The sequence below is a fragment of the Leifsonia sp. 466MF genome (genome assembly GCF_900100265.1).
GTDB lineage: Bacteria > Actinomycetota > Actinomycetes > Actinomycetales > Microbacteriaceae > Leifsonia.
This window is the reverse complement of the sequence record NZ_LT629696.1, coordinates 1-55,504: the sequence shown is the minus strand read 5'-3', so window position 1 is coordinate 55,504 and position 55,504 is coordinate 1. Positions and strand designations below refer to the sequence as shown.

Genomic DNA, 55,504 nt, shown 5'->3' with positions numbered 1-55,504 from the left:
GTGGTCGCGCACCCGTCGTTCTCGGCTGTCCCTTCGTGTGCGCTCAGTCTCGGCGGAACCCCTGGGTCGCGTCGTCGTAGGTGGTGTGCGGGCGCTTGATGGGCCCCTGCACCGGCGGAGGGACGTCGGCACGCGCGAGGGCGTGGAGGACGAGCTCCTCCACCATCTTCGCGGCGGTCGTGTGCCGGTGCTGGGCGATGCGGACCAGGGCGGCGTACTCCGGTTCGCCGAGATGGATCTTCAACGGCATCCCACCCGGAACGCAACCCGGACCGAGCGTGGTGGGTGCCGTGATGTCGGCTTCACTCATGGCCGAAGTGTGAACCTCCTGACGCGCCGCGGCTAGACAGCACCTGCCGCCGACCCTCCGGGGCCGGGACAAGTGGTGCATAGCCAGAAGTGCTGTCGGAGGCGCACCATTCGCCCAACAGGATCACTGGGAGGTGCGAGATGTCGGACGTCAGAACCACCGGCTGGATCGGCTGGGCTTATTTCGCGGCGGTCATGCTCTTCATCGGGGCGGCGATCGACCTGTTCTACGGAATCATGGCGATCATCGGCCCCAATACGGCCTACTTCGTCGGGTCCGGGGGCGGCGTGGCTTCGTTCAATGTGGCGGCGTGGGGGTGGTGGTCGCTGGTCGTCGGCGTTCTGCTGCTGCTCGCCGGCCTCTTCCTGCTCCAGGGGGCCACCTGGGCGCGCGTCGTCGTGGTGATCATCGCCGCGATCAGTGCCGTCTCGCATGTGATGGTGCTGCCGGCGCAGCCGTGGTGGTCGATCATCGCGATCGCCCTCGACGTGCTCGTGATCTACGCGGTCACGGTGCACGGCCGAGAACTGCGCCGCTAGCCGCCCGGAGGTGTCGCGTGAGCGCTGAGACGTACCGAGCCCTCTTCCTGCACCCGGATGAGGATGAGGACGATTTCAGCGCTCAGCTCCCCGTGGTGAGCGCCGCTCCGCCCGCGCTGATCCGGGCGGCGACGACCTACGCGGGTGCGCAGGCGGTCGCGGTCTACCGGCTCGCGGAGGCGAGCGCGTGGCCGGAGGCGGCCGCATTCCTGTACGAGAAGACCATCCCGGGCACGGTGCCGGACGGCGAGCAGCTCGAGCAGGTCGAGACCCCGGACGACTGAACGCCAGACGACTGAACGTCGGCCGGGGTCTCCGTCACTCCTCCGCGCCGGCGAACCTCCGGATGAAACCGACCTGTGCGTCGATCATGCGGCGGATCTCGGCTGGGTCGACCGACTCGTCCGACGCGTGGATGCGCGACTGCTTGGTGTCCTCCGCGCCCCAGAGAACGATTGCAGCACCCGGGGAGACCGAGCGGAGCGACGACACGAGAGGGATCGACGCGCCGCTCCCGATGAGCTCGGCCGGTCGATCGTACGCATCGTCGAGGGCATCGGTAGCAGCGCGGATCGCCGGATGCTCCGCATCCACCCGGAACGCCTGACCGACTTTGACCTTCTCGACCTCGACCTCGCAGTTCCAGGGCCGCTGCCGCCGGAGGTGCGCCATGAGGGCCTCGAGTTGGGCGTCCCCATCCGATCCGGGGATGATGCGCATCGACAGCTTCGCCGTGACCTCCGGAAGCAGGACGTTCGACGCCTCGGCGGTGCCGGGAAGATCCATGCCGAGGACCGTCACGGAGGGCCGCATCCAAATCCGGTCCGCCAGGGAACCGGTCCCCAGGAACTCGACGCCGGGCAGGATGGACGAGCCGTCGCGGTAGACGTCCTCATCCATCGCGGCGCCGTCCCAGCTACCGCTGTCGACACCGTCGATCACCGTGTCGCCATTCTCGTCGTGGAGTGAGTCGAGGATGCGGATCATCGCGGTCATGGCGTCCGGCGCGGCACCTCCGAACATTCCGGAGTGCACGGGGTTGGCCAGGGTGCGCACGGTGATCGTGCAGGCGACGTCGCCGCGAAGGGCCGTGGTCAGCCCGGGCCGGCCTGCCTCCTGACCGCCGATATCGGCGATCACCGCCGCGTCGCAGGCGAAGAGCTCGGGGTTGGCCTCGACGAACGCTTCGAGGTGCGAGATCGTCTCCTCCTCGCCCTCGACGAGCAGCTTCACGCGGCAGGGACGGTTTTCACCGAGCAGCGACAGGGTGGCGTAGTGGATGACGAGGCCCGACTTGTCGTCGGCTGCACCACGGCCGTAGATGCGGCCGTCCTCCTTGGTCACGGGCTCGAACGGCTCGCTCGTCCATCCCTGGCTCCGCGGCGCCGGCTGCACGTCATAGTGGGCGTAGAGGAGGACGGTCGGCGAACCGTCCGGGCCGGGAAGGTCCGCGTACACGCAGGGGTAGCCGCCCGGCACGTCGAGGAGCCGCGCGTCGAAGGCTCCGACGTCCTTGAACAGCCGCACGACGGCCTCCCCCATCCGGTGGACCGGGTCGGGGTCGAAGCCCGGGAAGGCGACCGATGGGATGCGCACCAGCTCGGCGAGCCGCTCCAGCACGTCCGGCATCAGGTTGTCCGCCCCTGCGTCGGTTCTGTTCGAGTCGGGCATGATCTTTCTCCTCACTCCGACGGTCAACGCGGGACGACGAGCTGGATGAGCAGCCCGGAGAGCACGACGGCGACCCAGGAGACCAGCATCGGGATGGTGAACGAGTGCCATACCGGCACCTGCGTGAGTTTGGTGGTGCCGGTGCGGTCCGTCTCCACCGCGGCGATCTGGGAGCCGTTCGCCGGGAACAGCCAGACGCCGATCAGCGACGGCCACATCGCGGTGATGATTCCCGGAGCGAGGCCGGCCGCCAGAGCGATCGGGATCAGCGTGTTGGTCGTCGCCGACTGACTGGTGGTCAGGCCGCAGACCAGGAACAGAGCGACCGCCAGCAGCAGTGGCTGCGCCTGGATCAGCTCCCCCAGCGGCTTGATGATGGTCTCCTCGTTGGCCGAGATGAACGTGTCGGCCATCCACGCGATGCCGAACAGGGCGACCGCCGCCACATAGCCTGCGCGCAGGAGCGGCTGCTCCACCACCAGCGACGGCTTGACCTTTCTCACCAGGATGATGACCAGAGCTGCCGTGAACATCACCATCTCGATCACGGTCGCCATCGGGATGGGGACGAGCTCGCCCTCCTCGTCGGGAAAGGCGGGGCGCAGTCCGGGGAAGAGCCCGAGCAGCACGACGAGGAGCGTGCCGGCGACGAAGATCCACGCCGCGGTGGCGCCTCCGGGCGGGACGGGGTGCTCGATCTGCGAGGCTTCCTCGCGAGAGAGCCGACCGGGCCGCCCGGAGCCGGCCCCCCGGCCGGTCTTCACCGCGGTCGGAGTCGCGCCACCGCCGGCGCGAGCCTCGGCGTACTGCGTCTCGAGCGCGGCGGGAAGTTCGACCGCGCCGCTTTCCACGCGCTTCAGATACGCCGGATCGTTGAGCAGCTCTTTGCCCACCCCCTGCTGGACGAACGACGTGACGATGCAGGCGACGATCGCCGACGGGATGGTGATCACGAGCACCTGGGTCAGGCCGAACCCCTTCGACTCCATCAGCACCAGGTAGGCCGCCATGGCCGCCGAGACGGGGCTCGCCGTGATCCCCAGGCCCGACGTCACGGTCGACGCGGCGAGCGCGCGCTCCGGCCGCTGGCCGTTGCGGTACGCGGTCTCGTAGATCACCGGGATCAGAGCGAAGAAGATGTTCGACGTACCGGAGAGCACGGTGAAGACGAACGCCACCAGGGGTGCCACATAGGTCAGCCGACGCGGATTGCGCTGGATGATCTTGGACGCGATCGACACCAGGTAGTCGATGCCGCCCGCGGCCTGCATCGCGCTGGATGCGGTGATCACGGCGATGATGATGAAGAACGCGTCGATCGGGGGCGATCCGGGCGGCAGCCGGAAGACGAACACGAGGATCGCCGTCCCTACCACGCCCCACAATCCCAGCCCGATCCCGCCGGTGCGGACACCGAGCACGATCGCGCCGATCACGACGCACGCTTGGATGATGACCAGTGCGATGTCCATGACGGACCTCCTTGCCCGGCCACAGGATGCACCCTGCTGAGCGGTCTCGGGAATACGTGAATTCCACGGCTCCCCACCGCATCGATTGTGCCTAGCCACGCCGTCTGAGCCGGGGTTACCGTTCGCTCACCTCGGACCGGGCACCCGGCCTTCGAAGCTCTCACGAGAGGATCCGGGATGGACGACGGAGCGCCGTCACCGAAGCGGATGACGGTCTTGCAGGCCACCTACATCGGTGTCGGCTCGATGGTGGGCGCCGGCATCTTCGCCCTGCTCGGGGCGGCCGGTGCGGTGGCCGGCGCCGCGGTCTGGCTCTCGTTCCTGATCGCCGGGATCATCGCCGCGCTCCAGGGATACTCCTTCGCCAAGCTGGGATCGCGATACCCGTCCGGCGGCGGCATCCTCACCTTCCTCTCCAAGGGGTTCGGAGAAGGGCACATCGCCGGGATCGGGGCATGGCTGTTCTTCACGGCCGGTTCCATCGTGGTCGCCATGATCGCGTCCTCGTTCGGCGGGTACGCCTCCTCCGTCGTCGCTGACGGCGACCCGTTCTGGGCCAAGGTGGCCGCCATCCTGCTCATCCTGGTCATGACCTGCCTGAACGCCGTGGGCGCTGCCGCGGTCGCCCGTGTCCAGTCGGTGATCGTCACGATCGTGCTCATCATCCTGGTGGTGTTCGCCGTCGTGACGATCGCGAACTGGGACCCGGCGCTGCTCGCGCCGAGCGGCTACCCCGGTTGGCGCGAGATCGTGTCGAGCGTCGCGCTGACGTTCTTCGCCTTCCTCGGCTTCGGCGTGATCACGTTCACCGCGAAGGACCTGCCCGACCCGGCCCGTCAGCTGCCGAAGGCGATCTACCTGGCGCTCTTCATCGCGACCTCGGTGTACGTCGCGGTCTCGCTCGGCGTGTTCGGGACGCTCACCGCCGACGAGGTGGTGAAGTACGGCACCACCGCGCTCGCGGAGGCGGCCAAGCCGACGCTCGGCGAAGCCGGGTACGTGCTCATGGTGATCACTGCGCTCTTCTCGACCACCGGCGCGGTGAATGCCGGCCTGTACCCGTCGATCGGTATGACCCAGCATCTCGCCTCGGTCGGACAGTTCCCGCCGTTCTTCGGACGCTCGTTCGGCCGGTTCGCCGCCGGGCTCCTGGTCATGGCGGCCCTGGCCATCCTGCTCGTCGCGTTCTTCAACCTGAACGCCATCGCATCGATCGGCAGCGCCGTCGCGCTCCTCGTGTTCTCGTCCGTGAGCATCGCGCACCTACGGATACGCCGCCAGACCGGCGCATCCGTCGTCATTCTGATCGTCGGGCTCGTCGCGACCCTCGGGACGTTCGTGATCTTCTGCACGACGACCCTCGTGTCCGAACCGGCGACCGCATGGGCCCTGGTCGCGATCATCGTGCTCGCGGTCCTCATCGACTTCGTATGGAAGATCAACGGCCGGCGCACCGCGCCGACCCTGTAGAAAGGTGAACAAAAATGACCGATCAACCGTATGTGGCGATCGCCGCCCAGTACGCGAGCGAGGACGAGGCGGTGGCGGACTTCGACCGTCTCCACGCCCACTACAAGGAGCGCGGTCACCATGCCTCCTTCGACGCGGCGGTGGTGGTGCGCGACAAGGAGGGCAAGGTCTCCATCCCGAAGCGGGACGACGGCGGCAAGCACCACGGTGGCCGGAAGGGCCTGGCCATCGGGCTCGCCGGCGGCCTGGTGGTCGCGCTGTTCCCGGCCGTCGCGCTCGGGGGCGCGCTCCTCGTCGGCGGCGGCTCGGGTGCGGGCATCGGCGCGCTCGCCGGCCACATCTCCAAGAAGTCGTCCGCGCAAGACCTCAAGGCGATCAGCGAGACCCTGCACGCGGGGAGCTCCGGCATCGTGGTCGTCGTCGACCCGAGCGAGGCGGGCGAGATCGAACGGCTGCTGACCAACGCGACCGGGATCACCAAGAGGGAGATCGCCGTCGACGAGGAGAAGCTGGAGAACGAGGTGCAGGACGCGGCGGACTGACGGTCCGCCGCGGGGTCAGGCCTTCCGGCTGCGGCGACGTACGACGCCGGCGAACACGCCCGCCGCGATCAGACCGAAGGCGAGGGACAGCGGGCCGGTGACGTCACCGGCGGTGACGTCACTGCCCGTGTCGGCCAGCGTGCTCTGCGCATCCGTTGCGGCGGAGCCGTCGGTCGGGGTGGGCGGGGCGCTGCCGATCGGGGTACTGCCGACCGGCGTGGCGACGGCAGGGAACGTGACCGCAGCGACGTTGGACGGCGCGCTCGCCCCGGCGCTGTTGAGCGCGAACACACGATAGCGGTAGGTGTGGCCGGCGGTGACGCCGGTATCCGTGAAAGTGACAGCGGTGGACTGGGTGTCGCCGACGAGCGTGGTGAACGCGGCGCCGTCCGTGCTGCGTTCGATGCGGTAACCGCTGACCGCATCTCCGCCGTCGGAGGTGGGTGCGGTCCAGCTGAGCTCGGCGGTCACGCCGGCGGCTGTCGCGGTCAGGTTAAGAGGAGCGCCGGCTGGAAGGGCGGCGACGACGAGCGTGTACGACTGCGTGGCCGTCGCCGGGATGCCGCTGACGGTGCTGCTCGCGGCGAGCGTGAACGTGTACGAGCCGACGGCTGTCGACGTGCCGCTGAGGATGCCGCCGGCCAGCGAGAGTCCGGGAGGCAGCGCTCCCGCGCTCACGGAGAGCGTCGGCGCCGGGGATCCGGTCGTCGCGATGGCGGTGGAGTAAGACGAACCGATCGTGCCGCCCGGGACGGTCGCCGTGGTGATCGCGGGGAACGTGTCGATCCCGATCACGGAGACGGTGTCCGACGTGGTGTTCGCGACGTAGGCGAAGGCGCCGTCCGGTGAGATGGTGAGGCTGCGCGGCGTCACGCCGACCGCGATGGTGGAGACGACCGCGTTCGTCGCCGTGTCGATCACCGACACCGCGTTCGCGGTCGAGTCGGTCACGTAGAGCCGTGTGCCGTCGGGGGTGACGGCGACGTCGTACGCGCCGGGACCGGCGGAGATGGTGGCCGTGACGGTCCCCGTGGCGGTGTCGATCACTCGCAAGAGGCCCACGTTGGCGCTCGCCACGTAGAGGGTGCTGCCGTCGGCCGAGATCGCGAAGCCGGTCGCGGCGTCCGCGAACGCGCCGATCGCGACGGTTCCGGTGACCGTGTTCGTCGCCGTGCTGACGATGGAGATGTCGTGAGACGAGGGAGCGGTGTGCGAGACGAAGAGTCGGCTCCCGTCGGGCGACACGATCATCGATCGCGGCCCCGGCGCATCCACGATGCTGGTGACGAGCGTGTTGGTGGCGGTGTCGACGACCGACACCGCGGTCGACCCGTTTCCGCTGGAGTTGCTGACATACACGCGGGAGCCGTCCGGCGAGATCGCGATTCCCGCTGGGGACGCCCCGACCGGGACGGACGCGACGGCCGCCCGCGTCGCCGTATCGACGACGACGAGGACGTTCGCGGGGTTCGTCGACACGACGTACAGGCGTGATCCATCCGGCGAGATCGCGAGCCCGATGGGACCTGCGACCGGAATCGTCCCGAGCACCGTCCGGGTGGCGGTGTCGACGACGGACACCGTCCCGGCGTTCGTGTCGGACACGTACAGCCGCGAGCCGTCGGGCGACACCACCACGGTCGGCGTCGCCGACGCCGTCGTGGAGGCGACCGGGATCGTGCTCACCACCGAGTCCGCCGCCGCTGCGATCGGCACGCCGACGCTCAACGTCACGGCGCCGACGATCACGGCGACAGCGGCACCCCAGCGCGCAGACACAGCCCGACCATCCATCTTGCGAGAGCGCACGCTCTTCCCCTCCGCCACGGAGCCGCGACGTCTCTGCGGATGCGAATCGACGTGCCGGTCCTCGGCGAGTCTCCCGGATGCCCCGAACGGAGCGCAACGGCGTCGGAGAGTTTTCACCCCGGCTTCACCCCCGGGCCGCTCCGGACGTCCTGGGGACCCCGCACTGGCATGATCCTCCTATGACGGAACCCACCTTCGAGGAGCTGATCGCCCTCGGCGAGAGCGCCGATGTCACGGGATGGGACTTCTCGTGGCTCGACGGGCGAGCGACGGAGGAGCGTCCACCGTGGGGCTATGCGCGTCGTCTTGCCGAACGGATGGCGCACGCGCGGGCGTCGCTCGACATCCAGACCGGGGGTGGGGAGGTGCTGGCGCAGGCTGGTTCTTTCCCCCCGACGGCCGTCGCCACCGAGTCGTGGCCGCCCAACGTCGTCAAGGCGACGCGCCTGCTGCATCCCCTCGGCGTGGTCGTCGTACATGACCCCGATGAGCCGCCCCTCCCCTTCGCCGACGGCGCGTTCGATCTGGTCACCAGCCGCCACCCCGCCACGATCTGGTGGGAGGAGATCGCCCGGGTGCTCGCGCCGGGCGGCACCTACTTCGCGCAGCACGTCGGACCGGCCAGCGCCTTCGAACTCATCGAGTTCTTCCTCGGCCCGTTGCCCGACGCGCGCCGCGGGCGCCACCCCGACGACGAGACGGCGGCCGCGCGGCGAGCCGGCCTCGAGATCGTCGACCTGCAGACGGCGCGCACGCGGATAGAGATCTTCGACATCGCCGCGGTCGTCTACCTGCTCCGCAAAGTCATCTGGTGGGTGCCCGGCTTCACCGTCGACGCCCACCGGGACCGACTGCGCGAGCTCGATGAGGTGATCCGGCGCGACGGCGTGTTCGTCACGTACTCGAGCCGGCACCTCATCGAGGCGCGCAAGGGGTGAGGAGACGCGGCCGGGGCTTGGCCGGGTTTGGCCAAAAACCGTCGACCGGGTAGTCTGGGCGGCAGCCTCACATCCCAGTGATTTACTGGGATTCGCGGGCCGCGCGAGTGTAGTTCAATGGTAGAACCTCAGCTTCCCAAGCTGATAGCGCGGGTTCGATTCCCGTCACTCGCTCCAGTTCCTCAGACCGCCGGTGCCAGCGTCCGACCGTAGAAGTCGGCCAGGCGCTCCACGGCGGTCGCGACGTACGGGTCGCGGTCGTACAGGTCGACGTGGCTCGCTCCGTCCACCCAGACGAGCTCCTTCGGGCCGACCGCGCGCTGGAAGGCGTCGATCCCCATCCAGGCGGTGACCGCCCGCGAGCCCATGACCATGAGGAGGGGGCGGTCGCCGATCAGCGGCACCTGGGTGAAGGCGTCGAAGGTGGCGAGCTTGTCGACGCTCGACCAGTCGAACGTCCGGGCGGCGCGGTCGTGTGCGGCGCGCGGAGTGCAGTAGTAGTCGAAGCCCTCGGCGCCGTGCTCGCCGCCGGCGGCGCGCGCCTGCTCGATCGTCTCCGGGAACAGCGGGATGCCGGCGACATCCTCCCCCGCGGCCTGCGCCGTGCGTGCGGCGGCCGCAGCATCCAGCATGCCCTGGAACACCGCCGGATCCTGAGCGCCGTCGGCGCCGTACCGGAACTGACGGGCGACGTCGGCGGGCGAGACGGTGGCGAGCGCCCGGATGCGGTGGTCGCTGGCGGTCGCCGCGAGCGAGTATCCGCCTGAGGCACAGATGCCGAGCAGACCGATGCGTTGGGGATCGACGAGGTCGAGGGTCGTCAGGTAGGACACCGCCGCCTTCATGTCCTCGATGCGCTGGCCGGGATCCTCCAGACCGCGCGGGGTTCCGCCGCTCGCCCCCTGGTAGGCCGCGTCGTAGGCGATCGTCACGAAGCCGGCGTCCGCCAGCCGCGATGCGTACAGGCCCGAGGCCTGCTCCTTCACCCCGGAACCGGGATGCCCGACGACGAGAGCCGGCGAACCGGCGACGGCTCCGTCCGGAACATAGAGGTGAGCGGCGAGGGGAATGCCTGCGCTCTCGAAGGTGACGTCGGTTCGTGTGGTCATGGTGGGTCCGTTCTCGATGGGGTTCCGTGCGGCGGCTGCCGCGGCGGATCCCATGCTGTTGCGCCGCCGAGTCAGGGGTAAGCAGCAGGAATCTGCCGGGGAAGAATCCTTCCCTCCCACACGATCGCTCCGGACGGGAGACTGAATCCATGAGTGATTCGGCGGAACTCCACGAGCTCGGCGCGTTCTTGAAGGTCTGCCGCGCGCGGCTGCGGCCCGAGGACGTCGGCCTCCCGGAGACGGGAGGTCACCGACGCGTCGCGGGACTCCGGCGGGAGGAGGCGGCTGCGCTCGCGTCGATCAGCGTCGATTACTACACGCGACTGGAACAGGGACGCGTCCAAGCCTCCGCGGCGGTGCTCGGCGTGCTGGCACGCGCGCTCCGAATGGATGACGACCAGCGTGCCTACCTCTACGAGGTCGCGCACAAGGCCGACGCAGCCCCTCGGCGGCGAAGGAGCCGCCAGACCGTGCGACCGGCGATGCGACGACTGCTCGAGCAGCTGACCGACACCCCGGCACTCGTGCTCGGACGCCGCCTCGACGTGCTGCAGTGGAACCGTGCGGCCGCAGCGCTGTTCACGGACTTCGGCGCCGTACCCGCGCCCCAGCGCAACTACCTGCGGCTGCTCTTCCTGCATCCCGGTGTCCGCGCCATGCACCTCGACTGGGACCACGACGCCCGCGATGCGGTCGCCGCCCTGCGGATGGAGGCCGCGACAGATCCCGACGACCCGGAACTCGCCGCGCTGGTCGGGGAACTGTCGCTCCGCGACGCCGACTTCCGCACCTGGTGGGCCGAACGGCACGTCAACTCGGCGACCTACGGGACGAAGCACTACCGGCATCCCACGGTCGGCGAGCTCACCCTCGACTGCGACACTTGGCAGAGTCCCGACGGCAGCGGCCAACGTCTGATGGTGCTGACCGCAGAGAACGGCAGCCCGTCCAGCGACGGGCTGCGCATCCTGACGTCGTGGAGCGAGCCGGCCCGCGCCGAGCTGACCGCCGAGGAAGAGTCCCGGCGGTGACATCCGGCAGCTCAAAATAACTGGTTTGACAGGTTATGTGACTGCATGAGAGGGTCATAACCGTCCTAAACAGTTATTCATCGAAAGGCTCTGCACATGGAACTCAAGCTCGAGATCGTGGTCATCCCCGTCGCCGACACCGGCCGCGCGAAGGACTTCTACGAGGGGATCGGCTTCCGCCTCGACGCCGACTTCTCCACCGACAAGGGGCTGCGGGTCGTTCAGGCGACTCCCCCGGGGTCGGCGGCATCCGTCATCTTCGGCGACCACCTCACCACGGCCGAGCCCGGCACGGCGCAGGGCCTGCACCTGATCACTCCGGACATCGTCGAGGCGCGCAACACGCTCATCGAACACGGAGTCGCGGTCAGCGAGCCCTGGCACGACGCGGACGGCATCTTCCACTGGGCCGACGAGACGAACCGGGTCCCCGGTCCCCACCCCGCGACAGACAGCTACGGCACGTACGCATCGTTCAGCGACCCGGACGGCAACAGCTGGACCATCCAGCAGATCGTGACGCGAGCTCCCGGCCGCTGAGGCAAGGAGGCCAGAGGCCGGGCCGGCGGGCCGGCGGGCTTTGGTAGCATGCCATGGTGCTGATTGACGAGATCGACAGAGCGTAGCCACCGGTCACCGGTGGCTTCTGCAAACGCCACCGCGCGGCCGACTGCGTTCCGATTCGTCCGCTCTCTCTCGTCAAGGTCTTCACATGTCTACTGGCACGTCTGCCATCGTTCTTTCCAACGTCTCGTTCTCCTGGCCGGACGGCCAGGCCGCCCTCTCGGGCGTCTCCGGGTCGTTCACCACTGGTCGCACCGGCCTCGTCGGTGACAATGGCGCCGGGAAGTCCACCCTGCTGCGCCTCATCGCCGGCGAGCTCACTCCATCCACCGGCAGCATCTCGACGGCGGGGGATGTGGGCTACCTCCGGCAGTCGCTGACCTGGCACGACACAGCCACGGTTGCCGACCTCCTCGGCATCGGGCCGGTGCTGGACGCGATCCGGGCCGTCGAGGGCGGCGACGCCTCCGTGGAGCATTTCGACACCATCGGCGACGACTGGGACATCGAGTCGCGCGCGGAGGTGCAGTTGCAGGCGATCGGCTTCTCGGCGGCCGACCTCGACCGCCCGGTGAGAACCCTCTCGGGCGGCGAGGTCATGCTGATCGCCATCTCCGGTCTGCGGGTGCGGGAACTTCCGATCACCCTCCTGGATGAGCCGACGAACAACCTGGACCGCCCGACTAAGGCCCTCCTCGCCGGGATGCTCGACGACTGGCCGGGAACCCTCGTGGTCGTCAGCCACGATCTGGACCTCCTCGAGCGGATGGATCAGACGGCCGAGCTGTACGGCGGCCGCTTGACGACCTTCGGCGGCCCGTACAGCGAGTGGAAGGCGGCACTCGACCAGCAGCAGGCGAACGCCGTGCAGGCGGCCGCGGCCGCACAGCACGCCGTCAAAGCGGAGCAGCGGCAGCGCGCCGAGGCGGAGAGCCGGCTGGCGAAGCGTGCCAGGAACGCGAAGACGGCCAACGAGAACAAGAAGGGCTCGAAGATCCTGATGAACGGACTCGCCTCGCGTGCGGAGGCCTCCGCCGGCAAGCTGCGTTCGGGACTGGACGACCGAGTGGATGCGGCCAAAGCGGCGCGCGAGCAGGCCGCGGCGCGCATCCGCCCGGATCAGCGCATCACCCTGCAGCTGCCGGACCCCGACGTAGCCGCTGGTCGACGCATCGCGGAGCTGCACGGGAGCAACCGCACCTACCTTCTTCAGGGCCCGGAGCGCGTTGCCGTCGTCGGCGCGAACGGCGTAGGCAAGACCACTCTGCTCGAGTCGCTGCTCCACCGCCGTGACACGGAGCCCGGGCGCGCCGGTGGAGTGCTCCACACCGACCGGGTCGGCTACCTGACGCAGCGGCTCGACGGCGTCGACGAAAGCGTGGGTGCCTTGGAGAATGTCCGCCGGGTCGCGCCGGATGTCCCCGACTCGCTCATCCGGAACCGGCTCGGCCGCCTGCTGATCAAGGGCGACGCGGTCGATCGACCGGTCGGGACGCTGAGCGGCGGCGAGCGCTTCCGCGTCCTCCTCGCGCGTCTGCTCCTCGCCGACCCGCCCTCGCAGCTCCTCATCCTTGATGAGCCGACGAACAACCTCGACGTCAGCAGCGTGGATCAGCTCGTGGATGCGCTGGCCGACTACCGGGGCGCACTGCTCGTCGTCAGCCACGACGACCGATTCCTCGCCCGACTCGGTCTCACGATGACTCTCGAGCTCGGCCCGGGCGGCGAACTCACCGAAGCGTAGGCGTCACGCCGTCGCGGCGGGCTGCTTCTGCCGGGCGCGGAACGCGGTCGCCTTCATCCGGTTGCCGCAGGTCTTCATCGAGCACCACTCCCGACGGTGGCCGCGGGAGTGGTCGAGGTAGACCTGCGTGCACTCGGGGCGGCCGCACTCGCGGAGCACGTCACCCTCGGTTCCGCCGACGATCTCGACGGTCTGCCGAGCGATCTGCGACAGCCCCTCCGCGATCTCCGCCGCACGATCGATCGTGCCGCTCTCGTCGAGCTGGAGGGTGATCGGGCGCCCGGCGGCGTGGGAGTTGAGCACGCGGAGGTCGTCCTCCGCAAGAGGCGCGCCCATCATGCGGGCGTGCACGACGCGGTACACGGCCTCGCGGAGCTCGACCGCCTTCTCGAGGTCGGCGGTGGTGGCGCGAGGGGACCGATCCATCAGGCCGGCCTCGAGAAACCACGCATCGAGCGCCTCCGGCGAGCCCAGCTTCTCCGTCGGTACGTCGTTGCGCCGAGCGCGCAGGGTGCCGACGAAATCGAGAGCGGACGTACCGCAGGGGAAGGCGTGCATGTAACCACCCTAACTGGTGACTTCGTGCGCTGCAACCGATTTGAGTGGTTACGGTGCGGGGCTCGCGGATCAGGCGAGACGATGGCGGTCTCGCGGGCGTGACCGACCGCGACGGACGCAGCCGTGTCAGGATGGGACGCGTGCCGCCGGGAGGGCCAGCGGCCCACGCGAACCGCCGGGGGCGGAGGACGGCGAGGAAGATGAGGGTCCGCGCTCGAAGCCGACGGCCGTTGGGATGGGCCGGGCGACTCATCGCGACGACGCTCGCCGTGGCAGTGAGCTCACTCATCCTCGCAGGGAGTCCCGTGAGTGCGAGCGCCGACGCCCGCACGGCCGTCGGCACCATCGCCCCCGCCGGGGTCGACGACTTCACGTTCGCGAGCTTCGACGGCGACTACCGGCTGGGCCGCGACGCGGAGGGGCACTCGACGCTCACCACCGTGGAGACGCTGGTGGCCCGGTTCCCCGAGACGGACCAGAACCACGGCATCCGGCGCGAACTGGTCGAGGACTACGACGGCCACCCGACCGACCTGGAGGTCGTGTCCGTCACCGACCAGAACGGGACGCCGCGTCCGTACACGAGCGATTCCGAAGACGGCATCCTCTCGCTGACGATCGCGGCGAAAGACTACGTGCACGGCGATCAGACCTACGTCATCACCTACCGGCAGACGAACGTCACGCGCTACTTCGGCGACACCGGCGACGACGAACTGTATTGGGACACGAACGGCACGGCGTGGGCGCAACCGTTCGACCGCGTGACGGCGACTGTGCACCTCGCGCCCGACCTGGCCGCGGCGCTGAAGGGCGACCCATCCGCGTACCGCGGCGCCCAGGGGTCCACGGATCCGGCGGCGGTCGAGCGCATCGACGACGGGTTCCGCTTCACCGCCGACACGCTCGGTCCGCACGAGAACCTCACGTTCGCCATCGGGTTCGCGGCGGGCACGTTCACGGCGCGCGCCGACGGACTGTTCGACACCGGCTGGGGCTTCGCGGCCGTGGCCGGCCTGCTGCTCGGCATCCTCGCCCTCATCGGCGCGATCGTCGTGCGCGTGCGACTCCTGCGCGACGCTCCCGGACGCGGCACGATCATCCCCGAGTACGTTCCGCCGAAGGAGGGGCTCCTCCTCGCGGCGGACATCGCCGGCGGCGGCAAGAAGGTCGTCGCCGCGCAGACGCTCGACCTCGCGGTCTCCGGGCGGGTGCGCGTGTTGCAGAGCACGGGATTCTTCGGCCGCTCCACGTACACGCTGGAGTTCGTCTCCACCCAGGCGACCGGTCGCCAGGCGTTGCGCGAACCGAACCCGACCGCCGACGAGCTCCAGTTCCTTCAGGCCCTCTTCGGCACGTCGCCCGCGCCCGGAACGACCCTCGAGCTCGGCTCGTCCAACTCGCGTGTCGCCCGCGCCATCGCCGCACTGCTGAAGCGCGTGCACAAGGACGCCACCCGCTACGGCTACCGGAGGACGGGACCACGCGGGGCGGTCCGCGCGGTGTTCTTCACTGCGTTGGGCGCCACCCTCCTCGCCATCGTCGGCGCGGTGCTGTGTCTCGCGGGCGTCTTCGGAGGCGCGCTCCCCGTCGGCATCATCATCGGTGCCATCCTGCTCCTCATCGTCACCGCCATCCTGCTGTCGCACTCGCCCCTGAGCACCACCGGCAGCACCCTCCGCGAGTACGTGGAAGGCCTCAAGGTGTACGTGCACCTCGCCGAGGCCGACCGCATCCGCTACCTGCAGTCACCGCAGGGGGCGGAGCGCGTGCCCGTCGCTGTGAACGATCCGCGGGAGATGCTCAGCCTCACCGAGCGCCTCCTCCCCTGGGCCGTGCTGTTCGGCGAGGAGAAGAAGTGGCTCGCCGAGCTCGGACGGTTCTACGAGGAGACCGGAGAGAGCCCGACCTGGTACGCCGGTCAGACCGCATTCAACGCGGCCGTGCTCTCCCAGATGGTCAGCGGGATCTCCTCCAGCACGACCATCGCGAGCAGCTCGTCGTCCGGCGGAACCGGTGGCGGCGGGTTCTCCGGCGGCGGTGGGGGTGGCGGAGGCGGCGGGGGCGTCTAAAGACCCGCGGCTCTCATTTCGCCTCGACCGGACGACGACGAGCGGTGTGCGACACTGCTGCAACGGCGACGCGCGACGGGATCGGCGCACCGGCCGATGCGTGCGACAGAAAGGTGACTCGATGAACGAACAGCGCATCGGCATCGTCGGGATCGGCCGGATGGGCTCGGGCATTGCCGCCCGGCTCACGGCGCTGGGTCCCGTTGCGGCGTTCGACATCGATCCCACCCGGCGCGAAGCCGTAGAACATGCGGGCGCCACCTGGATGGAGTCGATCACGGCGATCGTCCGGTCGAGCGACGTGCTCGTCACCGTGCTCCCGGGACCGAGCGAGACGGACGCGGTCATGCGCGAGGCGCTCCCGGCACTCGACAGCGGAGCGGTCTGGGTCGATCTCACTTCGGGGGATCCGGGCAGGACGTCGGCTCTCGCAGAGACGGCGGCCGAGCGGGGCATCGAGGTCGTCGCCGCCCCGATGGGCGGAGGCCCCACCGATGCCGCCGGGGGCACTCTGACGTTCTACGTCGGCGGGGCGCCCGACGCGGTGGGCCGTGCCACGCCCATCCTGAACCGGCTGTCGGCGGACGGCGGGATCCGCTTGTGCGGCCCGCGCCCCAGTGACGGTGTCGTCGTGAAACTTCTCGCGAACGCCCTATGGTTCGCCAACGCCGTGGCGGCCGGAGAAGCGCTGCTGATCGGCGCCGGCCATGGTCTCGCGCCTCAGCACCTGCACGCGCTCCTCGCCGACAGCGCGGGCAGTAGCACGGCGCTGGCGGAGCATCTGCCTGCGGTGTTCCGGGGCGACTACCTGACGACCTTCGGCATCGACCGTGTCGTCGAAGAGCTCGACGCGGTGACGGCGCTCGCCGGAGCGGCCTCGGTCTCGTCGCCCGTGCTGGATGCGTCGACGGATGTTCATCGTCATGCGCTCGCCCGCTTCGGGCCGGTCCTCGGCGAACTCCTCGGTGTGCGGCTCATCGAAGAGACGGCCGGGCGCGACCTCCGCTGAGCCGCAACCAGCCCTCCACGAACCGCACCGGCGGCGGCAGCTTCTCCGGCGGCGGCGGGGGCGGCGGAGGCGGCGGAGGCGGCGGGGCGTGTATGCGCCGCCGTCACCTCACCTCGACGGCCACTGTGTACCCCGCGCACGAGCCAGAGCCGCTCTTGCCGCACTCGTCGTACGGGCTTCCCGTGACGTCGACGGTCGCCGGCCCCAATGGGAAGTCGGCGGGGATGGGGAGTGCCGTCGAGAAGCGCCCGTCCCGATCCACATCCGCCCTGATCGGCGGCGAACTCACCCCGACGGCCCGCAGCCGAATGATGTACTGGTGGCCGGGCTCATAGTTCAGATCGCACTCGGGCGGATCGGCGGAGACGGTCACGACGTCACCCGGCGCGACGATCGCAGGATCCACGTTCATGCGGGCGGGAAGGCACGACGCGTAGCGGGGAACCCCCGAGCCGGAGCACCCCGCAGTCGCCAGCGCGCCGGCAACAATCAGCATCACGGCAACGGCGCGTGCCCCCCGACTTCGCATGGTCCGGAGCATACCGGCCGCGACCGCTCGACCACCCCTCGTATGCGGGTCTGCCGCCCCACGGCCACTGCCGCAAGACTGAGGCGATCACCCGAATCTTCGAGGAACTCTCATGCGCAATCGAACGCTACTCTCCACCGTCGTGCTCGCGGGAGCCGTCATCGGCTCGCTGCTGACCGGGCCGGTGCCCGCGACGGCCGCTCCGACCGAAACCGTCATCACCGTGCCCGTCGCTGCGGCCAAGAAGGTCGTCGTCCCGAAAGTCGTCGGTCTCGACGGCGCAGCCGCGAGCAAGGCGCTCAAGGCGGTCGGACTGAAGTGGAAGTGGTCGAAGTTCGTGATCGTGAAGAGCAACTGGACCGTCACGAAATCCTCGCCGAAAGCCGGCGCGAGCATCAAGCGTGGGGGAACGGTGAAGCTCACCGTCACCAAGGGGACCTCCGGGAGGCAGACGGGAACGCCCACGCCGACCACCACAGCAACCCCACCAACTCCGGCACCGGCTCCTGTTGCACCGGCACCCGCACCCGTCGCGCCAGCGCCCGCGCCGGCTCCACCGGCACCAGCTCCGGCCCCGCCTGCACCGGCACCGGCACCGGCACCGAGCGTGGACTACCCGAACTGCACGGCCGTCCGCGCGGCAGGCAAGGCTCCGCTTTACGCCGGTCAGCCGGGCTACTCCCGCAAACTGGACCGTGACGGCGACGGAGTGGCCTGCGAGTAAGGCCGCAACCCGCCCTCCACGAACCGCACTCACGGCGGTACCCTTCCACCGTGGACGACGACGCCGCGCGATTCCAGGGGTCCATTCCCGAGTTCTACGACTCGGAGCTCGGCCCCGTTCTCTTCCGCCATTACGCCGATGTGTTGGGTGAGGCTGTGGCGTCGACGGCGCCCGAACGCATCCTCGAGGTGGCCGCGGGGACCGGGATCTCGTCGGCCGGGATCGTCGCGCACAATCCCGGGGCGGACCTCGTCATCACCGACCTGAACGAGGCGATGCTGCAGCGGGCCGCCGGCAAGGTGCCCGCCGAGACGCGCATCCAGGTCGCGGATGCTCAGGCGCTGCCGTTCGAGGACGCGAGCTTCGACGCGGTGGCGTGCCAGTTCGGCATCATGTTCCTGCCGGATGTCGGCGCGGGATTCCGGGAGGCGCGGCGCGTGCTCGCCGACGGCGGCGTGTACGTGTTCAGCGTGTGGGACAGCCACGACCGCAACCGGTTCGCCGGGCTTGTCGACGCGCTGCTGACGGAGACGTTCCCCGACGACCCTCCGCCGTTCTACCGGGTGCCGTTCGGGATGAGCGACGTCGAGCGGCTGCGGAGGCTGGCGCAGGACAGCGGGTTCAGTACGCTCCGCATCGACGTGCTGCCGCACGACGCGCCCGTGGCCTCGTGGTCGGACTTCGCGGACGGCCTGATCCGCGGCAACCCGGTCTCCGATCAGGTGCGGTCGCGATCCGGAGACGTGGATGCGCTCATCCGCGCGGTGGAGGAACGGCTTGCGGCGGAGTACGGGCCCGCGCCGACGACCATCCCGGTGCAGACGATCCTGTTCCGCGCCTGGGCCGCCTGAACGCGACCCGACCCGACATCGGACCCGGCGCAGCACGAAGGCCGCCGAGCGACGCCCGGCGGCCTTCGTGGTGATGGGTGCTAGGTGTTACTGATGCGGCGTCGGCGCAGGAAGAGCAGCGCTCCCCCGGCAGCGAACAGGATGCCCGCCAGGCCGCCGACACCCCAGCCGATCGTCGAACCGGTCGAGGCGAGGCCCGCCGTCACGGCCGGGTCGTCGACGCGGTGGCTGGTGGCGCAGTCCGGGTTCTTGTCCGGCGCGGGCACGCAGAACGCGTCGCCGTCGGGGCTGGTGACGACGTTGGCGATCTGCTTGTCGCCGTCTCCGGTGACCACCACCGAGTAGGTCACGGTGACGACCTGCCCGACGGCGAGGTCACCGGTCCAGGTGAGGGTCGAGCCCGCGCGGGTCACGGTTCCCGATGTCGCCCTCTGGTCGCCGGTCCAGGTCGCATCGTCGAGCACCTTGCTGAGGTCGTCGACGACGTTGCCGCCGGTCACCGGCGCCGCGCCGAACTGGGCGATGGTGAGGGTGTAGGTGATGCGGTCACCGGTCTTCACCGCGTGGCCGGACGCCGGGTCCGACGTCTTGGCGAACGTGTAGCTGCCGAACCGGTGCACCGTCTCGCAGTCGGAGGCGGGAGCGCAGCCGTCGGAGGTCACGACGTTGTCGAGCGTGCCGTCGCCCATCGAGCGCGCATCCTTCACGGTCACCGAGTAGGTGATCTTCGCCACCGCACCGACACCCAGCGTTCCGGTCCAGGCGATCGAGCTGCCAGTCACGGTCGCCGTGCCCGCATCCGCCGCGACGTCGCCGTTATAGGTGGCGTCGTCGACGACCTTGCTGAGGTCATCGGTGAAGGACGCCGCCGACGGGACCGGCCCGCGTTGCGTGACGGTCACCGTGTAGTGGATGACGTCACCCGAGTGCACGACCGAACCGGGAGCAGGGTCGGCGGTCTTCACGACCGAGTAGCCCGCGATGTCGATGCCGGCCGGGTCACAGGGGATGGTCGGAGCGATACCCGAGTCCGCTGGGGTGTCGGCGGTGGCGCAGGCCGTGTTGACGAACCCGCCGCCCGGGAGGGTCTCGTCGAGCACCAGGTCGTACTCGTGCGACTCGGAGGCGCCCGGCGCGAGCGAGGCGATGTGGAAGGCACCGGCCGTCGGGCTCTTGTCATCCGTCAGGTCGACGTTCGTCAGCGTGCCCTGACCCGTGTTCGTCACGGTGACGCGGTAGTGGACCGTGTCGCCGTAGTGGAACGCGGGGTAGTCGACCGAGCTGTTGGCGTCGTGCCAGGTGCCGTCGGCCGCCTGCACCTCCTTGAGGATGGTCGCGGAGTAGTAGTTCGCCACGCTGATGGCCGCGGAGGTGCGCATCACGAGTGCAGTGTGACCCGCGATCGCCTGCGCCCGGTTCACGAGCGTGTCGCCGCCCTTCACGCCGTTCGTCGTGATGTGGACGCCGAACTGCTGGGTGGCTCCCGGCGCGAGGCTGCCGCCGATCACGCGGACCGCGGTCGGGTTCGCCGGCATGGTCGTCGTCCAGCCCGCGGTGTTGCCGGTCGGGTCGCCCGGGGCAGCGCCGTTCTGCGCAGCCGACGGGTCGTCGGACAGGGTCGTCGGGTCGGCGGTCGTGTAGTACACGGTCGCTCCGAGCGGGGCGTTCACCGAGGTGAGAGCGTACGAACCGGTGTACGCAGTGCCGCGTCCATCGCCGTTGTACGGGAGGATGTCGATCGTGTCCGTGAACGGCTGGGTGACCGGGTCGTACGACTTCACGGTGACCGTCCACGAACCCGTGCCCGTGCCGTCGCCGTTCACGTTCGGGATGAACGGAGCGTCGGCGGTCTTCACCACCGTCGTGTAGCCGTCGGTCGCGACGGTGACCTGGGCGGTGGCGGACTTCGTGATGCCGCCGTAGCTGGCGCTGACCGAGTTGACCAGGGCGGAACCCGGCGTCACGCTGCTGTCCGCGACCGCCTGGTAGGTGAGGGCGTGGTCGGCGTTCGTGGTGACGCCGTTCAGGGTCCACGTCAGCACCTGCTGGCCGGAGCCGTTGGTCGACACCGCCGGCTCGGGGGATGCGGTGCCGGGCACGTAGGTGACGCCCGCCGGCAGCGTGTCGACCAGCTGGTAACCGTCGACGGTCGCCGGGATGGCGCCGGCGCCGTTCGCCGAGTAGGTCAGCGTGTAGACGGCCGGGTCACCGGGGCTGACGACCGAGCGGTCGGCCGACTTGGCTACGGCAGGCGTGGCGGTCACGACACGGAGCACGTCGCGGAAGCCGGTGGTGCAGGGATAGCGCGAGCCCGCGGTGGGCGTGATGCAGCCCGTTCCGTTCCACCAGTTGTTGAGAGGCACATCCACCACGCCGGAGAAGAACGACCAGATGTCGGTCCCGGCCGGGACGTTCGCGTTGATTTTCTGGTAGACGACCGCGGTGACGTTGGACTGGGCGGAGAGCTGCTCGAACTGGCCCTGGGTAGCGGTGATGCGCATGGCCTTGACCGTGGTGAGGTCGGTCGGCTGGACCGTCGTCCAACCGCCCGTGGACCCGCAGTCGAACGCGTTCGGGTCGTAGGCGGCACTGCTCGGGTCGACCGTGGGGTCGTTGCCCACGTAGTACTCGGCCGTTGCGCCGATCGTGTTGTCCGTCACCGGCTGGGCCCAACCCCAGCCCGCATAGGTGACATACCGGGTGTCGAGGGCGGTGCACATACCCACGATGCGGTCGTCCGGGCGGTCGGTGTGCAGCTGCATCCCGGAGTCCATGTACTGACCGACGGTCGTTCCTGCGGACACGCGATAGGTGTCATCCCACTGGGTTCCGCCGGAGTTGGTGTAGCCGCGGCCCCAGCCGGAGGAGTACAGGCCGGGGGTCGTCCACGCCTTGGACTCCGCGTTGTTCGACGGGTCGTCTTGCGCGGTCTGACCGGTGACCGAGGTGTAGGTCGGAGCGTCGGAGTTCAGAACGACCGAGCCGGAGGCGGCCGTGTTGACGCGGATCCAGATGGAGCCGGACGCCAGCGCCACCTGGTCGACGGGGAGCCGGTTGCCCGCGGAGTCGAGCGTCGGCGGGTTCGCCGGAGAGTAGTCGATCCCCGTGATCGTCATCTGGAACGTGTTCGCCCCGGTCTGAGTGATGGTGCAGGTTCCGGCCGGAACGGTGAGCTGAGTCGCCGGGTGGGTTCCTCCGGACCAGGGGTGGCCGTCCGCGGCGCCGGGACCGGTGAACGGGGAGCACGCCTTCGCGTCGACGGAAACCGCCGAGCCCTGCGGCGAAGCGATGTTCAGGTTGTAGGTGATGGACTGCGGACCGGCCTCGCTTCCGAGCGCCTTGCTCAGCGTCCACTCGTAGTCGACCAGGTAGCCCCCGTCACCGACGGAGAAGTTGGGCGTTCCGACACCCCAGCGGATGTCCATCCCGAACGGATTCGTGATGTCGATCGGGCTCAGCGACGCGGTCTGACCGCCGATGCTGCCGTCCGCGGTGATCTGGTCGCCGGTCGCGCCGTCGGCGACGATGGGCGCCTGGATCACCACCGCGGTGCCCTGGTCGCGCGTCCCGACGTTGCAGACGAGGGTGTGCCCGTCGGCGGAGATACTGGAGGCGGGCGTGACGCCCGTGGTGAGACAGAGCGAGGGGACCGCCGTGTAGCGGCCGTTCTGCGCCGTGATCGTGACCGTCACGTTGTCCACCGGGTCGTTCGACGGCGCCGGGGCGTCGTCGTTGACGTTGATGCGCCAGACGCCGGTGACCACGTCGCCGCTCTTCACGGTCGTCGGGGTCCCTGCGGCCCAGGATGCTTCGATCTGGTAGACCGGCGCCGCCATGGCCGGCGCTCCGACAAGCGCCGCGGCGAGCGCGAGCGTTCCGGCGACCAATGCGGCCAGCCAGCGCCAAGGCGAACCCAGCGCGATTCGTCCCTCGCGGCGGCGGCCGCGCCCATCCTGGTGTGCAGACACAGCAGCATCCCCTTCGTCCTGCGTCATGGAGCGGCGGAGCACCACCGAGACCGGTGCCCGCCGCGCCACACGCTAGCGGCGGCCCAGCGGGCTGCGGCCGAATTTCACCCTGGCTTCACCCCCAGAAAGGTCGGATGACCCCCGAACGAGTGACACCTCCATTCGCACGCCGCGGCGCGGGCCGTCAGCGGTGCAGCGGCGGGAGCGAATGGAGCGGAGACCCGAGCAGCGAGGCCCCGAACACCGCGGCGGCCACCGTGGCGATGAAGCACATCCAGTAGACGGCGGGTACGGCTCGGCCGCGCGACACCCACCGGGCGAGCGACAGGACGAGGAAGCCGCCGACGGCGCCGGACGTGTTCAGGATGACGTCGGTGACGTCCGAACTCCCCGAGGCGAGCACGTACTGGGCCGCCTCCAGAGCGCAGCTCGTCAGCGCCGCCACGACGGCGACCGGCCAGACGCGCCACCGGGGCGCGAGCACCCCGAGGTAGACGCCGAACGGCACGAACAGAGCGACGTTCGCCAGCATCTCGGACGGCCGGTTGACGCCGAACCCCTCGCTCGCGACGAACGGCACCAGCTTGACGGCGCGCACGCCGTCCCCGCCGAAGTCGGGCACGTGGAACTTCCACAACACGGCCCACACCAGCAGCACGAGGTAGACGGCGAACAGCACGGCCGGAAGCGAGCGGGGAGCGGTGCGCGCCGGATGCGTCGGACGGAGGGAGAGGGATGCGGTCACACTCTCGACGCTACGGACCGCGCACCAGACGCGAATCAGCCGCGGGTCGCGACGGTCTACGACTTCCGAGGGATTGCCGGGGAAGCGACCTCAGGGGGCGACGCGCACCGCGTGTCCGGCTAAGGACACCACATCCCCGACCTGCAGCTGTCGCCCGCGCCGGAGCTCGACCTCGCCGTTGACGTCGACATCGCCGTCGGCGATGGCCTCCTTGACGCTCCCGCCGGAGTCGAGGAGTCCGGCGAACTTCACGAACTGGCCGAGCCGGATCGCGTCGCCGCCGATCGACACGTCCTCGATGGGAGCTGGCTTCTTCATCCCCGAATAGTAGACGACACGGCGACCCGCAGGCCGGAAATGGGGAGGCAGAGGAGGCGGCCGGAATGGATACGGTATGGCCAGGAGGTGGGTCCGATGGGGTACCTCGCTTACGACGGTTCAGCACGGGTGTCGTTCGACGACGTCGTCCTCGCCCACCTGGAGGTCGCCATCATCGCCAAGCTCCAGCGCAAGGAGTCCTTCGCCCTGTCGTGGCGCGAGTCGAAGGCCAACGGAAGCGGCCGGAGCACCATCTGGCTGGACTCCTCGCTCCCTCTCCGGTTCCACTACGACAGCCCGCGGCCGCCCGCGATCAACCGGGAATGGCTGCGCCGCCTGATGGACTCGGCCAACTCGAACGGCGGCCTGATCGTGCTCGATGAGGGCGGCGACCTCTGCGCGGGCATCTCGCACGACCGGGGGATCTAGGACGGGTCGCGGTCGCGCCCTCACACGGGCAGCACGGCGTTGCCGCGCCGAAGCACGGTGGCACCGAGCCGCACCCAGACCACACTGATCATCCCCGCGGTCACGTCCACGGCGATCGTCGCGGTCGGCTGCCCGTCACGGCGGAGCAGCAAGCCCGGGCGGCCGTTCACCGGGCGTTCGACGACCTCCCGTCCGCTCCGTGCGCCGAGGCCGTAGGCGAGCAGGAGCGCGGCGTCCTCCACTCCGCGCACCACACGGACCTTCGCACGGTCGCCCTCGCCCGCATCGACCACGACCGCGACCTCCGGGTCGAGGAGCCGTCGCAGGCGTCGGGCATCGCGCGCAGCGGTGGCGGCGCGCAGCTCGCCCACGAGCTGTCGCCTCCGGGTGAGCACCGAGGGCAGCCACGCTGTCATCGACATGGGAACGCCTTTCTCTCGTATCGGGTGTGAAGGGTCCGGCGGCGGGAGGGACCAGCCGTGGTCTGCTTGGCGCATGCCCGGGGAGTGGGCCGCCTGAAACCCGGTGTTCCCGCTCTTACCTCACGGCTCGGCCGGACCGGCTTGTCACGGGGTGGTCACCGCCTGGGCGTCCAGCCACTGGGCGAACGTCGTGGGGAAGACCTCCGCATCCGGACCGGGGACGAGCTCCCGATCGCTGAGGTGCGCGCCGAAGTAGCGCGCCTCGGGATCGTCGACGACCTGACGTGCGTCACCCCGCGCGGCCAGCCCGCGCGCGATCAGCTCGGACAGCCGGAACTCCTCCGGTCCGCTCACCTCCAGCACTCCCCCGATGGGCGAACCGGCGGCGGTGCGGGCGACGGCGGTGGCGACGTCCTCCGCTGCGATCGGCTTGATGATCACGGGCGCGAGGCGCACGGTGTCGCCGTCGGTGGCCGCGTCGGCGATCGCCTTCACGAACTCGAAGAACTGCGTGGCGTGCACGATGGAGAACGGGATGCCGGACTCGCGGATGAGCAGCTCCTGCGCGACCTTCGCGCGCATGTACCCGCTGTCCGTCACGCGCTCGGTTCCGACCACCGACAACGCCACATGGTGCCGCACGCCGGCTTTGCGCTCTGCGGCGATGAGCGTGTTGGTGGAGGTGGTGAAGAAGTCCATCACCGCGCGGTCCTCGAAGGAGGGCGAGTTCGAGACGTCGACGACGACGTCCGCTCCGGCGAGCGCCGCGTCCACTCCGTCACCGGTGAGCGTGTTCACACCGGAGTTCGGAGAGGCGGCGATCGCCTCATGCCCGTGGCTTGCCAGCAGGGTCACCACTTTCGAACCGATCAGGCCGGTCCCGCCGATGACGACGATCTTCATGTCGTGTCTCCTCGAATGCTCATCCGACGGCGGCCGTGTGCAGCCGTCACCCAGTACGACCGAACAGGCGGCGCGAATGTGACAGGTCGCAGCTCGGCGTCACCGTCACAGAACGGTGGGCTGACCGGTCAGAGCCGGAGCCGGGACCTTCCCGGGACCATGACGAACGGACGACAGACGATGACCGGATGGATGACGGCGCCACAGCGAACGGTATTGGCGGTGGCCGTCGTGGCGACCTTCATCGCGTTTCTCGACGGCAGCGTCGTGACGGTCGCCCTCCCCGCGATCGGGCGGGAGCTGGGAGGCGGCCTCGCCGTCCAGCAGTGGGTGGTGGATGCGTACCTCCTGACGCTCGGATCGGTCATCCTGCTCGCCGGGTCGCTCTCCGATCTGTTCGGGCGCCGTCGAGTGCTGCTCTGGGGCCTCGTCGGCTTCGCCATCGCCTCGGCCCTGTGCGCTCTCGCGCCCACCTCGGCGATCCTCGTGCTCGCTCGCGGGCTTCAGGGCGTCGCCGGCGCCCTGCTCGTGCCGAGTTCTCTCGCCCTGATCCTCGGCGCATTCAACGGCGCAGCGCAGAGCCGGGCGATCGGGGTCTGGACGGCGATCACCTCCCTCGCCAGCATCGCGGGGCCCGTACTCGGCGGTGTGCTGGTCGATGCCCTGTCGTGGCGATGGGTCTTCGCCATCAACCTCCTGCCGATCGCCGTTGCGCTGCTGCTCGTCCGCGCCCTTCCCGCGGACGCTCCCCACCGGCCCGGCGCCCGGGTGGACTGGGCGGGTGCCGGCCTCGGCGTGCTCGGGCTCGGTCTGCCGGTGTTCGCCCTGATCGAGCATCCACGATATGGATGGGGCTCGCCGTTGATCCTCGGTTCGCTCGCGGTCGGCGCTGCGGCGCTCGTCGCCTTCGTCCTGCGCGAGAGGAGGGCGGCGCAGCCGATGCTGCCCCTCACCATCTTCCGGGCACGCGACTTCACCGTGGGGAATGTGGCGACGGCCTTCATCTACGGGGGTGTGGCTGTCGGCACCTTCGCGCTCGCGCTGTTCCTCCAGCAGGGGGCCGGATATTCGGCGACTCTCGCCGGATTCGCGATGGTCCCGTCCAGCATCGTGCTGATCGCCCTGTCCGCGTACTTCGGCCGTCTCAGCGGCCGGGTAGGACCACGACTGATGATGACAGTCGGACCGTTGGTCGCGGCCGGCGGGTTCGCCCTGATGCTGCGGATCTCGCGCGACGCCGACTACCTGACCGAGGTGCTGCCCGCCGTCGTCGTCTTCGGGCTGGGCATGGCGATCACGGTCGCTCCGTTGACGGCGACCATCCTGGGTGCCGTCGATCCGGCACGGTCCGGGATCGCGTCGGCCGTGAACAACGCGGTGTCTCGTGTCGCCGGCCTCGTCGCGGTGGCCCTTGCGGGTTCGGCGGGGGCGGCGATGTCGGCCGTCGCCGGCTTCCACGAGCTCGCCGGGGCAGCGGCCATCGCGCTCGCCGTGGGCGGCCTGATCTCGGCGGCCGGTATCCGGAATCCTCGCGGCGTCAGCGGCGAGCCGGCCGAGACGGAGGTATCCCGCCACCACGCTCTGCTCCGCTGAGCGGAGACGTCGCACGCCGCTGTCACATCCCGGGCACCTGTCCGGTCAGAGCTGGTGACGCGCGGAGCGTCCGCGCAGAAACGGAGCAGCACATGAAGATCGTCGCCATCGGCGGAACCGGCCTGATCGGCCGCGGAGTCGTCTCTCGTCTGCAGGAGGCGGGCCACGACGTCGTCGCCGCATCGCCGTCGACCGGCGTGGACACGGTCACGGGCGAAGGGCTCGCCGCGGTCCTCGAGGGTGCGGACGTCGTCGTCGACACGCCCAACGCGCCGTCGTTCGAGGACGGCCCGGTGCACGAGTTCTTCGAGCGGTCCGCCACCAACCTCGTCGCGGCCGAGAAGGCCGCGGGCGTCCGCCACCACGTCGTCCTCTCCATCGTGGGCGCCGACCGCATGCCCGACATCGGCTACATGCGGGCGAAGGTGACGCAGGAGCGCATCGTGCACGAGAGCGGCGTGCCGTTCACGATCGTGCGCGCGTCGCAGTTCTTCGAGTTCATCGGCGCGCTCGCCGACGGAGCGACGCAGGATGGCACGGCCGTGCTGTCGGATGTGCTGATGCAGCCGATCGCCGCCGCGGACGTGTCGGCCGCCCTGGCCGAGGTCGCCGTGGCAGCGCCCCTGAACGGGATCGTGGAGCTCGCCGGTCCGGAGCCCCTGCGGCTGGACGAACTGGCGCGCCGGCTGTTCTCCGCTACGGGCGATCCGCGGACCGTTTCGACGGATCCCGACGCCGGATACTACGGCGGCCGGGTCGACGACCGATCGCTCACGCCGGGCAACGACCCCGCCATCACCGACCACCGGTTCGGCGGGACGACGTTCTCCCGCTGGCTGGAGGAACGCCACTAGCATTCGACCATGACGGGGCCAGTGGAGCAGGACGACCTCGACACCGCCGCGGCGACGTTCGCGGCGGTGCGGCCGCGCCTGTTCGGCATCGCCTACCGGATGCTCGGGACCGTCGCGGACGCGGAGGACATCGTCCAGGACACCTGGGAGCGCTGGCAGCGCACCGACCGCTCGGCGGTGCGCGAGCCGGCGGCCTTCCTGGCGACCGCGGCGACCCGGCTGGCCATCAACCAGGCCCAGTCTGCGCGGGTGAAGCGCGAGACGTACATCGGGCCGTGGCTGCCCGAGCCCGTGGACACCAGCGCCGACCCTGCCCTCGGCGCCGAGCGGGGTGAAGCGCTCGAGTTCGCCGTCCTCGTGCTGCTCGAGAAGCTGACGCCGACCGAACGCGCCGCCTACGTGCTGCGGGAGGCCTTCGACTACCCGTACCCGCAGATCGCGGAGATCATCCAGGGCTCCGAGGCGTCCGCGCGGCAACTCGTCAGCCGCGCGCGGAAGCACCTGGCCGAGGAGCGGCACGTGCGCGAGGTCGACCACGCCCAGCAGAAGCGGATGCTGGAGGCCTTCCTCGAGGCCGCGCAGTCCGGCGACATCGCCGAACTCGAGCGCATCTTCACCGCCGACATCGTCAGTTACTCCGACGGCGGCGGACTGGCCCGGGCGTCGCGCATCCCGGTCTTCACCCGCGAGACGGTGGCGAAGTACGTCCACGCCTTCGCCGACCGGTTCTGGGACGGCACCGTGCGCCTCATCGAAGCCAACGGCGGCCCCGCGGCCGTGCTGGTCCGCGACGGCGCCGTGGTCGCCTTCATCGCGCTCGACGTCACCGCCGACGGCATCCGCCGCCTCCAGTGGGTGCTCAACCCGCAGAAGCTGGAACGCATCCCCGTCCCGGCGTGAAATCCCGCCCCCGATGTCACAAATCGGGACGCTGTCCGGTCATAACGGGTGAAGGCACATTCATCGGCCGGACAGGAGGCACTCATGCGCCGGATCCTCGTGGTGGGCGGCGGCTACGCCGGTTTCTACACCGCATGGAAGCTGGAGAAGAAGCTGCGGAGGGACGAAGCCGAGATCGTCGTGATCGACCCCCGGCCGTACATGACGTACCAGCCGTTCCTCCCGGAAGTCGCAGCGGGGTCGATCGAGCCGCGGCATGCCGCCATCTCCCTCCGCAGCCACCTGAAGCGCGCGCGGCTCATCCCCGCGTCGGTGACCCGGATCGACCACGCGTCGAAGACGGTGACGGTGCTGCCGAAGGACGGCGAGCCGTTCCCGCTGGGCTACGACATCATCGTGGTCACCGCAGGCGCCGTCACCCGCACCTTCCCCATCCCGGGCGTCACCGAGCAGGCGATCGGCATGAAGCACGTCGAGGAGGCCGTCGCCATCCGCGATCGGCTGCTCGACGCTTTCGACCGCGCCTCGGTGCTGCCGCCCGGACCGGAGCGCAGCCGCCTGCTCACCGTCGCGTTCGTCGGCGGCGGGTTCTCGGGCGTCGAAGGGTTCGGCGAGACGCTCTCGCTGGCCACGGCGCTTCTGAAGTCGTATCCCGAGCTGACCTTCTCGGACCTGTCGTTCCACCTGATCGAGGCGCGCAACCGCATCCTCCCCGAGGTGACCGACGAGCCGGGACGCTGGGTGGTGCGGGCTCTGGAACGCCGTGGGGCCCACATCCACCTGGATGCGCAGCTCGTCTCGGCGGACGGCGGCCACCTGGTGCTCTCCACCGGTGCGGAGTTCGACGCGCACACCATCGTGTGGACCGCCGGCAACGGCGCGAACCCGGTCGTCGCGAACCACACCGACCTGCCGGTCACCGCGCGCGGATCGGTGATGGTCCGCGCCGACCTGCGAGTGGGCACGCCGGACGCCGTCGTGCCGGACGCCTGGGCGGCCGGCGACGACGCGGCGGTGCCGGACCTGGCGTCCCCGATCGACGGCGCCGTGACGGTTCCCAACGCCCAGCACGCCGTCCGGCAGGCCAAGCGTTTGGCGAAGAACATCGTCGCGACCCTGCGCGGTGAGCAGCCGAAGGACTACGTGCACCACAGCCTCGGCGTCGTCGCGACCCTCGGCCTCGGCACGGGCATCTTCCAGTGGCGCGGAATCGTCATCACGGGATTCCTCGCCTGGGTGATGCACCGCGGGTATCACGTGCTCGCGATACCGACCTGGGAGCGCAAGGTGCGGGTGCTGCTGATCTGGGCGAGTGCGGTGTTCTTCGGGCGCGACATCGTGTCGCTGCTCTCGGTGCAGCATCCCCGCCGGGCGTTCGTCGGGGGCGGCGTGCCGGAAGCGTCCGACGTGCGCGAACTCGCCGGGAGGGCCGCCTGATGCCCGTCGACCGCAGGCACCGGCCCTCCGCGACGGCACGGCTCGCCGGAGTCGTCTCGAACAGCGCTGCAGGACGCCGTGTCGCCGCACTCCGCGACGAGCTCCGGACCCGGCGCGTGCCGCTGCACTGGACGAACATGTTCGGGGTCATCGCGTTCGCGTGCGTCCTGGTGCTGTTCGTGACCGGCTTCATCCTCATGTTCGTCTACACGCCGTCGAGCACGCGCGTGACCTATGACGGCCCCTACACGCCGCTCGCGGGCGCCGAGATGTCGAAGGCCCTGCAGTCGACGCTGGCGATCACGTTCGAGGTGCCCGGCGGCCTGCTCGTGCGCCAGGCGCACCACTGGGCGGGACTCCTGCTCCCGGCCGCGATCATGCTGCAGCTGGCGGTGTCGTTCTTCACCGGCGCGTTCCGCCGTCCCCGCCGGCTGTCGTGGGTGCTGCTGTTCGGCCTGCTGATCACCGCCCTGCTCGGCGGCTGGAGCGGCTACGCGCTCCCGGACGACATGCTGTCCGGCACCGGACTGCGGATCGTGGAGGGCATCGTCCTCGGCATCCCTGTCGTCGGCACGTGGCTGTCCGCGCTGCTGTTCGGGGGCGAGTTCCCGGGGCGGATCATCGAGAACCTCTACCCCATCCACGTCGCCGTGGTGCCGGCGCTGCTCGTTCTGCTGCTCGCGGCGCGGGCGCGACGGGCGTACCTCGACAAGCCCGCGCAGTTCGCCGGCCCGGGCCGCACGGAGGAGCGGATCGTCGGGGTCCCGGTTCTGCCGAACCTGGCGGCGCGTGCGGGCGGCCTCCTCGCCATCGCGACCGGCGCGATCGTCCTCATCGCCGCGACGGTCACGATCAGCCCGATCTGGCTCTACGGACCCTCCTCGCCCGGCGACGCGTCGGCGGGCAGCCAGCCGGACTGGTACACGGGCTTCCTCGACGGAGCACTCCGCCTCGTCCCGCCCGGCTGGGAGTTCGAGTGGCTCGGCCGCACCTGGACGCTCGCGATCCTGATCCCCCTCGCGGTGGTCGGGCTCTACCTTCTCGCGATCGCCGTGTATCCGTTCGTCGAGGAGTGGGTGACCGGCGACCACCGCGACCACCACCTCCTCGACCGCCCGCGCAACGAGCCGACGCGCACCGGCCTCGGCGTCTCGGGCATCGTCTTCTACGCCGCCCTCTGGGGCGCGGGGAGCGCCGATCTCGTGGCCACCCATTTCCACCTCACGGTGGAGTCGGTGGTGGCCGGCTACCAGGCGCTCGTGGTGCTGGGTCCTGTCGTGGCGTTCGTCGTCACCCGGCGGGTGTGCCTCGCGCTGCAGAAGCGCGACCGCGACATCCTGCTGCACGGGTACGAGACCGGGCGCATCGTGCGGCTGCCCGGCGGCGAGTACGTGGAGGTCCACGGATCGGTGGATGCGGCCGAGCGGTACCGCCTGGCCGGCCCGGTCGCCGTGCACCCGGTCGACGCCAGGCCGGACGAGGACGGGCGGCTCCGGCCCACCGAACGGCTCCGGGCGGCTCTCGCCCGGGTGTTCTTCGAAGACCGCTTGGAGCCGGTGGGCCCGCTGACCCGCGACGAGGTCGTCGCCGGAGGACGAACGGATGAGGCGATCACGCACACCGAGGAGGCCCAGTCGGGCGCGGCGCGGGCGGGCGCGGCATGAGGCGGAGGCGGCCGCCGCAGCCGCGGCTCTGACGACCTCGCTGCGCGACGCCTACCTCGCCGGCGACGCACCGGCCCTGGCTCGGCTGCTCGGCCCGGACGTCCACGTGGTGGTGGACTGCGGCGGCGACGCATCCCTTCCGGTGGCTGTCGGCAACGCCTCGGGGCTGACGCTCCTGCACGGCCTGCTCGGCGACCCCGCATCGCTCGGTCTGGACATCCGGCCGATGAACGGGCGCTCAGGACTCGTCGCCTCCCGTGAGGGACGCGTCTTCGCCGTCGTTGTCGCGGACGGCGTCGTCGGGGCCGTCGACCACCTTTGGGTCGTGGCGGATCCGGAAAAGCTCCGACACTGGGGTGAGCCCCGGTGAGCGGCTGGCGAGGAACGGAAGGTACGACGCGGAGTGGTCGTGGCCGCAGGCACAGCGCTCGACATCGCCGTGCAGCAACCGGCTGGGCGTGAGCCCGGTCAGTCGCAGGCATTCCCGGTTCAGGTGGGCCTGGTCGGCGTATCCCGCGTCGACGGCGATCCCGGCGATCCCGTCGCTTCCGCGTCGTCCGCTCGCCGCTACGCCGGCCTGTGCCAGCGCCAGGAATCCTTGGAAGCGGAGGGTCCGCTGAAGCACCTTCGGGCTGAGCCCGACCGTGTGGAGGGAGCGACGTCGCAGCTGACTCTCCGACAGCGCGACATGTGCCGCGACGGCACCGACATCGTGGGGTCGCCACGGCATCAGCGCGGAGACGGCCTCCCGGATGGCCCGGTCGATCCGCTCCGCCGCGCGGAACTCCCCGAGAAGGAACGCCTCCAGGACGGCCACGGCGCGCTCGTCCCGGCCGGACAGCGCCATGGCCTCGCCGAGGCGCTCCGCGGATCCGCCCCACACCTCCGACAGACCGACGTTTTCATCGACCAGTTCGTCGAGCATGACCGGCAGCGGCGGCGCGCCGGCGGGCAGGAACCGGGCGCCGACGATAGTGGTGTGCGGCGGGATGACCTCCAGCCGCGGCCCGGTCAGTGGCCCCATCAGCCGGGGCTGACCGCCGAGCGGCACGTGGATCTCGACACCGCCGGTCGGGAGGTGGCGTTGGACGTACGGGGCGTCGCCGGTGCGGTGGATCCAGATCGTGCGCACCACCCGCGCGAGCGCCGGCGTCGGCGGCCGCTCGACATACGATTCCATGCTCCCCCCTCTCCGACCCCCGTCGTCAGCGAACCCTGGCGAACGCCCGGCGCACGACCCGCCTGTTCAGGAACACCGCGATGATCGCGATGATGGCGCCGACCGCAGCCTGCTCGACCTTCATCCAGATCGGATAGCCCGTGTCCGGTGCGACGATGATCACGACGATGCCGATCGGCGCGAGCAGTGAGATCCACCGCATCCGGGTGTAGGCCGTGCGGTTGCCCCGCGCGGCGGCCCGGGTGACGAAGATGAAGACGATGCTCGCTCCGGCGACGACGGCGCCACGGAGCCAGACCACCCAGTTCACGTCGGCGGGATCGACCGCGCTCAGGATCGCCGCCACACCGAGGGCGGTCAAGGACACGGCGGCGCACAGCACCCAGAGCCGGGTGACGGCTGCGAGAGCGGAATGCACCTCGAGCGGGTGAGCGACGGTGGACGTCATGAGGGTTCTCCTTGTCGGGTCGCGCGGTCGAAGAGATCGACGATCTCGGCGATCGCCGCATCGGTGGCGGAGGGGGAGCCGGGCATCGTCGTGGCGAACGCGTCGATCGTCGCCCGGATCGAGCGCGCGACCACGAGGGTGTCGAACTCGCGGAACTCGCCGGCCTCCTGGCCGTGTGAGAGCAGCACCGACAGCAGCAGCGCCGAGGTGTCCTCCCGGAGGCCGTTGTCGGCGCGCGGCGCGTTGGCGATGACCTCGATCACCGCGCGCGCGGCGAGGCGGTTGTCGGCCAGGTACCGGAGGTTGGTGGTGATGTACGCCGCGAGCTTGCCTCGCCAGGTGCTGGCGCCCTCCATCGCCGGCACCATCACGGCGGCCGCGCCGTCGACCACGTGCGCGACCACCGCCTGCATCAGGGCCGCTTTGTCGGCGAAATGGTACGAGATCATCCGGGTGCTGCTGAGGCCGGCGTCCTCGCAGATGCGGGCGAACGAGGTGGCGGCGAAGCCCCGCTCGGCCAGCACCGCGATCGTCGCGTCGACGATCTCGCGCCGACGCTCCTCGGTGGACCGATAAGGACGAGTTGCAGGAGTCACCTGTCCATATTTACTTAATCAGGTAATTGCGCGCAAGTGCGGAGCGAAAAGAGAGACCGGTGCGTTCTCCAGCTGTTCGCGCAGTTCCGCGCTCGGGCTGCCCAGGACCTCGCCGGTGAGCGTTCCGGTTGCCGAGATGGCCGCCATCAGGTCGGGCCCGATGTGTGCGAGGTGATCGAAGAACGCGGCGGCGTCGACGTATTCCTCGATCACGATCGCCTCCGTCCGATCGGCGTTGAGGTACACCTCGTACCGCGTCGTCCCCGTATCCTCCTGCTCGACGATCTGCACGCACTGCCTGGACAGTCGTGTGAACTCGTCGACGGCACCCGCGTGGAACACGAATCGGGCGATTCCCATCACCGTTTCCATCGGCTTCCTCCCTCTCTGGTCGTGGTGGTTCAGCGGCTGTGGGCGTTGCGCCAGGCCACGTAGTCGGCGACCGCGGCCGCGACGTCGAACTCCGGCGTGAAACCCGTCTCTGCCCGGAGACGGGAGATATCGAGGTACGGATGTTCTCCCGGCCCAGTGGAGCGACCCTCCAGCAACCGCACCGGCGTCTCGGGGAACGCGGCGTTCAGGGCTTCGGCGAGTTCGCGGTGGGTGTAGCGGTGCCCGCTCGAGACGTTGTAGACGGTGTGATCCAGCACGTCGGCGGTCATCAGGAGCGCGATCGTGCGACCGGTGTCCGGGGCATAGCCGAAGTCGCCGCCGTCGTCGGCATGCAGCGCCGGTGGCTGCTCGCCCCGACGCAGCGCTCCGACAGCGGGCGGGATGGGATTGAAAGGCGATTCCGGGTCCATGAGCGGTCCCCACGTGCTCCCGATCCGCAAGAGCACGGGATGCACGCCGGTCCCCGCCAGCGCGAACAGCGTGAGCGGCTCCACCGCCTTCTTGAACGCGACGATCGCGTGCGGAAGATCGGCCGACGGGAGGTCGAGACCTTCCGTCCACGGGATTTCGGGGCGACCGGTGTAGACGCCGATACTGCTCGCAACGGCGAACCGGCCCACCTCCCACCTGCGGGCGGCTTCGAGGGCGTTGAAGAGCCCGGCGGTGTCGCGCCGGAAGAACTCGATGGGGTCCGCTTCCGGGATGCTGCCGGCGAGATGCACGATGTCCCGGATGTCGTGTCGGTCGCCCAGCGCCAGGAACGCGTCCCGGTCGGCGATGTCCACGTTCTCGACGGTGACGCGTCCGTCGAGGAACGACGGCACCTCGGTCGTGCGGTGGGCGGTGACGACGACCTCGTGCCCGCGGTCGACGAGGGCGGCGGCGGTGTGCGCTCCGATCATCCCGAGACCGCCGGTGACGAGGATCATCGCTTCACCTCGTAGTGCAGGTGCGTGACATCGGGGGCCGCGACGACCTCGAGGATCCCCAGCCGGATGTGCTGCGGCAGCTCGTGGAAGAAGCGCCGTCCGGCGCCGAGCAGGATCGGCACCTGATGCAGGATCAGCTCGTCGACCAGGCCGGCGGCGAGCGCCTCCGTCACGAGCACTCCGCCCATCAGCCCGACATCCTTTCCGGCCGCCGCGCGTTTGGCGACGTCGACGGCATCGTGGATGCCGGTGCTGACGATGGTCTGCCGTGGGTTGGCCGGCGGAAAGTCCGAGTGACTGAGGACGACGAGCGGCGCGGTGGGATGCGGTGCCCCCTCGGCGAAGCGGTTGGAGTCGGTGTAGGTGGTGTGGCCCGCGAGCGTTGCGCCGACGCGGGACGCCAGCTCGTCGAAGATGCGTGCGCTCGGCTCCGTCAGGCGGAATCCGTCGAACACCTGGCTGGGCACGTCGCCGCTGCCGTACCAGTCGAACAGGACGCCGCCGTCGCCGAGCCCGCGGCCCGGTCCTGGTTCGCGGCCGGTGATGTAGCCGTCGACGGAGACGGCCAGGCCGCAGATCACTTTGCTCATGGGTGAACCTCTTTCGTGTTGTCGGTTGGGCGTTCTGCACCCGCGGGCGGAACAGCCTGCGGGAAGTCGAAGAACCGGCGCGGGTCGTACCGCTGCTTCACGGCGGACAGCCGGGGGCCGTTCGCACCGTGGTACGCGCGAAGCGGATCTTCGAGCGCCGGGTCCGGGAAGTTGGGATAGACGCGACCGGAGGCATGTTCGTGTGCGAGCTCCCACGACGCATCGATCCAGGGGTCGCCCGGTGTTCCGGCGTGCTCGAGCAGGAATCGTTGCCCGCGGTGGGCGAACGCGGTCCCGGTCTCTGCCATGTGGTTGTACGCGCCGGCCAGTGCGGTGAACGTCAGGCGTCGGCTGCGTGAGCCCTCACCCGTCTCGAGGCACGACACGAGCGCGGAGACGGCGCCGTCGTCGATCGGACGGTCGAAGAACTCCGAGCGGATGCGGACGCTTTCCGCGCTCGACGACCTCGCGTCATCCGACAGCGCGTCCTTCAGGGCCGAGTAGGGCATCGGCTCGCTCACCGCCAGCAGCGAGGGCCGGCCCGCGCGGCTCGCGAACTCGTGCAGGAGTTCACGCGTGCGGCTCTCGGACAACGTGGACGCTCCGTCGATGTGGACGCGCGGGCCGGAGCCATCCGGCTGCCTCTCGACCGTCGCATTCAGGGTGAGCTCATCCGGTGCGTCGGGAGCCCACGACTGCCACGCGGTGAGCACCGCACGCGGGTCGATGTCGCGCCAGTGCGCCTCGATCCGGCACACTGCGGGTTCCGGGAGGGTGGAGAAGCGGAGGGAGGTGACGACGCCGAACTGTCCGCCACCGGCACCGCGCAGCGCCCAGAACAGCTCCGGTTCGTTCTGCGCATCGCAGTCGACCACGGAGCCGTCCGCGAGGACGACGCGTGCACCGAGGAGCCGATCGCACGTGAGCCCGTAGGCACGGCCGAGCAGTCCGATCCCGCCTCCGAGCGTCAGCCCGGCGATTCCGACGCTCTGCCCGCATCCCGCGGGCAGCGTGCGCCCGTGCGCGTGCAGGGCGCGGTAGACGGCTCCGAGGCGAGCACCGGCCCCGATCAGGGCCGTCCCGTCCGGATGGACGGCGACCTCGTTCAGGGCCGACAGGTCGAGGACGATCCCCTCGGTCGAGGACCGACCCGCGAAGCAGTGACCGCCTCCCCTCGGCACCAGGCGGAGTCCGGTCGAGCGTGCGTAGGCGATCGCTCGAACGACGTCCTCCTCCGACCGGCACAGCACGATCAGAGCAGGGAGCGTGTCCCGGAACGCACGGTTCTCCGGACGGCGTGCCCGGTCGTAGCCGGGAGAGTCCGCGGTGAGGACGGTCCCGTCGAGGAGCTCGCGCAATCGCTCGATTCCGGTCATGGTTCGACCGTAGGGATGGCGCCCGGGTCAACTCTTGAACGAATCGAGCATCGTGCTGCGCCCGGGCCGCGGTCGGGCTGCGGCGAACGTCAGTCGGGCAGCCGCACCAGGTGCCGGTCGAGGGCGACGGCGATCGCCTCGTCCCGGTTGGACACATCCAGCTTCCGGTAGATGCTGCGGATCTGGCTCTTGACCGTGTTCACCGAGACGCCGAGCTCCTCCGCGACCTGGGGCACGCGCGGGATGCGCAGGTAGACCTCGAGGACGGCGAGTTCGCGCTTGCTCAGCGCCTCTCCCTCCGGCAGCGGCAACAGGAGGGAGCGGGCGGGGACGCCGGCGAGCACGTCGCCGAAGCCGGCGCCGTCGAGGGCGTCGCGCACGGCCGGGAAGTCGTCCACGGGAACCTGCGCGACGGCGAGCCGCTGTCCCGTTGCGCGGAGGAGTTCGCCCAGTTCGTCCACGGCCGCCGTCCGACGAGGTCCGCTCGCGAAGCGCAGCAGCGCGGCGGCCTCCAGGGCCAGCACCTCCGCATGGGTGCGTGCGTCCATCGGCGCTCCGGCGACTCGGCGCACCTGCTGGAGCGCGGCGCCCGTGCGGCCGAAGGCCAGTTCGACGCGGGCGAGGCCCACGTGGCGGTGGACGCTGCCCGCCTCCAGCTGCCGGAGCACCGCAGACGCCGCGGCGAGGTCGCCGAGCGCGATGTGCAGCAGCGCCCGATAGGGTGCGAGCTCGCGCCGAGCGGCCGCCCCGCGACCCTCCGCCCCGCGGAGTGCGGCGAACGCGTCGATCCCCGCGAGCCCGGCCGAGGGCCGACCCGCGACGAGATCGGCGAGCGCCTCGGTCGCCGCGATGGCGCGCCAGTGCTCGATCGTCCGGCGATCGTGGGTCATCGCCGCCAGCTGCTCCCGCGCCTCCGCGGCGTCGAACCGCTCCAGCGCAACGACCGCCTCGGCGACGCGGTAGAACGTGCCCGGATACCAGGAGCGCTGCTGGGCGGTCCACTGCTCGTCCTGGGCCAGTTCGATGTAGGCCATCGCCTCGTGGATGTCGCCCCTCAGCGCGTGGATGCCGGCCGCCATCGCGATGTTGGCGAAGCCGGAGGAGTAGCCGGTGGGAGGCGATTCGGCCATCCCCTTCTCGAACGTCTCCAGGGCCGACTCGACCTGGCCCGCGTAAAACTGGGTCGTGCCCACGTGCGCGTAGATGCGCGACAACGCCTGCACGGCGGCGCGCTGATCCAAGGTGAGTCCGTCCAGCGCGGCGACGGCCTTCCGCGCCGGTGTGATCCCGAGGCGCGGGCGCCCGATCAGCCGGTAGGCGGCGCTCTCGCTGGCGAGGATGAGCGCGCGGTCGACAGGTCCCACCCGGTCTACGCCTTGGCGCGCGGCCCGGGCCGCCCCGACGAAGTAGCGCAGCCCCTTCATCCGCCGGTTCGGCTGCAGGTTGTAGGCGATGCCGAGCATCATCATGAGCAGCGGACGCGTGTGAAGCTCTGTCGCCGGGATGCGCTCGGCGACCTGCGCGAAGCCCAGCCGGATCCCGATGACGACGTCGAACCAGTGATCCCGGACGACCGCCGTCGCCGCGTCGTAGTCGCCCGCGTCGACGGCATTCTGGAACAGCCGGAGCACGTCCCGATCGATCGTGAGCCGGATGTCGTCATCACTCTCGGGCTCGGGGTCGGCGCCCGCGGAGAAGGAGTGCGCGGACTCATCGGAGAACGAGCTCATTGCGTGTACTCCAGGTTCGGGTAGTAAGGAGTGGCGTCCACTTCATCGTAATGACGTGTCGGGAACATTCACCGGCGGCCCACTCGGATGGCAGCTCCCCGCGGAGCGGGTCTTCCGCGGCCTCCATCGGTTGGAAAGGAGGCCGCCGGCCCACTCGGCGCGTATCCTGATGCCGTGGTTCGGAGAACGCCTCGTGATGACGCCGAAGCGCACGTCGTTCACCTGCTCCCTTCTCTCGGTGCGCCGGCCGCTCCACCCCAGCAGCTCGGTTTCCCTCACCGCATGGGCGCCGCCGGTCGAACAGTGCTGGCTGTCGTCAATACAGGCGCGTCGATTGCGGCCGGCGCCATGATCGCCGGGATCTGGACGGCCGATACCCCCGGGCTGTGGTTCGACGTGCTGTTCACCGTGGTAATCGCCGGTCTCGCTGCATCGCTGTGGGGGGTATTCCGGGGGTCGGTCATCGAGGCGAACCAGGAGCGGGCCCTGAACACGCGGTGGCTGCACGTCCGGTCCCACGCACGAGCAGAGACCGGACGAGTCGTGAACCGTGCCGTCAACCTCTCCGAGGACGGAGCGGTGTCGACGTTCGACATCCAGGTCGTCATGGCCGACCGGTCGACCCTTCGCGCCCGATGGCGTCCGCGAACGATGTCGGCACGCTCGCTACCCCTGGCAGCCGTGCCCGACGTCGGGGCCGTGGCGCGCGTCTGGCGGATGCCGGACGAGACGCAGGACTCGCCCGTCGTCATCGAAGTAGCCGACCCCTCCGCCGGAGACCCGCCAGCCTGAGTCGGGACATCGGTTCGAGTCAGGTCGGCTGCCCCGAGCAGGAGACCGCGATCCCGGCCAGCGTCATCGTCCAGGTGTAGTCCACCGGTTTCGACAGCCAGCCGGTCGGTTGATCGACAACCGCCAGGTGGATGACGACGGTAGCGCCGAGAAGGCTGCCGAGCGCGTTCAGAAGGCTGACCGGGACCGTCGTGGTGTACACGCCGCCCGACGATGTCGTCGTCGCCCCGGTGATGACTTGCGTTGCGCCGCCCTTCTGCGCCGTGATGCGGACCGACGTGGATGCGTAACCCGCCGGAGGCGCCCAGGTGAAGATCAGAGCCGTGGTGGTGATCACCGAGTTCCAGTTGCAATAGGGCGTCGTCCCGGCGAGCAGCGGCGGAGGGATGGTCTTCGCTGTGAGCGTCGCGGTGGCCACTTCGCGGTCCAGCCACTGCGCGTCCACCGGCTTGACGGCCGTCGCGGTCACCAGGCCGACGAAGAGGCTCGCAGCGCCGCCTAGGGCGACCAGCATCCTGAACCGGTTACGCATGCGCTCGCCTCCAGCGCCGCAGCAGGCGGGTCGCCCCGGCGAGAAGGAGGCCCGCTGCGATCGCGCCGACGGCGATCGCAGCTGCCCCGGAAAGGTTGTTCCCGGTGTCCGCGAGGGAAGAGAGGGAGAGCGTCGGCTCGGAGGAGGCCCCGCCCTCGGGCCCAGAGGCATCCACCCACATCACCGCCGTCAGGGAGCCGTCGTCGGGGATGCGCGCATCCGAGGCGACGTGGATGCGCACTTCGAGATAGGTCGTCCCCGGCCGGGGCACGGTTCCCGCCTGAAGTGCGGTGTGCGCCAAGGGAAGCCGATCGAGCGGCGTCGGCGCGAGCACGCGGTGCTCCCCCGGCGGGCAGCCGTCGGCGGCCCAGGCGACGGTGCAGCTCGCGACCTCCGCGGTAATGTCGTCGGAGCGCGCGAGACCGCCGCGGACGCTCAGGCCACCGAGGAGCGAATCGAGCTGGCCGACGTCCGCCGTCACCCTGATCGGCCAGACGAACGTAGCTCCGGGCACGAGCTGATGGGTGATGTCGCCGCCGCCCGAAGTGACGACGAGCGGGCCGGTCCCGGGCGGAGGCGTCGCCGCGAGCGCAGGCGACGGCAGGGCCACCGCCGTGAGAGCCGCGAGGAGCACTGCTCCGAGCATCCGTACGCGCATGGTCACGCCGTCCGGTGGCGGGAGACGGCACGGCGCGGCCAGAACATCCACGTCACCAACGCCGTCGTCGCCACGGTCAGCGAGCCGATGACAGCAGGATGCCCGAGCCAGACGACGGCTCGGGCGAGGCCCGGCTGCGACCACAGCACGATCCGGACCGTCGACACGCGGTACGGGGCCGGGTCGACGGTCGGGTTGGCGTCGCCCTTGAGGACGATCTCCACGGGCGTCCCCGCGGGCGCACTGGCGGGAGCCGTCACCTCGACGACCCGGTGCGTCACCGGCAGCAGCCCCGGTCGGTCCACCGTGACGACATCGCCCACGTGGGCCTCACTCACCGGGATCTCGCGCACCAGCGCCAGCGATCCCGCGGGGATGCCAGGCGACATGGAGCCCGTCCGGAACATGATGAGGCTCAGGTGGAACACGAGAGCCGCCACCACCCAAGCGATGCACAGCACCCCACCGACCGCTGCGACGTTGAGGATCGTGGACCGGATCAGTGCGAAGCGGCTTGCAGCTGCCACGTCGCACTCCCCGTCTGCGACTGCGTCAGTGAGGCACCCGCGGTGACCACGAAGCACAAGTCGACCGCAGCCCCACTCGACGTGGTCGGTGCGCCGGGCGCGAGCTCGAAGGTGACGGTGCCGGGCACGGAGCCGACAGCCGTCGCCGCCGGGACGAGCACGGTCCCGGTGGTGCTCGCGTTGCAGCCGAACGCGCTCGGCTGGATGAGCGAGTAGGTGAGCCCGGCGACCGTGCCGGAGGTGGACGGGGCCGTAACCGTGACGGTGGCAGGACTCGTGGTGTTGGCTGCGAGTCGCACGGCATACGGGGCGTAGACGACGTCTCCCGGCGAGAGGGCATTGGCGGTCACGCTGAACCCGAGGGCCGCGCCGGGCGCCGATGCGTGGTCGGAGAAGGCGGTCCCGTCGGTCGAGCCCTGCAGGTTGAACGTGCCGGCCTGGAAGGTCGCCGTCGCGAACTCGGAGTCGTTCCAGGCGGCGAGTGTGACCGTCGCGCCGACGCCGAGGACGAGACCTCCTGCGAGAAGAGCGCGGATGCGGCCGGAGACGCGGCGGCGGGGCTTCCCTTCTCCCGTCTCGCCGGCGTGGCGGCCGGCGGCGGCCTTGTCGATCGGTGCGGAGTCGTGAGTCATGAGGATCACCTTCGGTTCTGACGTGGGCGGGTACCCGCGTGAGCGCGAAGTTAGCGGTAGACCGGTCGGTCGGCTAGACGGTTAACCCCGCACTCACCCTCCGACCGATCGGATATCGAGCGCATCTGCGATGCGGGTCGTCGGGTCACCGTCGAGCGAGAGCCCTCGCCGGCCAAGGCCCTTGACGCGATCTTCGCCAACCCCGAACGTGGATGGCGTCTCGACTGAGGAGGACGACATGGCGAGGATTCTGGTGACCGGCGCGGGGAGCGGGCTCGGCCTCGGTGCCGCACGCGAGCTGGCGGAGCACGGCCACACCGTGGTCGGCCACGTCCGCAGCCTGGACCGGGCCGGCGAGCTCCGGGATGCGCTGGGCGACGACGGGGTGATCCTGGCGGCGGAGCTCTCCGACGAGGAGCAGGTCCGGGCGCTCGCCGAACAGGTGGCGGACGCCGGCGGCGTGGATGCGATCATCCACAACGCCGGCGTGATCGACGGCCCGGGCATCCTCCCGGTCAACGTGGTCGCCCCTACCTCCTGACCGCGCTGGTCCCGGCCGAACGGTACGTCTACCTCAGCAGCGGGATGCACCGGGGCGGCCATGCGACGCTCGACGGACTCGACTGGTCGGGGCGGACGCGCACCGCGTCGTACTCGGACAGCAAGCTGATCGTGACGGCGCTCGCGGCGGCGCTCCCCCGCCTCCGCCCCGGCGTGTCCAGCAACGCGGTCGACCCGGGCTGGGTGCCCACGCGGATGGGCGGCCGCAACGCGCCCGACGACCTCGAGCTCGGTCACCGCACGCAGGTCTGGCTCGCCGAGGGCGAAGACCCGGAGACGCGCACCTCGGCGTACTGGCACCACCAGCGGCAGCAGCGACCGCATCCCGCCGCTACCGATCGGGCGTTCCAGGATGCGGTCGTCGCCGCACTGAGGGAGCACACCGGCACCAGCCTGTGACCGCCGGGCCGCAGCGAGTTCCCTTCGGGTTCCCAGAACTCTGCCAGCACGAATCCCGATAGGCTGGACGACAACAAGGGGAGTACTCCCGCCGGCAGTGAGCCCGTCATTACGGATGCGCCATCGCATCCCGGGCCACTGGTCCCGAACCGAGATCGTCGATCCGGTCGGGGCGGAGGAGACCTTGGCGAGACGTTCCGCCTACCCCTTGGGAGTTCCCGGTGCAGGTCACCCCGCTCATCTGGATCATCACGATCGCCGTCACGATCGCGTTCTTCGTCTATGAGTTCTTCGCCCACGTGCGCAAGCCGCACGAGCCGACCATCGGCGAGTCCGCCCGGTGGTCCGCGTTCTATATCGGCCTGGCGCTGCTGTTCGGCGTCGGGATCGGGATGGTGTCCGGCTGGACGTACGGCGGCGAGTACTTCGCCGGTTACCTCACCGAGAAGGTGCTCTCCGTCGACAACCTGTTCGTCTTCCTGCTGCTGATGTCGGCGTTCGCCGTGCCCAAGGCGTACCAGCAGAAGGTGCTGATGATCGGCATCATCATCGCGCTGATCCTCCGCGGCGTGTTCATCGCCGTCGGAGCCGGACTCATCGAGAACTACTCGTGGGTGTTCTACCTCTTCGGCGCCCTCCTGCTCTTCCTGGCGTGGCGTCAGGCGTTCGGCTCCCACGACTCCGACCCGACGAACAACCCGGTCATGCGGTTCATCCGGCGGCACCTGCCCGTCACCGACGAGTACAACCGCGACCGGCTCACGGTGAAGAAGGACGGGCGCCGGTTCGTCACCCCGATGCTGCTGACCATCATCGCGATCAGCCTCATCGACGTGGTCTTCGCCGTCGACTCCATCCCCGCGATCTACGGTCTCACCAGCGAGGCGTACATCGTCTTCACCGCCAACGCCTTCGCCCTGATGGGACTCCGCCAGCTGTACTTCCTCATCGGCGGCCTGCTCGAGCGGCTCGTCTACCTGTCGCAGGGTCTCGCCGTCATCCTCGGCTTCATCGGCATCAAGCTCGTCTTCCACGCACTGCACGTCAACGAGCTTCCCTTCATCAACGGCGGACGGCACGTGGAATGGATCCCCGAGATCCCGACCTGGTTCTCGCTCCTCTTCATCGGCGCGACGATCGCGGTCGCCGCGACCGCCAGCCTCCTGAAGACGCGGGGCGACCGCCGTAAGGCGTCAGGGGCCGGAGACACCGTCCCCGTCGGCCACGCTCGGCCCGGCACCGACTGAGCCGGCCGGTCGCGCCGCGGCGTCGGCCTTCCACGCACGGACGGTGTGCCCGAAGCCCACCAATTCGTGGCCGACCACCTCGATCACGGCGCCAGCGGCCACCAGCCCGATCACCACGCTGAGGCTCGTCAGCGAGCCCCGCTGGTCGAGGTCGATCGCCTGCCCGGGAAATGTCGTCGCGCCGACGACGACCGCGCCGACGAGCGGCGCGAGGGTGAGCAGCAGCAGCGGCAGATGCGTGGAGTCGAACGAATGAAGGAGCACGCTCCAGGTGAGGAAGACCAGGACGATGGTGATCGCGAGGGGAACCGCCAGCGCCAGTGCGATCCCGAGCAAGGACACCCCGCCGTGCTCCATGGCGATCGTGGTCAGGTGCAGCCCGGCGCCGATCGCAGTGATGGATCCGAACAGTGCCAGGTGGGCGTACCGCCAGGGGAACGCCCGCTCCGGCCGCCGCTCCAGCACCCACCGTGACGGCACCAGGAAGTACGTCCACCAGACGGCGGCCGCCATCACGAGCCCCGAGGAGGCGATGAGCACGGCCTCCAGAGTCCATCCCACCGCTTGCGTCAGCGTTCCGACCGCGGCTGTCGTCGCGGCGATCACCTCTCCGATCGTGATCAGCGTGAGCAGCGCGAAGCGCTCGGCGAGGTGTCCGGCGTTCCACGGCGAGAAGCCGTAGCTGCGCGTGGCGACCACGGGAGCGATCATCTCGAAGAGCGCCACGACGATCAGCGCGGTCACCGTCACCCCCACCGGGAGAGGGACGATCGCGGTCAGCAGCCAGGCGACCTGGGCGATCGAGATGATGAGGACGTACGACATGGCGTTCTTGCGGTGGGACGGATCCTCCCGCGCCGCCCGCAGCCAGAGCAGGATCTGCGGCACACGCATGATGATGTACCCGATCACCATCAGCAGGTTGTTGGGGCTCTCCCCGTGCGATGCCCGCTCGAAACTCACCGGGAGTCCGTAGGCGAGCACGATCACGCCGATCATCTGCACGATCGTCGCGATGCGGAACAGGAGGTCGTCGTTGCCGTACGCGGACGCGAACCAGGTGAAGTTCAGCCACGCCCAGCTCACCGCCCACACGGCGAAGACGTAGGCGCCGAGCGCCGGCCAGATGTCCCCGTGGCTGAGCTGCTGGGCGAGCAGATCGGACGCGGTGGCGAACGCCACGACGTAGGTCAGGTCGTAGAGCAGTTCGAGAGGCGTCGTCGTCCGACCCCGCTCGCGCGGGTCGCGGCCGCGCATGGTTCTGATCCGGTGCCGCAGTTCATGCCGCAGCTCCTCCGTGGTGTCCGGTTCGCCGCTCACGTGACCTCCCGGGCCGAGTCTCGCGCATCCCGGCTGCGCAGGGAAGCCTTGGCGGAGCTCTCGCCGGTGCGCCGGATCAGATGCCGTGGATGCGCTCCGCGAGCAGCGTCAGCAGCGCCTCGGCGGCGCGGCCGGGGCGTGGACGGGCGATCGCGTTCAGTCGCCAGCCCACCGGCTCCCGCAGCGGACGCGTGACGGCTCCCTCGGCGGGGATGATCGTGAGCTCCGGCAGGGCGGCCACGCCCAGACCGGCGGCGACGAAGCGCGGGATCTCGCCGAGGTCGGCCAGCTCGGTGGGCACGCGCCGGGTCAGGCCGAGCGCCGCGAACGCGCGGTCGAGAGTGACCCGGTTGCCGAAGCCGGCGCGCGAATCCACCCAGGCCTCCTCCGCCAGGTCGGCGAGCGCGACCGACTGGCGGCGCGCGAGAGGATGGCCCTCCGGCAGCACAGCCAGGAACGGGGAGTCGACCAGGTGGCGCGTCAGGAGGTCGGGAACCGTCTCGGGCAGGCCGTGGAACGCGATGTCCAGCCGACCCTGCCGGACGTCTTCGACCAGACCGGTCGAGCCCCCGGGTGATGGGCCGAGCCGGAGGTCGACGTCGGGGTGGCGACGGTGGAACTCGCCCATGATGCCGGGCAGGTCGACGCTCCGCAGATTGGTGAAGATGCCGACCCGCACCGTCCCTCGAAGCGGCCCCTGATCGCCGGCCAGGTCGCGCATCCGCTCGACGGCTTCGAGCGCCGCCCGGGCTTCCGCGATCACCGCCTCGCCCACCTCGGTCGGGCGGACGCCGTGGGCGTCCCGCTCGAACAGGGCGGCACCGAGTTCCCGCTCGAGGCTCTGAATGCCCGCGGACACGGTGGACTGTGCGGCGAAGACGCGCTCGGCGGCCCGCGTGAAGCTGCGCTCGTCGGCAACCGCGACCAGGTATTCGAGCTGACGGGTGTCCACGGGTCGATCCTACGTACTATCGAGCAGAACGATCGTCAGCATCGTCTATTTCCGTTGGACTCGATAGGCAGCGAGGAGCACTATCGAAGCATGACCAGCACGCTCGACTTCTCCGCCCCCACCGGCTCCACTCCTCGGATGGAGACCGCACCGGGCCGCACCCGGCGCTCCTTCCGCCTGCGCCACGGCGCCGGCTTCTGGGTCATCGCGGCGGCGTTCCTCGCGGTGATGGCCTTCTCGACCATCCCCACTCCGCTGTACGCGTTCTACCAGGCGCGCGACGGCTTCCCCACCTGGGTGGTCACCGTCATCTTCGCCGCGTACGCGGTCGGCGTCATCGCCAGCCTCTTCCTCATCGGCCACCTGAGCGACATCGCAGGCCGACGCCGGATGGTGCTCATCGCCGTCCTCATCGAGATCGTCTCCGCCGCACTCTTCCTGGTCTGGAACGATGTCGCCGGCCTGATCGTCGCGCGCACGCTCTCCGGCATCGGCGTCGGCGCCCTCACGGCCAGCGCGACCGCGCACCTCAGCGAGCTGCGCGCCGTCGCCCGACCGGACGAGGGCCCCGCGACCGCCGGGACCGTCTCCACGGTCGTCAACACGGGCGGACTCGCGCTCGGCCCGCTGATCGGCGGGGCGTTCGCGCAGTTCCTGCCCGAGCCGCTGCTGCTCCCGTACGCCGTGTTCCTCGTCGTGCTCGCGGTCGCGGCCGTCGCCGTCGCCCTCGTCCCCGAGACGGTGGAGCGCGCCGAAGAGCGCCCGGCCTACCGTCCGCAGCGGATCTCGCTGCCCGCCGAGGCGCGTGGAGCGTTCTCCGCCGCGGCCGTCGCCGCCTTCGCCGGCTTCGCCGTCTTCGGTCTGTTCACGTCTCTCGCGCCCAGCGTGCTCGTCGTCACCCTCCACCAGACCTCGCACCTGCTGGCGGGGTTCGTTCCGTTCGCGGTGTTCGCGGCGTCGGCGATCTCGCAGATCGTCTTCGCCCGGGTCTCCTCCCGCGCGCAGCTGATCCTGGCCCTCGTCCTCATGCTCGTCGGGCTCGCGGGCCTCGCGGCCGGCGTGCTGACGGCTTCGTTCGCGGTCTTCCTGGTGAGCGGCGTGCTGGCGGGCGCCGGTGTCGGCCTGCAGTTCCGCTCGGCGATCGCCGCCGCGGCCTCCCTCGCCGCCCCGGAGCGCCGCGGTGAGGTGCTCGCCGCGATCTTCCTGATCGCCTACATCGGTCTGGCGGTGCCCGTGCTGCTCGTCGGCGTGGCGCTCATCTTCTGGCCGCTGGTGCCGGTGCTGGTGGTGTTCGTCGCCGCGGTCGCCGCCCTGTCCGTGCCGGCCGGCCTGCGGATGCTGCGCCGGGCCTGACCCCGTCCGGTCTCAGTGCACCGAGGTGAACGTCCCGAGAGCGTCGTCAGCGAGGGCGGAGCGGAGAGCCGGGAGTGACCCCTCATCCACGTTGACGATCGACTGACCGTCGGATGAGGTCCCGGTTCCGGCGGTCGGCATCGTGAAGGCGTGGATGCTGGAGGGACCGTCGAGGCGCATGCTCGCCGCCAGCCCGATCATCGTCGGGAGGTCGAACTGCTCGTCGAGACTGAGGTATCGGCCGGTCGCACCGGCGAACGACGTCACGGCGGCGGGGTCGGTGAGCGTCCCGCGGCTGAGCAGCTTGGCGACGATGGCCCGCAGGAGGGCCTGCTGGTTGGCGACCCGCTGGTAGTCCGCCGTCGGAAACGCGTACCGCTCCCGGGCGAAGGCGAGAGCCTGGGCGCCGTCGAGGTGGTTCATGCCCTGAACGAAGGTGTAGTGCGGCTTCTTGACCGTGGTGAAGCCGACCGGACTGTCCACATCCACTCCGCCGAGCGCGTCCGTCATCCCTTCGAGGCCCTGGAAGTCGATGATCGCGACGTGGTCGATGTGCGTCTGGAGCAGTTGCTCGACCGTCTGGATCACCAGCGGAGTGCCTCCCCAGGCGAGCGCGGCATTGATCTTGGCCGTGCCCTTGCCGGGGATCGGAACCCAGAGGTCGCGCATGATCGACATGATGTACACGTCTTTCCGGTCCGCGTCGATGTGCACGAGCATCATGGTGTCGGAGCGCTGGTTGGACTCGGTGGCCTGCCCGACGGTCGACGGGTCTCCCCGAGAGTCGGAGCCGATGAGCAGGATGTTCATGGCGCCGGTCGAGACGGGGGTCGGCCGGGTCTCCGCTGGAGGGAACGCGCGCGGGATGTGCGTCACCGTCGAGTTGAAGGTCGACGCGACGCTGCCCGCGTAGAACAGTCCGCCGCCGACGAGGCAGCCCGCCACCACGGTGGCGACGGCGAGGAGCGTGGTCAGCACGATGGCGAGCGGCGAGCGCCGATGCGAGGTCCGCGGCGTGCGGCGGTGCCAGCGGTGAGGTGAACGTGTGGTCTGCGCGATCATGATGACCGTCTCCGGCACTCCCCCAGGAGCGTCTCATCTGACTTCGCTCGAGCTTTCGGGCGAGATGAGGATTTCTCATCTGCTTTCGAGGCTACGCTTGTTATCCCCAGAAGTCCCCGTTAATGAGGACATTTTTGTACCCCGGTTACCCCCAGTTCGCGGGGCCCTCAGCTGAGGGCCATTCCCGGAACCCGCGCGCGGATCGCGTTCATCGTCGCCTCGTCCGAGACGCCCTGGAAGTCGTACCGCGGGGTGTACGGAGCGATCAGCGCCGTCACCTCGTCCTCCGTGAGCTCGACGTCCAGGGAGGCGATCGCGTCGTCGATCTGCTGGATGGATCCCGCCCCGACGAGCGGCGCGGTGACGACCGGCTGGCGGTGCAGCCACGCCAGGGCGACCGCCGCGCGGCTCACTCCGTGCGCCGCCGCGACCTCTCCGACGGCATTCACGATGGCGCGATTGGATGCCTCCTCGGCGGGCGAGTACAGCAGGTCGGCGTAGTCGCCGTCGGTCTCCGAGCGCGCCGTCGCCCGCGCGTCATCCCAGGCGCGCGCGAGGCGGCCGCGGGCGAGCGGGCTCCAGATGATGGTGCCGACGCCCTCGTCGAGGCAGAGCGGGATCATCTCGCGCTCCTCCTCGCGGGCGAGCAGGTTGTAGTGATCCTGCATCGTGACGAAGCGCGCCCAACCGTGCTGCTTCTGCAGGTTGAGGGCCTTCGCGAACTCCCACGCGAACATCGAGGACGCCCCCAGGTAACGCACCTTGCCGGCCTTAACGATGTCGTTCAGCGCTTCGAGGGTCTCCTCCCACGGGGTCGAATGGTCGTTTCGGTGGATCTGATACAGGTCGATGTAATCGGTGCCGAGGCGCCGCAGGGAGTGATCTACCTCCGCCAGGATGGCTTTGCGCGACAGGCCACGGCCGTTGGGGCCCGGCCGCATCGGGTGGCGGACCTTGGTCGCGATGACGACCTCGTCGCGATCGGCGAAGTCGCGGAGTGCACGGCCCAGGATCTCCTCGCTGGAGCCGTTCGAGTACATGTTGGCGCTGTCGAAGAAGTTGATGCCCGCCTCCAGGGCGTGCTTGATGAGGGGCCTCGCCTCCTCCTCTCCTTTCGACCAGACGGGGTGGCCGCGGTCGGGCTCGCCGTAGCTCATGGCGCCGATGGCGATCGGGGAGACATCGAGGCCGGTGGTCCCGAGCTTGCGATACTGCATGAGAACTCCTTGAATAGACGTGAGCGGAGAACTCTCCGCTTGATTTACGACGGTAACGGAGAATTCTCCGTTTAGCAAGGAGACGCATGCCGGAACCCCGACGAGCCGACGCAACCCGCGCCGACGCGCAGCGCAACCGCGCGCGCATCCTCGACGTCGCCGCGACGGCCTTCCGCGAGAACCCCGACGTGTCGCTCAACCAGATCGGCAAGCTCGCCGGCGTCGGCGCCGGAACCCTCTACCGGCACTTCCCCACGCGTGAAGCTCTGCTGCTCGCCGTCTACGCGGCGGAGATCGACGGACTCGAAGGCGCGGTGGACGAGCTGCTGGCGAAAGAACCGCCGCTCGACGCCTTTCGCAGCTGGTCGAGGCAGTTGGCCGAGCTGGTGCGCATCAAGCACGGGCTCGGGGAAGCGCTGGCCAGCCCCTCGGCGCAGGCGGTGATCGACGCCACCTACGCGCCGGTGACCAACGCGATCGGACGGCTGCTGGATGCAGCGGTCGCCGACGGCGACATTGAGCCAGGAGCCGACCCCGGCGACATCCTGCTTCTCCTCAGCGCGCTCTGGCGGGTCCCGGCCGGACCGGGCGGTCTCGCGCAGGCGGACCGGCTGCTGGAGATGGTGGTCGCGTCGCTGCCGGCACCCAGCGGCCGGAGCTGACATCCCGCTCCGGCCGCGGGTGATGCGTCAGATGCCGCGCGCGAGGCGGTAGTAGGCGGCGTTCGCGTCGAGGTCGCGACGCACCGAGCGGAGCGTCGTCGTGTCGTCGATGACGATGAGCTCGGTGCGCAGCATGCGGGCGAAGTCCTCGAAGACCTCCACGCCGACCGCGGTGCTCATCACCGTGTGGTGCGCCGCGCCGGCCTCCAGCCAGGCGGTCGCCGACGTCGTGAAGTCGGGCTGCGGCTTCCACACCGCGCGGCCGACCGGCAGCTTCGGCAGCGGAGCCGACGGCTCGACCACCTCGACCACGTTGGCGACCAGGCGGAACCGGTCACGCACGTCCGACAGAGCCACGACGACCGCGGGACCCGGGTCCGCCGTGAAGACGAGGCGGACCGGGTCGTCCTTGCCGCCGATGCCGAGCGGGTGCACCTCCAGCGTCGGCGTCGCCGAGCTGAGCGACGGGCTCACCTCGAGCATGTGCGCGCCCAGGATGCGCTCGTCGCCAGGAGTCAGGTCGTACGTGTAGTCCTCCATGAGGGATGCGCCGCCGGGCAGGCCCGCACCCATCACGTTGGCCGCGCGCACCAGGACGGCGGTCTTCCAGTCGCCCTCCGCGCCGAAGCCGTAACCCTCGGCCATCAGCCGCTGGACGGCGAGCCCGGGCAGCTGCTTCAGGGCGCCCAGGTCCTCGAAGCTGGTCGTGAACGCGCCGAAACCGCCCTCCTCCAGGAAGGAGCGCAGGCCCAGCTCGATGGCCGCGCCATCGCGCAGCGACTGGTGGCGGTCGCCGCCGCGGCGCAGCTCCGGAGCGACGTCGTACTGCTCCTCGTACTCGGCCACGAGCGCGTCGACGGCCTCGGCCGGCGCCGCGGCGACCGCATCCGCCAGCTCGTTCACGCCCCACGTGTTCACCTGGACGCCGAAGACGTGCTCGGCCTCGGTCTTGTCGCCCTCGGTGACGGCGACGAAGCGCATGTTGTCGCCGAAGCGGGCGAGCTTCAGCGTGCGGGTGGCGGCCCGGCCGGCCGCTGCGCGCATCCACGTGCCGACGCGTGCCGAGACGACCGGGTTCGAGACGTGCCCGGCGACGGTGGTGCGCGGCACGCCGAGGCGCGTCAGGATGTAGCCGAACTCGCGGTCGCCGTGGGCGGCCTGGTTGAGGTTCATGAAGTCGAAGTCGATCTCGGCCCAGGGCAGTTCGACGTTCGCCTGCGTGTGGAGGTGGAGCAGCGGCTTCTGCAGCGCGTCGAGACCGGCGATCCACATCTTCGCTGGACTGAAGGTGTGCATCCACGCGATCACGCCGATGACGCGGTCGTCGGCGTTCGCCTCGAGCATGATGCGGCGGATGGCGTCGGCGTCGGTGAGGACCGGCTTCCACACGATCCGCACCGGCACGTCGGGCGACGCGCCCAGCTCGTCGGCGATGGCGCGGGACTGCTCGGCGACCTGCGCGAGGGTCTCCGGTCCGTACAGGTGCTGGCTCCCGGTGAGGAACCAGACCTCGTAGACGTCGAGGGAGGTGGTGAGCTTCGGCATCAGGCGGTGGGTCCTTCCGGGGTCTGTCCGTAGACGTTCTGGTAGCGGTCGAAGAGGCGGTCGATCGCCTCCTGGGGGATGGGGACGACGTCGCCGCCCTGGCGGGCGATGTGCATCGTTCGGGCGACATCCTCGGCCATGACGGCGGCCTTCACGGCGTCGCGGGCGTCGGAGCCGATAGTGAAGACGCCGTGGTTCTGCATGAGGACGGCGCGGCTGCGGTGGCCGGTCAGCGTCGACACGATGCCGCGGCCGATGGAGTCGTCGCCGATGATCGCGAACGGTCCGACCGGGATCTCACCGCCGAACTCGTCCGCCATCGCGGTGATGGCGCACGGGATGGGCTCGGCGCGCGCCGCCCAGGCGGTCGCGTAGGTGGAGTGCGTGTGCACGACGCCGCCGACCTCAGGCATGCTGCGGTAGACGAACGCGTGGGCGGCGGTGTCGGACGACGGCGACCGCTCGGAGCCGAGCGACCCGGGGACGACCTCGCCGTCGAGGGTGCACAGGATCATGTTCTCGGGCGCGAGGTCGTCGTAGTCGACGCCGCTCGGCTTGATGACGAACAGGTCCTCGCCCGGCACGCGGCCGGAGACGTTGCCGCCGGTCCAGACGACCAGCTGGTAGCGGACCAGCTCGGCGTGCAGGGCGGCGACGCGCTCGCGGACGGCGCGGACGGCCGGGGACTCGGGGGCCGGGGTGGCGGGGGTCTGGGCGTCGGTCACTGGTCGGATCCTTCCGTTGGGCGATCGGCGGAGGCGGTGGTGTCGGGCAGGGCGGTCACGGCCGCGCGCTCCACGGCGAGGCCTGCGTCGTAGCGGTCGAGGTAGGCGGCGAAGCCGGCGACGTCCTCCGGCCGCGGCTCGGCGGTCTCGAACGCGACATCGCGGAACACGCGCTCGCGCAGGTACGTGTCGAGGTCCTGTCCGCCCTCGGCGCGCGCCTCCAGGTATGCGGCGAGGACGGCGATCCCCCAGGCGCCGCCCTCCGATGCGGTGTGCGCGACGGAGACGGGAGCATCGAGGGCGCCGGCCAGGAAGCGCTGGGCGACCCCGGCGGTGCGGAACACGCCACCGTGGGCGAGCATCTTGTCAAGCGCGACACCCTCGTGAGCGAGGACGCGCATCCCGAGCGCCAGGGTCGCGAACACTCCGTAGACCTCGGCGCGCACCAGGTTGCCGAGGGTGAAGCGGCTGCCGGGCGTCCGGACGAGGAGCGGACGGCCCTCGGTGAGGCCGGCGATCGGCTCTCCAGCCAGGTGGTTGTAGGCGAGCAGGCCGCCGGCGTCGTCGTCGCCGGTCAGCGCCTCCCGGAGGAGGGTGTCGAACACGGCGTCGGGATCGGTGGGGCGGCCGGACGCGGCGGCGAACCGGCCGAAGAGTCCCGCCCACTCGGCGAGCTCACTGGCGCCGTTGTTGCAGTGGACCATGGCGACCGGGTCGCCTGCGGGGGTGGTCACCACATCCAGCTCGTCGTGCACCTCGGCCAGCGGACGCTCCAGCACGACCATGGCGAAGATGCTGGTGCCGGCACTCACATTGCCGGTGCGCGGTGCGACGGATGCGGTCGCGACCATGCCGGTGCCCGCGTCGCCCTCGGGTGGGCACAGCGTCGCGCCGGGACGCAGCGTGCCGGACGGGTCGAGGAGCGCAGCGCCTTCGGCGGTCAGGTCGCCCGCAGGTTCTCCCGCGGAGAGGACCTCGGGCAGCAGGTCGCGGAGCGGAGGGATGCGGCCGGCGGCGAGCCGGTCATAGCGGTCGACGAGTTCGGCGTCGTAGTCGCCGGTCGCGGGGTCGATCGGGAACATGCCCGACGCATCCCCGACCCCGAGCACATGGCGTCCGGTGAGCCGGCGGTGCACGTACCCGGCCAGCGTGGTGACGGAGCGGAGGCGCGGGAGATGCGGCTCGGAGTCGAGGACGGCCTGGTGCAGGTGGGCGATCGACCAGCGGAGCGGGATGTTGACGCCGAGCAGGTCCGTCAGCTCGCGCGCCGCCGCTCCCGTGTTCGTGTTGCGCCAGGTGCGGAACGGCACGAGCAGCTCGCCCGCCTCGTCGAACGCGAGGTAGCCGTGCATCATCGCCGAGACGCCGAGCGAGCCGACGGTGGTCGGCGCGACGCCGTGGCGGGTCTGCGCGTCGGCGGCCAGGGCGGCGTACGCCTCCTGCACGCCGGACCAGACCTCCTCGATCGGGTAGGTCCAGAGGCGGTCGACGTAGGAGTTCTCCCACTCGTGGGCGCCGACGGCGAGGACGACCGACGGGTCGTCCGCATCCACCAGGCAGGCCTTGATGCGCGTCGAGCCGAACTCGATGCCGAGCGCGGTGCGGCCCGACTCGATGGCCTCGCGGGCGCGGGCGGCGGCCGCGGCTCCGGGGCCCGCGGAGGCGACGTCGGCTGGGACCATGGGGCATCCACTCCTTTGTGACCGGTCACATTGACACAGCGAGCATACGTCACGCACCGCCGCGCGCGCCACTCCGTGCTCCGCGGCGGAGGCGTCGCTGCGCTGCGCTGCGCCGGCTCCCCAACCCGCGCACCCGCAGATTCGTGCCGAATGTGCGCTTAGGCAGGAGCATTCCGCACATTCGGCACGAATCTGTGGCGCGGTGGGCACCACGCGAGACG

At 70.2% G+C, this 55,504-nt stretch carries 53 protein-coding genes, 1 tRNA gene and 1 pseudogene; 24 read left to right on the top strand and 31 right to left on the bottom strand.

The features are described from left to right. Positions 1–43: 43 nt before the first annotated feature. A complete protein-coding gene (locus tag BLR91_RS00275; RefSeq protein WP_029042926.1) occupies positions 44–310 on the bottom strand; it encodes a hypothetical protein in 267 nt (88 codons plus the stop codon). 140 nt (positions 311–450) lie between these two features. Here BLR91_RS00275 and BLR91_RS00270 point away from each other — a divergent pair, with 140 nt between their 5' ends. Together BLR91_RS00270 and BLR91_RS00265 are read left to right on the top strand one after the other, a co-directional pair. Then, positions 451–849 (top strand): DUF7144 family membrane protein, encoded by a 399-nt coding sequence (locus BLR91_RS00270; RefSeq protein WP_089878428.1) that lies wholly within the window; start codon positions 451–453, stop codon positions 847–849. A gap of 17 nt (positions 850–866) precedes the next feature. Beyond that, positions 867–1,133, top strand: a complete 267-nt coding sequence (locus BLR91_RS00265; RefSeq protein WP_089878432.1) for a hypothetical protein — start codon at positions 867–869, stop codon at positions 1,131–1,133. A 34-nt stretch (positions 1,134–1,167) separates the two neighbouring features. On the opposite strand, the gene BLR91_RS00260 is transcribed toward BLR91_RS00265, so the two are convergent. Continuing rightward, the gene (locus BLR91_RS00260) at positions 1,168–2,520 is read right to left on the bottom strand and encodes a M20/M25/M40 family metallo-hydrolase (protein WP_089878436.1); all 1,353 of its coding nucleotides are present in this window, start codon (positions 2,518–2,520) and stop codon (positions 1,168–1,170) included. A 23-nt stretch (positions 2,521–2,543) separates the two neighbouring features. Continuing rightward, positions 2,544–3,992, bottom strand: a complete 1,449-nt coding sequence (locus BLR91_RS00255; RefSeq protein ID WP_089878439.1) for an anaerobic C4-dicarboxylate transporter family protein — start codon at positions 3,990–3,992, stop codon at positions 2,544–2,546. Positions 3,993–4,169: 177 nt separating this feature from the next. Here BLR91_RS00255 and BLR91_RS00250 point away from each other — a divergent pair, with 177 nt between their 5' ends. Then, a complete protein-coding gene (locus BLR91_RS00250) occupies positions 4,170–5,462 on the top strand; it encodes an APC family permease (RefSeq protein ID WP_089878442.1) in 1,293 nt (430 codons plus the stop codon). Positions 5,463–5,476: 14 nt separating this feature from the next. Beyond that, positions 5,477–6,004 carry a DUF1269 domain-containing protein gene (locus BLR91_RS00245; RefSeq protein WP_018192467.1) on the top strand — a complete coding sequence of 176 codons (528 nt, stop codon included), beginning with the start codon at positions 5,477–5,479 and terminating at the stop codon, positions 6,002–6,004. Between the two features lie 15 nt (positions 6,005–6,019). On the opposite strand, the gene BLR91_RS00240 is transcribed toward BLR91_RS00245, so the two are convergent. Beyond that, entirely contained in the window at positions 6,020–7,783 is a 1,764-nt protein-coding gene (locus BLR91_RS00240; RefSeq protein ID WP_089878445.1) for a beta-propeller fold lactonase family protein, read from the bottom strand. A 209-nt stretch (positions 7,784–7,992) separates the two neighbouring features. Here BLR91_RS00240 and BLR91_RS00235 point away from each other — a divergent pair, with 209 nt between their 5' ends. Together BLR91_RS00235 and BLR91_RS00230 are read left to right on the top strand one after the other, a co-directional pair. Next, positions 7,993–8,751: a class I SAM-dependent methyltransferase gene (locus BLR91_RS00235; protein ID WP_089878448.1), complete on the top strand. Its 759-nt coding sequence runs from the start codon at positions 7,993–7,995 to the stop codon at positions 8,749–8,751. A 103-nt stretch (positions 8,752–8,854) separates the two neighbouring features. Then, a tRNA-Gly gene (locus BLR91_RS00230) sits at positions 8,855–8,928 on the top strand. Positions 8,929–8,933: 5 nt separating this feature from the next. Here BLR91_RS00230 and BLR91_RS00225 read toward each other — a convergent pair. After that, positions 8,934–9,860 (bottom strand): alpha/beta hydrolase, encoded by a 927-nt coding sequence (locus BLR91_RS00225; RefSeq protein WP_089881657.1) that lies wholly within the window; start codon positions 9,858–9,860, stop codon positions 8,934–8,936. Between the two features lie 149 nt (positions 9,861–10,009). Between BLR91_RS00225 and BLR91_RS00220 the strand changes: the two genes are divergently transcribed. The 3 genes from BLR91_RS00220 (at position 10,010) to BLR91_RS00210 (ending at position 13,199) form a co-directional block, all read left to right on the top strand. Then, positions 10,010–10,891 carry a helix-turn-helix domain-containing protein gene (locus BLR91_RS00220; RefSeq protein WP_089878452.1) on the top strand — a complete coding sequence of 294 codons (882 nt, stop codon included), beginning with the start codon at positions 10,010–10,012 and terminating at the stop codon, positions 10,889–10,891. Positions 10,892–10,987: 96 nt separating this feature from the next. Next, positions 10,988–11,431, top strand: a complete 444-nt coding sequence (locus BLR91_RS00215; RefSeq protein WP_089878455.1) for a VOC family protein — start codon at positions 10,988–10,990, stop codon at positions 11,429–11,431. 172 nt (positions 11,432–11,603) lie between these two features. Beyond that, the gene (locus BLR91_RS00210) at positions 11,604–13,199 is read left to right on the top strand and encodes an ABC-F family ATP-binding cassette domain-containing protein (RefSeq protein ID WP_089878458.1); all 1,596 of its coding nucleotides are present in this window, start codon (positions 11,604–11,606) and stop codon (positions 13,197–13,199) included. A gap of 3 nt (positions 13,200–13,202) precedes the next feature. On the opposite strand, the gene BLR91_RS00205 is transcribed toward BLR91_RS00210, so the two are convergent. Continuing rightward, positions 13,203–13,757 carry a CGNR zinc finger domain-containing protein gene (locus tag BLR91_RS00205; RefSeq protein WP_089878461.1) on the bottom strand — a complete coding sequence of 185 codons (555 nt, stop codon included), beginning with the start codon at positions 13,755–13,757 and terminating at the stop codon, positions 13,203–13,205. Between the two features lie 305 nt (positions 13,758–14,062). Here BLR91_RS00205 and BLR91_RS00200 point away from each other — a divergent pair, with 305 nt between their 5' ends. Continuing rightward, a complete protein-coding gene (locus BLR91_RS00200; protein ID WP_157694700.1) occupies positions 14,063–15,829 on the top strand; it encodes a DUF2207 domain-containing protein in 1,767 nt (588 codons plus the stop codon). After that, positions 15,774–16,838 (top strand): NAD(P)-dependent oxidoreductase, encoded by a 1,065-nt coding sequence (locus BLR91_RS00195; RefSeq protein WP_331710727.1) that lies wholly within the window; start codon positions 15,774–15,776, stop codon positions 16,836–16,838. The genes BLR91_RS00200 and BLR91_RS00195 overlap by 56 nt, the downstream gene beginning before the upstream one ends. Before the next feature lie 103 nt (positions 16,839–16,941). Here the strand turns inward: BLR91_RS00195 and BLR91_RS00190 are convergent, their stop codons facing one another. Continuing rightward, positions 16,942–17,250, bottom strand: coding sequence for a hypothetical protein (locus BLR91_RS00190; protein WP_231918766.1), 309 nt, complete (start codon positions 17,248–17,250; stop codon positions 16,942–16,944). A gap of 229 nt (positions 17,251–17,479) precedes the next feature. On the opposite strand from BLR91_RS00190, the gene BLR91_RS00185 reads away from it, so the two are divergent. Together BLR91_RS00185 and BLR91_RS00180 are read left to right on the top strand one after the other, a co-directional pair. Beyond that, entirely contained in the window at positions 17,480–18,091 is a 612-nt protein-coding gene (locus BLR91_RS00185) for an excalibur calcium-binding domain-containing protein (protein WP_089878472.1), read from the top strand. Positions 18,092–18,141: 50 nt separating this feature from the next. Beyond that, complete coding sequence (locus tag BLR91_RS00180) at positions 18,142–18,942, top strand: class I SAM-dependent methyltransferase (protein WP_089878475.1); 801 nt, start codon at positions 18,142–18,144, stop codon at positions 18,940–18,942. Positions 18,943–19,022: 80 nt separating this feature from the next. Here the strand turns inward: BLR91_RS00180 and BLR91_RS00175 are convergent, their stop codons facing one another. From BLR91_RS00175 to BLR91_RS00165, 3 genes are all read right to left on the bottom strand, one after another. Further along, positions 19,023–22,910, bottom strand: a complete 3,888-nt coding sequence (locus BLR91_RS00175) for a DUF7927 domain-containing protein (RefSeq protein ID WP_089878480.1) — start codon at positions 22,908–22,910, stop codon at positions 19,023–19,025. Between the two features lie 184 nt (positions 22,911–23,094). Further along, positions 23,095–23,655, bottom strand: coding sequence for a VanZ family protein (locus tag BLR91_RS00170; RefSeq protein WP_089878483.1), 561 nt, complete (start codon positions 23,653–23,655; stop codon positions 23,095–23,097). 90 nt (positions 23,656–23,745) lie between these two features. Continuing rightward, positions 23,746–23,973, bottom strand: a complete 228-nt coding sequence (locus BLR91_RS00165; RefSeq protein WP_089878486.1) for an RNA-binding S4 domain-containing protein — start codon at positions 23,971–23,973, stop codon at positions 23,746–23,748. 96 nt (positions 23,974–24,069) lie between these two features. Here BLR91_RS00165 and BLR91_RS00160 point away from each other — a divergent pair, with 96 nt between their 5' ends. After that, complete coding sequence (locus BLR91_RS00160; RefSeq protein ID WP_018192483.1) at positions 24,070–24,402, top strand: DUF7882 family protein; 333 nt, start codon at positions 24,070–24,072, stop codon at positions 24,400–24,402. 20 nt (positions 24,403–24,422) lie between these two features. Here the strand turns inward: BLR91_RS00160 and BLR91_RS00155 are convergent, their stop codons facing one another. Together BLR91_RS00155 and BLR91_RS00150 are read right to left on the bottom strand one after the other, a co-directional pair. Continuing rightward, positions 24,423–24,824, bottom strand: a complete 402-nt coding sequence (locus BLR91_RS00155; RefSeq protein WP_089878489.1) for a hypothetical protein — start codon at positions 24,822–24,824, stop codon at positions 24,423–24,425. A 144-nt stretch (positions 24,825–24,968) separates the two neighbouring features. Next, the gene (locus BLR91_RS00150) at positions 24,969–25,727 is read right to left on the bottom strand and encodes an SDR family oxidoreductase (RefSeq protein ID WP_089878493.1); all 759 of its coding nucleotides are present in this window, start codon (positions 25,725–25,727) and stop codon (positions 24,969–24,971) included. A gap of 159 nt (positions 25,728–25,886) precedes the next feature. Here BLR91_RS00150 and BLR91_RS00145 point away from each other — a divergent pair, with 159 nt between their 5' ends. The 5 genes from BLR91_RS00145 (at position 25,887) to qcrB (ending at position 32,175) form a co-directional block, all read left to right on the top strand. Then, positions 25,887–27,320 carry an MFS transporter gene (locus BLR91_RS00145; protein WP_231918765.1) on the top strand — a complete coding sequence of 478 codons (1,434 nt, stop codon included), beginning with the start codon at positions 25,887–25,889 and terminating at the stop codon, positions 27,318–27,320. A 92-nt stretch (positions 27,321–27,412) separates the two neighbouring features. Then, positions 27,413–28,174, top strand: coding sequence for an SDR family oxidoreductase (locus BLR91_RS00140; RefSeq protein ID WP_089878496.1), 762 nt, complete (start codon positions 27,413–27,415; stop codon positions 28,172–28,174). 9 nt (positions 28,175–28,183) lie between these two features. Next, entirely contained in the window at positions 28,184–29,074 is an 891-nt protein-coding gene (locus BLR91_RS00135; protein ID WP_231918764.1) for an RNA polymerase sigma-70 factor, read from the top strand. Between the two features lie 84 nt (positions 29,075–29,158). Then, the gene (locus tag BLR91_RS00130; RefSeq protein WP_089878502.1) at positions 29,159–30,511 is read left to right on the top strand and encodes an NAD(P)/FAD-dependent oxidoreductase; all 1,353 of its coding nucleotides are present in this window, start codon (positions 29,159–29,161) and stop codon (positions 30,509–30,511) included. After that, positions 30,511–32,175: a cytochrome bc1 complex cytochrome b subunit gene (gene qcrB / locus BLR91_RS00125; RefSeq protein WP_089878504.1), complete on the top strand. Its 1,665-nt coding sequence runs from the start codon at positions 30,511–30,513 to the stop codon at positions 32,173–32,175. The genes BLR91_RS00130 and qcrB overlap by 1 nt, the downstream gene beginning before the upstream one ends. 238 nt (positions 32,176–32,413) lie before the next feature. Here the strand turns inward: qcrB and BLR91_RS00120 are convergent, their stop codons facing one another. The 8 genes from BLR91_RS00120 to BLR91_RS00085 form a co-directional block, all read right to left on the bottom strand. Further along, complete coding sequence (locus tag BLR91_RS00120; protein WP_089878507.1) at positions 32,414–33,355, bottom strand: helix-turn-helix domain-containing protein; 942 nt, start codon at positions 33,353–33,355, stop codon at positions 32,414–32,416. Between the two features lie 25 nt (positions 33,356–33,380). Then, the gene (locus BLR91_RS00115; protein ID WP_089878511.1) at positions 33,381–33,803 is read right to left on the bottom strand and encodes a hypothetical protein; all 423 of its coding nucleotides are present in this window, start codon (positions 33,801–33,803) and stop codon (positions 33,381–33,383) included. After that, a complete protein-coding gene (locus tag BLR91_RS00110) occupies positions 33,800–34,399 on the bottom strand; it encodes a TetR/AcrR family transcriptional regulator (RefSeq protein ID WP_089878514.1) in 600 nt (199 codons plus the stop codon). Before BLR91_RS00110 ends, BLR91_RS00115 begins: the two co-directional genes overlap by 4 nt. Before the next feature lie 18 nt (positions 34,400–34,417). Beyond that, positions 34,418–34,759, bottom strand: a complete 342-nt coding sequence (locus tag BLR91_RS00105; RefSeq protein ID WP_018192494.1) for an antibiotic biosynthesis monooxygenase — start codon at positions 34,757–34,759, stop codon at positions 34,418–34,420. A gap of 41 nt (positions 34,760–34,800) precedes the next feature. Continuing rightward, positions 34,801–35,721, bottom strand: coding sequence for an NAD-dependent epimerase/dehydratase family protein (locus BLR91_RS00100; RefSeq protein WP_089878516.1), 921 nt, complete (start codon positions 35,719–35,721; stop codon positions 34,801–34,803). Then, positions 35,718–36,311: a dihydrofolate reductase family protein gene (locus tag BLR91_RS00095; RefSeq protein WP_018192496.1), complete on the bottom strand. Its 594-nt coding sequence runs from the start codon at positions 36,309–36,311 to the stop codon at positions 35,718–35,720. Before BLR91_RS00095 ends, BLR91_RS00100 begins: the two co-directional genes overlap by 4 nt. Continuing rightward, entirely contained in the window at positions 36,308–37,687 is a 1,380-nt protein-coding gene (locus BLR91_RS00090; RefSeq protein ID WP_089878519.1) for an FAD-binding oxidoreductase, read from the bottom strand. Before BLR91_RS00090 ends, BLR91_RS00095 begins: the two co-directional genes overlap by 4 nt. 89 nt (positions 37,688–37,776) lie before the next feature. Continuing rightward, positions 37,777–39,417 (bottom strand): helix-turn-helix transcriptional regulator, encoded by a 1,641-nt coding sequence (locus tag BLR91_RS00085; protein ID WP_089878521.1) that lies wholly within the window; start codon positions 39,415–39,417, stop codon positions 37,777–37,779. Between the two features lie 282 nt (positions 39,418–39,699). Between BLR91_RS00085 and BLR91_RS00080 the strand changes: the two genes are divergently transcribed. Further along, entirely contained in the window at positions 39,700–40,209 is a 510-nt protein-coding gene (locus BLR91_RS00080; RefSeq protein WP_231371206.1) for a hypothetical protein, read from the top strand. A 19-nt stretch (positions 40,210–40,228) separates the two neighbouring features. On the opposite strand, the gene BLR91_RS20265 is transcribed toward BLR91_RS00080, so the two are convergent. Genes BLR91_RS20265 through BLR91_RS00060 form a run of 4 tightly spaced genes read right to left on the bottom strand, consistent with a single transcriptional unit; the run spans position 40,229 to position 42,558 of the window. Then, positions 40,229–40,741 carry a hypothetical protein gene (locus BLR91_RS20265; RefSeq protein ID WP_231918763.1) on the bottom strand — a complete coding sequence of 171 codons (513 nt, stop codon included), beginning with the start codon at positions 40,739–40,741 and terminating at the stop codon, positions 40,229–40,231. Continuing rightward, positions 40,734–41,387 carry a hypothetical protein gene (locus tag BLR91_RS00070; protein ID WP_157694701.1) on the bottom strand — a complete coding sequence of 218 codons (654 nt, stop codon included), beginning with the start codon at positions 41,385–41,387 and terminating at the stop codon, positions 40,734–40,736. The genes BLR91_RS20265 and BLR91_RS00070 overlap by 8 nt, the downstream gene beginning before the upstream one ends. A gap of 14 nt (positions 41,388–41,401) precedes the next feature. After that, positions 41,402–41,926 (bottom strand): signal peptidase I, encoded by a 525-nt coding sequence (locus BLR91_RS00065; RefSeq protein ID WP_089878526.1) that lies wholly within the window; start codon positions 41,924–41,926, stop codon positions 41,402–41,404. Then, on the bottom strand, positions 41,899–42,558 hold the full coding sequence (locus BLR91_RS00060) for a SipW-dependent-type signal peptide-containing protein (protein WP_089881666.1): 660 nt from the start codon (positions 42,556–42,558) through the stop codon (positions 41,899–41,901). The genes BLR91_RS00065 and BLR91_RS00060 overlap by 28 nt, the downstream gene beginning before the upstream one ends. Before the next feature lie 238 nt (positions 42,559–42,796). On the opposite strand from BLR91_RS00060, the pseudogene BLR91_RS00055 reads away from it, so the two are divergent. Together BLR91_RS00055 and BLR91_RS00050 are read left to right on the top strand one after the other, a co-directional pair. After that, positions 42,797–43,518, top strand: a pseudogene (locus BLR91_RS00055) (SDR family NAD(P)-dependent oxidoreductase). Between the two features lie 221 nt (positions 43,519–43,739). Continuing rightward, complete coding sequence (locus BLR91_RS00050; RefSeq protein WP_089878528.1) at positions 43,740–44,765, top strand: TerC family protein; 1,026 nt, start codon at positions 43,740–43,742, stop codon at positions 44,763–44,765. On the opposite strand, the gene BLR91_RS00045 is transcribed toward BLR91_RS00050, so the two are convergent. Further along, positions 44,712–46,085: a low temperature requirement protein A gene (locus BLR91_RS00045; RefSeq protein ID WP_089878530.1), complete on the bottom strand. Its 1,374-nt coding sequence runs from the start codon at positions 46,083–46,085 to the stop codon at positions 44,712–44,714. The genes BLR91_RS00050 and BLR91_RS00045 overlap by 54 nt on opposite strands. A gap of 76 nt (positions 46,086–46,161) precedes the next feature. Further along, on the bottom strand, positions 46,162–47,037 hold the full coding sequence (locus BLR91_RS00040) for a LysR family transcriptional regulator (protein WP_089878532.1): 876 nt from the start codon (positions 47,035–47,037) through the stop codon (positions 46,162–46,164). A 90-nt stretch (positions 47,038–47,127) separates the two neighbouring features. On the opposite strand from BLR91_RS00040, the gene BLR91_RS00035 reads away from it, so the two are divergent. Then, positions 47,128–48,390, top strand: a complete 1,263-nt coding sequence (locus BLR91_RS00035) for an MFS transporter (protein WP_089878534.1) — start codon at positions 47,128–47,130, stop codon at positions 48,388–48,390. Between the two features lie 12 nt (positions 48,391–48,402). Here the strand turns inward: BLR91_RS00035 and BLR91_RS00030 are convergent, their stop codons facing one another. Beyond that, positions 48,403–49,452 carry an LCP family protein gene (locus BLR91_RS00030; RefSeq protein WP_231918762.1) on the bottom strand — a complete coding sequence of 350 codons (1,050 nt, stop codon included), beginning with the start codon at positions 49,450–49,452 and terminating at the stop codon, positions 48,403–48,405. A gap of 167 nt (positions 49,453–49,619) precedes the next feature. After that, entirely contained in the window at positions 49,620–50,669 is a 1,050-nt protein-coding gene (locus BLR91_RS00025) for an aldo/keto reductase (RefSeq protein WP_089878538.1), read from the bottom strand. Positions 50,670–50,755: 86 nt separating this feature from the next. On the opposite strand from BLR91_RS00025, the gene BLR91_RS00020 reads away from it, so the two are divergent. Further along, positions 50,756–51,331 (top strand): TetR/AcrR family transcriptional regulator, encoded by a 576-nt coding sequence (locus BLR91_RS00020; protein WP_089878541.1) that lies wholly within the window; start codon positions 50,756–50,758, stop codon positions 51,329–51,331. A gap of 27 nt (positions 51,332–51,358) precedes the next feature. Here the strand turns inward: BLR91_RS00020 and araA are convergent, their stop codons facing one another. The 3 genes from araA to BLR91_RS00005 are packed head-to-tail and all read right to left on the bottom strand — an operon-like array spanning position 51,359 to position 55,283. Then, a complete protein-coding gene (gene araA, locus BLR91_RS00015; protein ID WP_089878543.1) occupies positions 51,359–52,876 on the bottom strand; it encodes an L-arabinose isomerase in 1,518 nt (505 codons plus the stop codon). Next, positions 52,876–53,601 (bottom strand): L-ribulose-5-phosphate 4-epimerase, encoded by a 726-nt coding sequence (locus BLR91_RS00010; protein ID WP_020076465.1) that lies wholly within the window; start codon positions 53,599–53,601, stop codon positions 52,876–52,878. The genes araA and BLR91_RS00010 overlap by 1 nt, the downstream gene beginning before the upstream one ends. Beyond that, a complete protein-coding gene (locus tag BLR91_RS00005; RefSeq protein ID WP_089878546.1) occupies positions 53,598–55,283 on the bottom strand; it encodes a xylulokinase in 1,686 nt (561 codons plus the stop codon). The genes BLR91_RS00010 and BLR91_RS00005 overlap by 4 nt, the downstream gene beginning before the upstream one ends. Positions 55,284–55,504 lie beyond the last annotated feature (221 nt).

What these genes read in the sequence shown, in the direction of transcription:
- BLR91_RS00275 (WP_029042926.1), bottom strand. Translation starts at nt 310, where the DNA reads ATGAGTGAAGCCGACATCACGGCACCCACCACGCTCGGTCCGGGTTGC.
- BLR91_RS00270 (WP_089878428.1), top strand. Translation starts at nt 451, where the DNA reads ATGTCGGACGTCAGAACCACCGGCTGGATCGGCTGGGCTTATTTCGCG.
- BLR91_RS00260 (WP_089878436.1), bottom strand. Translation starts at nt 2,520, where the DNA reads ATGCCCGACTCGAACAGAACCGACGCAGGGGCGGACAACCTGATGCCG.
- BLR91_RS00255 (WP_089878439.1), bottom strand. Translation starts at nt 3,992, where the DNA reads ATGGACATCGCACTGGTCATCATCCAAGCGTGCGTCGTGATCGGCGCG.
- BLR91_RS00250 (WP_089878442.1), top strand. Translation starts at nt 4,170, where the DNA reads ATGGACGACGGAGCGCCGTCACCGAAGCGGATGACGGTCTTGCAGGCC.
- BLR91_RS00245 (WP_018192467.1), top strand. Translation starts at nt 5,477, where the DNA reads ATGACCGATCAACCGTATGTGGCGATCGCCGCCCAGTACGCGAGCGAG.
- BLR91_RS00235 (WP_089878448.1), top strand. Translation starts at nt 7,993, where the DNA reads ATGACGGAACCCACCTTCGAGGAGCTGATCGCCCTCGGCGAGAGCGCC.
- BLR91_RS00225 (WP_089881657.1), bottom strand. Translation starts at nt 9,860, where the DNA reads ATGACCACACGAACCGACGTCACCTTCGAGAGCGCAGGCATTCCCCTC.
- BLR91_RS00220 (WP_089878452.1), top strand. Translation starts at nt 10,010, where the DNA reads ATGAGTGATTCGGCGGAACTCCACGAGCTCGGCGCGTTCTTGAAGGTC.
- BLR91_RS00215 (WP_089878455.1), top strand. Translation starts at nt 10,988, where the DNA reads ATGGAACTCAAGCTCGAGATCGTGGTCATCCCCGTCGCCGACACCGGC.
- BLR91_RS00210 (WP_089878458.1), top strand. Translation starts at nt 11,604, where the DNA reads ATGTCTACTGGCACGTCTGCCATCGTTCTTTCCAACGTCTCGTTCTCC.
- BLR91_RS00205 (WP_089878461.1), bottom strand. Translation starts at nt 13,757, where the DNA reads ATGCACGCCTTCCCCTGCGGTACGTCCGCTCTCGATTTCGTCGGCACC.
- BLR91_RS00190 (WP_231918766.1), bottom strand. Translation starts at nt 17,250, where the DNA reads ATGAACGTGGATCCTGCGATCGTCGCGCCGGGTGACGTCGTGACCGTC.
- BLR91_RS00185 (WP_089878472.1), top strand. Translation starts at nt 17,480, where the DNA reads ATGCGCAATCGAACGCTACTCTCCACCGTCGTGCTCGCGGGAGCCGTC.
- BLR91_RS00165 (WP_089878486.1), bottom strand. Translation starts at nt 23,973, where the DNA reads ATGAAGAAGCCAGCTCCCATCGAGGACGTGTCGATCGGCGGCGACGCG.
- BLR91_RS00160 (WP_018192483.1), top strand. Translation starts at nt 24,070, where the DNA reads ATGGGGTACCTCGCTTACGACGGTTCAGCACGGGTGTCGTTCGACGAC.
- BLR91_RS00155 (WP_089878489.1), bottom strand. Translation starts at nt 24,824, where the DNA reads ATGTCGATGACAGCGTGGCTGCCCTCGGTGCTCACCCGGAGGCGACAG.
- BLR91_RS00150 (WP_089878493.1), bottom strand. Translation starts at nt 25,727, where the DNA reads ATGAAGATCGTCGTCATCGGCGGGACCGGCCTGATCGGTTCGAAAGTG.
- BLR91_RS00145 (WP_231918765.1), top strand. Translation starts at nt 25,887, where the DNA reads ATGACGAACGGACGACAGACGATGACCGGATGGATGACGGCGCCACAG.
- BLR91_RS00140 (WP_089878496.1), top strand. Translation starts at nt 27,413, where the DNA reads ATGAAGATCGTCGCCATCGGCGGAACCGGCCTGATCGGCCGCGGAGTC.
- BLR91_RS00135 (WP_231918764.1), top strand. Translation starts at nt 28,184, where the DNA reads ATGACGGGGCCAGTGGAGCAGGACGACCTCGACACCGCCGCGGCGACG.
- BLR91_RS00130 (WP_089878502.1), top strand. Translation starts at nt 29,159, where the DNA reads ATGCGCCGGATCCTCGTGGTGGGCGGCGGCTACGCCGGTTTCTACACC.
- qcrB (WP_089878504.1), top strand. Translation starts at nt 30,511, where the DNA reads ATGCCCGTCGACCGCAGGCACCGGCCCTCCGCGACGGCACGGCTCGCC.
- BLR91_RS00120 (WP_089878507.1), bottom strand. Translation starts at nt 33,355, where the DNA reads ATGGAATCGTATGTCGAGCGGCCGCCGACGCCGGCGCTCGCGCGGGTG.
- BLR91_RS00115 (WP_089878511.1), bottom strand. Translation starts at nt 33,803, where the DNA reads ATGACGTCCACCGTCGCTCACCCGCTCGAGGTGCATTCCGCTCTCGCA.
- BLR91_RS00105 (WP_018192494.1), bottom strand. Translation starts at nt 34,759, where the DNA reads ATGGGAATCGCCCGATTCGTGTTCCACGCGGGTGCCGTCGACGAGTTC.
- BLR91_RS00100 (WP_089878516.1), bottom strand. Translation starts at nt 35,721, where the DNA reads ATGATCCTCGTCACCGGCGGTCTCGGGATGATCGGAGCGCACACCGCC.
- BLR91_RS00095 (WP_018192496.1), bottom strand. Translation starts at nt 36,311, where the DNA reads ATGAGCAAAGTGATCTGCGGCCTGGCCGTCTCCGTCGACGGCTACATC.
- BLR91_RS00090 (WP_089878519.1), bottom strand. Translation starts at nt 37,687, where the DNA reads ATGACCGGAATCGAGCGATTGCGCGAGCTCCTCGACGGGACCGTCCTC.
- BLR91_RS00085 (WP_089878521.1), bottom strand. Translation starts at nt 39,417, where the DNA reads ATGAGCTCGTTCTCCGATGAGTCCGCGCACTCCTTCTCCGCGGGCGCC.
- BLR91_RS00080 (WP_231371206.1), top strand. Translation starts at nt 39,700, where the DNA reads ATGGGCGCCGCCGGTCGAACAGTGCTGGCTGTCGTCAATACAGGCGCG.
- BLR91_RS20265 (WP_231918763.1), bottom strand. Translation starts at nt 40,741, where the DNA reads ATGCGTAACCGGTTCAGGATGCTGGTCGCCCTAGGCGGCGCTGCGAGC.
- BLR91_RS00070 (WP_157694701.1), bottom strand. Translation starts at nt 41,387, where the DNA reads ATGCTCGGAGCAGTGCTCCTCGCGGCTCTCACGGCGGTGGCCCTGCCG.
- BLR91_RS00060 (WP_089881666.1), bottom strand. Translation starts at nt 42,558, where the DNA reads ATGACTCACGACTCCGCACCGATCGACAAGGCCGCCGCCGGCCGCCAC.
- BLR91_RS00035 (WP_089878534.1), top strand. Translation starts at nt 47,128, where the DNA reads ATGACCAGCACGCTCGACTTCTCCGCCCCCACCGGCTCCACTCCTCGG.
- BLR91_RS00030 (WP_231918762.1), bottom strand. Translation starts at nt 49,452, where the DNA reads ATGATCGCGCAGACCACACGTTCACCTCACCGCTGGCACCGCCGCACG.
- BLR91_RS00025 (WP_089878538.1), bottom strand. Translation starts at nt 50,669, where the DNA reads ATGCAGTATCGCAAGCTCGGGACCACCGGCCTCGATGTCTCCCCGATC.
- BLR91_RS00020 (WP_089878541.1), top strand. Translation starts at nt 50,756, where the DNA reads ATGCCGGAACCCCGACGAGCCGACGCAACCCGCGCCGACGCGCAGCGC.
- araA (WP_089878543.1), bottom strand. Translation starts at nt 52,876, where the DNA reads ATGCCGAAGCTCACCACCTCCCTCGACGTCTACGAGGTCTGGTTCCTC.
- BLR91_RS00005 (WP_089878546.1), bottom strand. Translation starts at nt 55,283, where the DNA reads ATGGTCCCAGCCGACGTCGCCTCCGCGGGCCCCGGAGCCGCGGCCGCC.